This is a genomic window from Pseudomonas sp. RP-B7 (assembly GCF_059803535.1).
On sequence record NZ_JAPFHC010000040.1, the window covers coordinates 1 to 52,106 of the forward strand.

Sequence of the window (52,106 nt, forward strand, 5' to 3'; positions counted from 1 at the left end):
CGAATGCGGTGGGTCAGTCAGCACATGCATCAACTGATACACCGCATTCGCGAGCAAGCCCGCTCCCACAAAAGCTCGTGCACACATGTCCTGCCGTGCCCGGTCCCGAAAATTGCCTGCGAATCAATCCCAAATGAAGCTTTCATGACAAAAGTTCGGTAGCTCCCACCCGCGCCTGTCTGTCCTATGTAACGCGCTGGATACGATCAAAAGTCGTTGTCGAAGCCGTCAGCAGGACGCCAGGAGTGGGGCAATGGGAACTATGGAACGTTACTCGAAAGTCGGCATGCAGGAGCTCGATCAGCGCCTGTCGAAGATCGTCGAAGCCGCGCGCAAGAAGCCGGTTTCGGTGTACCGCTATGGCGCGCCGTGGGTGTGGATCGTCTCCCAGGACGATTGGCAGGGCGCCTTGAAGGAAGTGTCCAGCTTTATCCCGGCAGGGCATTCGCTGGTGTTGCTGCGCCCGCAGATCGATGAGGTGCTCGACAGCCATCGCGACTGGCTCCAGCCCGAGCCGGGCATGCTGATTGCGCCGCACACCGTGGTGCACATCCTCCTGTTGCAACTGCTGTATTCGGTGCCCAGCGAGCAGCAACTGCACGAGCAGCTCAATTACAACCTGCTGTTCCGCTGGTTCGTCGGCCTCGACCTGAACCAGAAGGTGTGGGGCATTCACGTCCTGCAACGGGACATCGCCAGCGTGCTGGGCAACCCGCGGGCGGTGCAGTTGATCCAGACCATCATCGGTGACGTGTTTTGTGGCGCCTTGCTGCACATGCCGGAGTTCTCGCTGAATTTCGCCTTGCTGCACACCTGGCTGGCCCGGCACAGCCATCTTTCGACAACCAGCAATTGAGCAGGCCAAACGCCGTGCAAACGGCGACGGTGCAAAAACTTGGAAAGTTAGGGGGCGGTGTGGAGCATCTGTTCAAGTCAACGCTGGCGCTGTGCTGCCTGACGCTGTGGGCCCAGGCCCAGCCTGCGCAGGCCGAGGAGGAGGGCGCAGCACGCCGGGTCGACGTCAGTGAGTACTTCGTGCGCGGCAACACCGTGCTCGATGCGGCGGCGATTGAAGAGGCGGTGTACCCGTTTCTCGGCCCGCAAAAAACCTTGGGCGACATCGAAGGCGCCCGCGACGCGCTGCAAAAGATCTACCAGGCACGGGGCTACCAGTCGGTGTTTGTCGAGCTGCCGGAGCAGAAGGTCGATGACGGCATCGTCTACCTGCAAGTCAGCGAAACCAAGATCGGCCGCGTACGCGTGGTCGGTGCCAAGCATTACTCGCCAGTGGAAATCCGCGACGAAGTGTCGGCGCTCAAGGAAGGTGCGGTGCCGGACTTCGCCACCGTGCAAACCCAGCTCGCCGGGCTCAACCGTGGCGTCGGACGTCAGGTCACGCCACTGGTACGCGAGGGCCAGCGCCCGGGCACCATGGATGTGGACTTGCAGGTGGAAGACCAGAATCCCTGGCACGCCAGCATCGGCCTGAACAACGACTACAGCGCCGACACCGAAAAGCTGCGTTCGGTCGCCACCCTGAGTTACGACAACCTCTGGCAACTGGGCCACGCGATTTCCCTGACCTACTTCACCGCGCCCCAGGACAGCGCCAACGCCAAGGTCTGGTCGGGCTCCTACACTGCGCCGCTGGATGATCGCTGGGCGTTGCAGTTCTCCGGCTACCAGTCCGACAGCAATATCGCCACCCTCGGCGGCAGCAACGTGCTGGGCAAGGGGCATTCCTATGGCGTGTCGGCGATCTACAGCTTTCCGGGCGCGGGCGTCTGGGCCAATTCGTTGTCGGTGGGTATCGACTTCAAAGACTTCGACGAAGAAATGAAATTCGGCGCCAGCAGCGACCAGGTGCCGCTCAAGTACGCGCCGTTCACCCTCGGCTACAACGGCTATCGCTACACCGAGCAATCCCAGCTCGGCCTGGGTTTGAACCTGGTGGTGGGCACCCGCGCGTTCTTCGGCTATGGCAGCGATGCCGAAGCGTTCGACTACAAACGCTACAAAGCCAGCCCCAGTTTCGCCGTGCTCAAGGGCGACCTGAATTACACCTACACCTTCACTGGCGATTGGCAGTCGGCGTCCAAGGCCGCGTTCCAGCTGGCCTCGGGGCCGCTGGTGTCGAACGAGCAATATTCGGCCGGCGGCGCCACCTCGGTGCGCGGTTATCTGGCGGCAGAGCGCACTGGGGACGAGGGCTACTTGCTCTCCCAGGAGCTGCGCACGCCGTCCCTGGCCAAGTACGTCGGCAGCTACGTCAAGGACTGGCGCTTCTACGCGTTTGCCGAAGGCGCACGCCTGCGTCTGCACGACCCGATGCCCGAGCAAGAAGACGAATACAGCCTGGCCAGCGTCGGCCTCGGCACCCGCGCCAGTTTGAGCAAATGGTTGTCCGGCAGCCTGGATTGGGGCTACCCGCTGCTCGATGGACCGAACACCCAGAAACAGGACTCGCGACTGCACTTCAGTGTGCAGGCGACTTTCTGACTTTTTCTTCCGGAGACTCCACCCATGCAACGCCTATTCCTGAGCCTGTTGATCTGCCTGGGCTTCGCGCTCCCGGCCACTGCCCATGCCTGGTGGCAAGACGACTGGCACTACCGCAAACAGATTTCCGTGGACACCACCGCCCAAGGCGCCGCGATCAGCCAGGCCCTGGGCCGCACCGCGCTGCTGGTGCGCCTGCACACCGGCAACTTCACCTTTGACGGGGTGAAGGACGACGGCGCCGACCTGCGCTTTGTCAGCGCCGACGACAAGACCGTGCTCAACCACCAGATCGAAAGCTTCGACCCGCTGATGGGCATGGCCCTGATCTGGGTCGATGTGCCCAAGGTTGAAGGCGGCCAGCGCCAGGACCTGTGGATGTACTACGGCAACCAGAAAGCTGCGGCTACCAGCAACGGCCAACTGGCGTTCGACCCCAACTACACCGCGCTCTACCACTTCGACGATGCCAACGGCACCCCGGCCCGTGACACCACGGCCTATGCCAACACCGCGCTGAACGCCACCGGCGCGAGCATCGACGGCGTGATCGGCCGCGCCTTGCAGTTCGGCGGCCAGCCGCTGCTGTTGCCGGCCAGCCCGTCGCTGCAACACGCCGCCGGCGCGGCGTTCACTTTCAGCGCCTGGTTGCGCCTGGATCAGGCCAGCGGCGAGCAAATCGTCTTCGCCCGTCGCGAGGGTGCGCACAGCCTGTTGCTGGGCTTGAACCAGGGCACGCCGTTTGTGGACATCGACGGCCAGCGCGCCGTGTCGAGCCAAGCGCTGAACCCCGGCCAATGGCAGCACCTGGCGTTCACCGCCGAGGGTGAAAAAGTCGCGTTGTATGTGAATGGCCGCGAAACCGCGACCCTGGCCGTGGCCGTGCCTGCGTTCAACTCGCCACTGGCGATTGGTGGCGACCTGCCGGACGCCACCAGCACTCACCAGCCGTTTGCCGGGGCCATCGACGAGCTGCGCCTGTCCAAGGTCGCACGCCCGGCCACGTTGCTGCTGGCCGACGCCAGCGCCCAGGGCGCCGAGTCGAAACTGGTGGCGTACGGCGTCGATGAAGAACAGTCCGGTTTTGGTTTCGGCAGCCTGGGCTTTTTGCTCAACGCCGTGCCGGTGGACGCCTGGGTGATCATCCTGGTGCTGGTGGCGATGATGTTCCAGTCGTGGGTCATCATGCTGCGCAAGAACCGCCAGGTCAGCCGTCTCAGCGCGGCCAACGAAGTGTTCCGCGAGCACTTCGCGCAGATCGGCACGCGTCTGGAGATGTATGCCGACGACGCGCAGTTGGCCGAGCGTCTGCAGCATTCCTCGCTGTGGCGCCTGTACCTGGTGGCGGTCAAGGAAATCCGTACGCGCCGCGCCCAGGGCGCTGACACCTCGTCAGTCTCGGCGGCGACCATCGAAGCGATCCGCTGCTCCATGGACGGTGTGCGTACCCGCGAAAACCAGGCGCTCAGCGCCAAGCTCTCGACCCTGTCCAACGCCATCGCCGGCGGCCCGTACATCGGCCTGCTCGGCACCGTGCTGGGGATCATGGTGGTGTTCCTCGGCACGGCCATGGCCGGTGACGTGAACATCAACGCGATTGCGCCGGGGATGGCGGCCGCCTTGCTGGCCACGGCCATGGGCCTGTTCGTCGCGATCCCGGCGCTGTTTGGCTACAACCGCCTGATCACACGCAACAAGGAAGTCAGCGCCGATATGCGGGTGTTCGTCGACGAGTTCATCACCCGCCTGGCGGAGATGCACGGCGAAAGCCAGTCCAGTGAAGCCGCGCATCGCCGCGAGCAGCACGCCGCCGTACCGGCCTGAGGAGTATCAGCATGGCTTCCGTAAACGCCTCCCACGACGATGACGACGATGCCGCCGTCGACAGTATCAACATCACGCCCCTGGTGGACGTGCTGATGGTGGTGCTGGTGATGTTTATCCTCACCGCCACCGCCCAGGTCTCGGGGATCCAGATCCACTTGCCCAAGGCCAGCGCCTCGGTGTCGCTGTCGGAGGCCAAGACCAAGGCCATCTCCGTCAACGACGGCGGCCAGGTGTTCCTCGACGCCTACCCGGTGACCCTCGGCGAGCTGGAAGAGCGCCTGCGCATCGAGAAAGCGCTGAACCCGGATTTCCCGGTGATCGTGCGCGGTGACGCCTTGGTGCAATACCAGAAGGTGATCGAGGTGCTCGACTTGCTGCGACGGCTGGAGCTGTCCCAGGTCGGGCTGGTCACCGGCAAACCGAGCCAGGGCTGAGCCATGACCGCACAGATCCCGATGCCGCCGTTGCCGGTGAAAAACAAGCCGCCGCTGCGCCCGCTGAAGTGGGGCGCAGGCCTCTTGCTGGGCGCGGTTGCGGCCTGGTTTTTGTGGCAGTGGGCCAATGACATGAGCGGCGTGCGCCGTGAAGCGCCAAAGATCCCGACGATTATTCCGTTGCCGCCACCGCCACCACCGCCGCCGGAAAAACCCAAGGAGCCCGAGCCCCAGGTCGAAGAAAAAATCCCCGAGCCGGTGCCGACGCCTGAGCCGCAAGAGGTCAAGCCAGCGGACGAAGCCCCACCGTCGCCGGCCGATGATCTGGCCAACCCGATGCAGATCGACGGTGATGCGCAGTCGGGTAATGACGGCTTCAACATCGGCGCCGGCAAGGGCGGCGGCATGGCCGGTTCCGGTGGCGGCGGCCTGGGTGCGGGGACCTACAAGCAGTACCTGGCCGGTGTGTTCCAGCGCTTGCTGCGCGATGACCCGCAGTTGCGCAATCGCGCCTATGCAGTGCAGGCCGATTTGTGGCTGCGCGGTGACGGGCAGGTCACGCGGGCCGAGCTGGTCAAGTCCAGCGGTGATGCCGAGATCGATGCACAGGTGCTGGCGGCGTTGCGTGCCTCCCACGTGCCGCAACGTGTTCCGGACGCAGTGAAGATGCCGGTACGCCTGTCCTTCAAGGGCCGGCGGCCGGATTGATCGAACCCCTTTTCTACGGTTTTTTACAGGAGTTGCGTACACATGATTTCCCCCGTGAATCGACTGACCCTGGCGGTTGGCATGGTCATCGCGACCCTGGTCGGCCAGGCGACGGCAGCCCCGGTCGCCCCCTCGGAAAACGTCACCGTCAACCTGATCCGCCTGTTGGTGCAGCAGGGGGTATTGACCCAGGACACGGCCAACGGGCTGATCGCCCAGGCTGAAAGAGAAGCCCAGCAGGCGCGCCAGGCCAACGCCGCGCCGGTGGTGGCCGCCGGTCCCGCCGCCGCGCCGGGGGACGTGCGTGTGCAGTACGTGCCGCAAGCGGTGCGCGATCAGATCCGCGATCAGGTCAAGGCCGAAGTCATGGCCACTGCCAAGCAGGAAAACTGGGCACAGCCCAACACGTTCCCGGACTGGGTCTCGCGCATCAGCTTTGACGGCGACATCCGCCTGCGTGACGAGTCGCGTTACTTCTCCGGCAACAACAGCAACCAGATCGTCGACTACGCCAAACTCAATGACACCGGCCCGTATGACGTGAACAAGGACTCCAACACCAAGTTCCCGCCGCTGCTCAACACCACCAAGGACCGCGAGAACCTGTTCCGCCTGCGCGCACGCCTGGGCATGAAGGCGGTGCTGTCACCGGAGTGGACCGCCGGTATCCGCATCGGCACCGGTTCCGACAACAACCCGGTGTCGACCACCCAGACCCTCGGCGGCGGCTTTGGCAAGAAGGACATCTGGCTCGACCAGGGCTACCTGACCTGGAAGGCCAGCGACTACATGGCGCTGACCGCCGGGCGTATCGGCAACCCGTTTTACTCCACCGACATGATGTATTCCAACGACCTCAACTTTGACGGCGTGGCGGCGATCTTCAACCACAAGCTCAACAGCGAGTGGGGCGTGTTCGGCACCGTGGGGGCGTTCCCGGTGGAATACACCGCGGATGCCGCCAGCAGCAACGGCATCGACAAGGAGGACAGCGAGACCAAGTGGCTGTTCGGCGCGCAGATCGGTGCGGACTGGAAGATCAACCGCAGCAACAGCCTCAAGCTGGCGGGCGCCTACTACCAGTTCCAGGACATCGAAGGGCAGCGCTCCAGCCCGTGCACGCCGTGGGCCGGTGCCGCCGGTTGCGACACCGACGGCACGCGCGTGGCCTTTATGCAGAAGGGCAACAGCGTGTTTCTGCTGCGCGACATCACGCCCAACCCGGCCGACCCGGCGAAGACGCCGAACCCGCAGTACGTGGGGCTGGCGTCCAAGTTCAATGTGCTCGACCTCAATGCGGTGTGGGACAGCGAGCTGCCGAGCGACTTCAAGCTGCGCAGCCAGGCCAACTTCATCCACAACCTGGCCTACGACAAGAGCGAGATGCTCAAGCGCGGCGAAGGCCAGATCGTCAACAACATCAACAGCAACGGCCAGTTTGAAAGTGGCGGCAATGCGCTGATGGTCTCGTTCACCCTCGGCAGTGCACTGGAGATGCGCAAGCGTGGCGACTGGAACGTGTTGGCCGGCTACAAGTACATCCAGCCGGATGCCTTGCCCGACGGCTTCAACGATTCCTCGTTTCACCTGGGCGGCACCAACGCCAAGGGTTACTTCATTGGCGCCAACTACGGGCTGGAAAAGAACGTCTACGCCAGTGCGCGTTGGTTGAGTGCTTCCGAGGTGTATGGCGCGCCGTTCGAAGTCGATGTGATGCAACTGGAACTCAACACGCGCTTCTGAGGCGCACAGGAGATGCCACATGAACACGCGAATCTGCGGGCTGCTGTTGTTGTTCATCGCCAGCGGCGCTTGCGCCGAAGGCATGGAAGAGCGCCTGCGTACTCAACTGCGCAGCACCACCCAGCAGTTGCAGGCGCTGCAAAGCGAACAGGCCCAGGCCAGTGCCGCGCGCATCGCCGCCGAAGCCCAGGCCAAGCAGGCCCAGGCGCAAATCAAGCAATTGACCGCCGAGCTGGAAAAGACCCGTGGCGTGGCCGAACAGATGGCCGGCCAGCAACAGAGCCTGCACAACCAGGCGCAAGCCCAAGTGGCGGCGAGCAACGAGCAGATCGGCAAATTCAAGAAGGCCTATGAGGAACTGCTGGTGCTCGCCAAGGGCAAGGAGGCCGAACGTGCCCGCTTGCAGGCGCAATTGAGCGAACGTGACACACAAGTGCAGCAATGTTCAGTCAAGAATCAACAGATGTACGGGGTGGCCCAGCAGTTGCTGGCGGCCTACGAGAAGATCGATGTGGCTGAGGTGATGAGCATCCGCCAGCCCTTCGCCAGCAGCGCGCGGGTCAAGTTCGAGGAACTGGCCCAAGGTTTTGGCGACGATCTGTACAAGAGCCGTTTCGATGCGCCCCAGGCAACCGCCAATCATTGATAGACAGGGAAGAGATCAGCATGAGCGAATTGATTGATAGCGTGACCATCCAGAGTCTCACCGAGCTGTTGCAGGACGCCGGTTACCGGGTCAACCCGAGCGAACAGAACGGTATCGTGCAACTGCTCAGCGCCAGCCAGGGCATCGGCTTTGCCGTGCGCTTCGGCAACCCGGCGGCGGAGCAGGGCAGTTATGTGGACTTCACCTACAGCTGCGCGCTGCGCATCCAGGGCCAATTGCCGCAAGGCCTGGCCGAGGTGTGGAACGCCTCGCGGCGCTTTGCGCGGTTGTCGGTGCAAGGTGAATTTTTGCTGATGGAAATGGATGTGGTAGTGGCCGGTGTGGGCGTCACGCATTTGCGCAGCCAGCTGGAACTGTGGGACCGCCTGTTGCAGGAGTTCATCGTCTACCTGCGTGAGTACAGCCAGCAGGCGGCGCAGTTGCAGGCCGCCGCGCAGGTGGTGGGCGAAGAGGCGGGCGTATTGTGAAAAAGCCAACCCTGATGGTCGGCGCCGGTGCGCTGGCCCTGCTGGTGGTGGCTGTGGGCTTGAGCTTGCGGCCGGGCAGCGACCCGGTGGCGGCGCAACAGCCGGCGCCGGTAGCCGCGACGCCGGCGAGCGGCCCGGCGGTGGCGCGCCTGGGCAACCAGCAGATCGACCTGGCGGAAATGAAAAGCGTGCTGGCGAGCCTGCCGGCCGAGTCCCGCGAGCAATTGCGCGGCAACCGTGGCGCGCTGGAGACGTGGCTGCGCTCGCGCCTGGCGCAAAAAGCCGTGCTTGAACAGGCCGACGCCCAGGGCTGGCGCCAGCGCCCGGAGGTGGAGCAGCAGACCCGTGCCGCCGCCGAGCAGATTGTGTTTCGCGACTACATGCTGTCGGTCAGCCAGGTGCCTGCCGACTATCCCAGTGCGGCTGAGTTGCAACAGGCCTACGACGCCGGCAAGGCACAGTGGGTGACGCCGCCGCTGTATCGGGTGAGTCAGATTTTCCTCGCGGTGAACGACCCGCAGTCCGCCGACGCGGTCCGCCGCCAGGCCCAGGAACTGAGTCGCAGAGCCCAGGCCGCGCCGGCAGATTTCGCCGCGCTGGCCACGCAATATTCCCAGGACCCGAATACCGCCCAGCGCGGCGGCGATTCGGGCATGCAGCCGTTGCAGCAGTTGGTGCCCCAGGTACGCGAGGCGGTGGCGCGGCTCAAGGTCGGCGCGGTGTCGGAGGTGGTGCAGAGCCCGGCCGGGTTCCATGTGCTCAAGCTCACCGGCCAGCAACCGGCGCGCACCGCGACCCTGGATGAACTGCGTGAACGGCTCACCGAAGCCTTGCGCAGCCAACGCCAGGAGCAGATCGCCAAGGCGTACCTGGAAGGCATGCTCAACACCGCGACCTTGAGCATTGATGGCGCCGAGTTGAACAAGGTGTTGGAGTAACGCGCGACCACCCGCATTGGATGCACAGACCAACAAGACAGGGAGTCTCCCATGGCATTTCTAGAACCGTCCGGCGTCCAATCGCCCGCCCCCTGGCGCGCCGTGAATGAGCCACACCGCACTTGGCAGGCCTTGGCCGGCGAGATCGACCCGGAGGTGGCGCGCTACTTCCTGGTGAGTGCGCGCTGCGGTTGTTTCATGCAGGCGGCGCGCAGCCTGAATATCAAATCGACGTTGTTGCGCAAACGCCTGGCGCAGCTCGAAGAACAGGTGCGGCATGCGCTGTTCACGTATCAGGGCAACGGCTTGGTGCTCAGTCGTGATGGCCAGCAATTGCAGGCACAACTGGTCGCCCTGGCCCATGAACGGCGCCTGCCGGTGGTGGAGCAGCCGCTGATCCGCCTGGCCGTGGCCGAACCGATCCTGCACGACATCCTCGGCCGCGACCTGATTGCCTTGCTGCGCCGTAATGCCAGCGTGCGCCTGGAGATCATCTCCATCGACAGCCAGCTGTCGCTGCAAGCGGTGGATGTGGACGTGGTGCTGTGGTTGTCCGACGCCGACGGCCCGGCGTGCGGCCCGAGTTTCCCCACTGAACCGCCGCAGTCCCTGGCGCGCCTGCATTACCTGCCGCACATCGCCAAGCGCTACTCACGCCTGACCACGCGCCCGGACAGCGTCGACGACCTCGACGACTACATGTTGGTGCAGTGGCAGCCCGACGTGCAGGTCGAGGCCTTGCATCCCTGGAACCACGTGGTGGAACAACGCCGCGCCGCCGTGGTGCAGGTGCAGGCCTACTCGCTGATGCTGGAAATGATCCGCTGCGGCGCGTGCATCGGCTTGCTGCCGCACTACATGGGCAGCTTCGACCGAGGGCTGGTGGCGTTGCCGGGGTTGCTGGACGACAGCATGCAGCGCCAGGTATGGCTGGCGGTGAACGCCCAGGTGCGGGATGCGCAGGCGGTGCAGGTGATTGTGGAGTTGATCGTGAGCACGTTCGAGGGGCGGCGCGAGTGGTTTGCCCTCGGGACTGCTTGAGCGACTGGCATTGGGGTAAGTCCGTTCAAGGGCGTTGCGCTTGAGGGATAAGTGCGCGAGGCTTGCCGACCTGTCTCTGTCGGAGCGAAGCCCGTGCAAGCCACCCGTTTGACCCTGATCTGTCATGCCGTCACGCCCCTGCAAAAACGCGGGCGCTTCTGCGCTGACGAAGCGGTGGCGATGGATTGGCAAGGCGCGGCGCTGTCGCTGGCCGCGCGTTACAAGCCCAGCCGCCGCCTGCTGTGCGGGCCGGAAGCACGCACTCGGCAGACCGCGGGTTTGTTCGGCAGCGATGCGCTGCTTGAAGAGGCCTTGCGCGATGGCGATTTCGGCCAGTGGAAAGGCCAGGACATCAGCCAGCTGGCGATCGATGAGTTGAACGCGTGGCTGGCCGACAGCGCCAGTGCGCCCCACGGTGGCGAATCGGTGGATCAGGTCTGTGCACGGGTCGCGCAGTGGATGCAGGCCCTTGAAGCGCACCCCGGCCATATCGTCGCCGTCACCCACCCCTTGGTGATTCGCGCGGCGATGCTCTACGCCCTGCAGCTTCCGGTGGCGATGTTCTACCGGATCGACGTCGAGCCGCTGTCCAGCACGGAGCTGCGCTTCAATACGGTCTGGCGCCTGCGCCTGGAAACTCACGCCTGAACCGCCGAACATGGCAAAATCCACGCCCCGCAATGAGAGCAACCCATGAAACGCATCCTGATCATCGGCATTGGCGCCGGCAACCCTGACTACATCACGATGCAGGCCGTGAAGGCGCTCAATCGCACCGACGTGTTTTTCCTGATGGACAAGGGCCAGAGCAAAGACAAGTTGATCGACCTGCGCCGCGAGATCTGCGAGACCTACATCACCGAGCCCGGCTACCGCTTTGTCGAGGCCGATTGCCCCGAACGCGTGCGCGGTGAAATCGACTACACCACCGCCGTGCAGGATCTGAACCTCGACAAGCAGCAAACCTTTGAGCGCATGATCAACGAGGAAATGGCCGACGGAGAAGTCGGTGCCTTCCTGGCCTGGGGCGACCCGGCGCTGTACGACAGCACCATTCGCATCCTGCAAGCGATTCTGGCCAGCGGGCGCAGTGAGTTTGAATTCGAAGTGATCCCCGGCATCACCAGCGTGCAGGCCCTGGCGGCGCAACACAAAGTGCCGCTGAACCGTATTGGCCGCTCCATCGAGATCACTACCGGGCGCCGGTTGGCGGCAGGGCAGGCGAGTGATGCGGACACCTTGGTGGTGATGCTCGATGCGCAAGACTCCTACCGCACCTTGGCCGATCAGGACCTGGACATTTACTGGGGGGCCTACCTGGGCACGCCGGATGAGATCCTGATCAGCGGCAAAGTCGCTGAAGTCGCCGAAGAAATCGAGCGGGTGCGCAAGGCGGCACGCCTGGCCAATGGCTGGATCATGGACACTTATCTGTTGCGCAAACCCTGAGGTATCGCCCCATGCTCAAGTTGTTTGCCCTCGCGCTGACCCTGGTGGCCGGCGCCGTTCATGCCGACGATACGCTACACACCGATTTACCGCTGGCGTACCTGGAACAGACCCAGGCTGATGCGCGTAACGCGCCGCTGGTGATTTTCCTGCATGGGTTTGGCAGCAACGAAGAGGACCTGTTTGGCCTCAAGGACGCACTGCCATCCACTTGGACCTACCTGTCGGCACGGGCGCCGATGCCGGTGGATGCGCGCGGCTATCGCTGGTTTGCGAAGAAACCCGGGGATGGCGATTACGACGGCGAGACCGCCGATTTGCAACGCAGCGCCAGGTTGATCGAAGACTTTGTGACCCAGGCCACCGCCAAGTACCACACCCGCAGCGATCGGGTGTTTCTGGTGGGGTTCAGCCAGGGCGCAATCATGTCCTACGAGGTGGGGTTGCGTAAGCCGACGTTGGTGCGTGGGATTGCAGCGTTGAGTGGCAGTGTGTTGCCAGTGCTCAAGGCTGAGCTCAAGCCGGATGCGGCATTGAGCGGGCTGGCGATCTTCATTGGCCACGGCACGCTGGACCAGGCGCTGGCGTATGCGTCGGCGACGAGGGCGAATGAGGCGTTGGTGGGGGTGGGGTTGAAGCCGGAGTTTCATGGGTATATGGGCATGCCGCATACCATCAGCGAGGCTGAAGTGCAGGATTTGAAGGCCTGGCTGGAAAAAAGCTTGAAGTGAGCACGGTCAAAACATGTGGGGCGGGGCCCCACATTTGGTTTGGTGTTGCTTGGCGGGTCGGGTTATTTGCCGCCCGTGATCTGCTTCACCAGCTCGGCATGGCCCTTGGCGTCATCGCCTCGCGAAATCGCCTGGATCACCAGCATGTGGTTGCCCGATCCCCCCAGGAATGTGCTGTTCAGCGTCTTGCCACCGCCCTGTGTCGCGGTGCTGTCCACCTGGCGCAGGCCCAGGCCCTTGAAGGTCAGTTTTTTCTCGCTCTGTTTCTTGAAGTCCGGCAGGGCAGCGCTCTGATCCTTGACGAAGCCGGCCACTGCACCGTCGAGGAACTGTGCGTCGTTATCCTCGACGTTCACCCCGTCGGTCCGTACCGTTTCGGCGACGATCACCACACTTTTCGTGGTCTGGTTGGCGTATAGCGTGCCTTGAGTGGCGGCGCTGGCATCTTCGGCCTTGCTGACCGGCAGGGTGTCGGCCGCGTAGGCCTTGGGCAGGTTGAAGGTGAACTTGCCACCCAGGGTGGAGATGGTCTGCGTGGTCGGCTTGCTGGCGGCGAACACGCTGCCGGCGGCAAGCGCGAGGGCCAGCAGGGCGGCGGTCTTGGTGAAAGTGGCCATGAAGCGCTCCAGGGGTGAACGAAATTGCGGCACATTCTGTCAGAAAAATCGCAATCTCGTTCGCCCTGGGCCTTACACCTTGTCGGACTCTTCTTCGAGCCGGTCCATCTCAAACAATCGCGCCAGTTCCGCCCGGGCTTCCTGGGCGGTCTGCATGACCTTGGCCGCGTCGTCGTACACCGCGTGCTGCGCGGCCAGTACTTGCAGGTCGTGGTTCTTGAAGCGGGTGATGCGTGCATCCGCCTGGGCCTGGGTCAAGCCGAGGCCGACCAGGGTGCGGCGGCTCATTTCCAGGCTGGAGTAGAAGGTCTCGCGCACTGGTGAGGCGTCGAGGTCCACCAGGCGGTGCACGTGCTGGCGGTTACGCGCACGGGCGATGATCTTCATGTGCGGGTAGAGGTTGCGTACCAGTTCGGCGGTCTTGATGTTGATTTCCGGGTCGTCCATGGCGATCACGAAGAACTCCGCCTGGTCGACCTTGGCTGCGTGCAGGATCTCGGGGCGTTGCGGGTCGCCGTAGAACACCGGCATGCCGCCGAAGCTGCGGGTCAGCTCGATGGTTTCCACCGAGGTGTCGAGGGCGATGAACGAGATGTTTTGCGCGCGCAGGATCCGCGCGACGATCTGGCCCATCCGCCCCATGCCGGCGATCACCACGCGAGGCGCATCGCTCTCGATGGTGCGGTATTCCTCGGGCACTTCCACCGGCTTGACCTTGGGCTTGAACAGCTTCGGGCAGACCAACAGCAGCAACGGGGTGACCGCCATCGAGAGGGTGATGGTCAGCACCAGTACATCGTAGAGATGAGGTTCGAACAGGCCCTGGTCGCGACCGATCTTGAACACCACGAAGGCAAATTCACCGCCTGCCGCCAACACCACGCCCAGGCGCAGGGCGCTTTCGCGGTTGAGGTCGCCCACCAGGCGGCCGACGGCGTAGAGCAGGGGTAATTTCAGGCCGATCAGCAGCAGGGTCAGGCCGATCACCAGCAGTGGGCTGCTGAGCAGCAAGCTGAGGTTGGCGCCCATGCCCACGCTGATGAAGAACAGCCCCAGCAGCAGGCCCTTGAACGGCTCGATCTGGGATTCGAGTTCGTGACGGTATTCCGAATCCGCCAGCAGCAGCCCGGCGAGGAAGGCGCCGAGGGCCATCGACACGCCCACCAGTTCCATCAACCATGCGGTGCCGATGACCACCAGCAGGGCGGTGGCGGTGGACACTTCGCGCAGGCCGGTCTTGGCCACCACGCGAAACACCGGCCGCAACAGGTAGCGCCCGCCGATGATCACCACGGCGATACTGCCGAGGATCTGCAACACATGCTGCAAGCCCTGGGCCTCAGTGGTCGGATGATCGCTGCCGGCCAGCAACGGCACCATCGCGATCAACGGGATGGCTGCGATGTCCTGGAACAGCAGGATGGCAAAGGCCAGGCGCCCATGGGGCTGGTTCAGCTCCTTGCGTTCGGCCAGGCTTTGCAGGCCGAAGGCGGTGGACGACAACGCCAGGCCCAGGCCCAGCACGATCGCGCTGTTCCACGACTGGCCAAACAGCCACAAGGCTACAGCGCCCATCACCAGGCCGGTGAGCAACACCTGGGCCAGGCCGACGCCGAACACCGCCTTGCGCATCACCCACAGACGCTTGGGCGACAGTTCCAGGCCGATGATGAACAGCAGCAACACCACGCCCAATTCGGAAAATTGCGCGACGCTTTGCGGGTTACCCACCAACCCGAGGACTGACGGACCGATGATCACGCCAGCGAACAGGTAGCCCAGCACCGCGCCCAATTGCAGGCGCTTGGCCAGGGGCACGGTCAATACGGCGGCGAGCAGGAACACCACCGCTGCTTGTAACAGGTTGCCTTCATGGGGCATTGGGAACTCCAGGATCTTTAGAGCGAATCAACAGGAGCGTATTAGAGCGCTTTTTACATTTCGAGAATTGTGTTTTTGCGGTGAGTGATGCATGTGGCGTGTCCTTGAGCCAGGAGAGCCTGGCCAAACTATTGAATATCAATCAGGCGGCGGTCTCCAAGATGGAGCGCCGCACCGACATGTACATCAGTACATTGCGAGACTACATCCGTGCGATGGGCGGCGACTTGGAGATTATCGCGACGTTTCCAGACGGCCAGGTCAAGATCGATAACTTTGCCTATTGAAGGCTACCCGACCCTGTGCCGGGTTTGCGTTTCACCGGCCAGCGATACAACCCCACCCCCAACCCCACCAGAATGACAGCCATCGAGACCAGCTCCAGCCAGGAAACCCGCTCCCCAATGATCAGCATCGAACTGGCGATCCCAAACACCGGGATCAGCAGCGACAGCGGTGCCACCGTCGATACCGGGTACGCCTTGAGCAATGAGTTCCAGCCCCAGTAGGCAAAGTGCGTGGCCAGGTAGACCTGGAACAGGATCGAGCCGATGGCCGTGGCGTCCAGGTGGGCGGGCAGGCTTTCGAACGCAGCGTTGCCGTGCATCCACCAGGCCATCAGGAACAGCGGGATCGGTGGAAACAGGCTGGCCCAGACCATGAACGCGAAGATTTCCTTCACCCCTGAGCGTTTGATGATCACGTTGCCCACGCTCCACGCCAGTGCGCTGAGTACGATCAGCATGACCCCCAGCACCGCGTGGCTACCCTCCTGGGTGACGACAATGCCCGCCAGGCCGAGCAAAGTCAGCCCGGCGCCGACCAGTTGGGCGTCACGCAGGGTTTCGTTGAACAGCACCACGCCCCAGCCGAGGGTGAAGAACACGCTGAGCTGGATGATCAGCGAAGCGATGCCGGGGCTCACGCCTATCTGGATGCCGTAGTTGATCACGCCCCACATGCCCAAGCCGAAAATCACCCCGTAAGCCGCTACATAGGCGAAGTGCACGGCGGGGCGTCGGATGAAGAACACCAGCGGCAAGGCGGCGAGGGCGAAGCGGATGCCGGTGAGTACGAAGGGGTCGATGCCGCGCAGGCCAAGCTTGGTAATAGGAAAGTTCAAACCCCAGACCAGAGTGACGAGGATGGCAAGTGCCAGGTGTTTCTTGAGCATGGTCGTTCCCTTGAGCTGGCAGGCGTGTCCAAAGGCAACGATGGTAGGCGGCGTTCGTATGGCCCGCTTGCTATGTAAGGTCATGTTTTGACAAAATCGGGCCATGATCCCGACCTTCACCCACGATGACCCCGAAGCCGTAGTGACGCTGCACGAATATGCCTCGGGCACCGTGTTTGCGCGCCACGCCCACAGCCGTGGCCAGTTCGCCTATGCGTCCACGGGGGCGATGAAGATGTTTACCGACCTTGGCAATTGGGTGGTGCCGCCGCAGCGGGCGATCTGGGTGCCCGGCGGCGTGCCCCATGAAATGCACATGCGTGGCGATGTGGTCATGCTCAACACCTATCTCTCTGACGCCGCTGCCCGGCGCGCAGGTTTGCAGGGGCATTGCCAGGTGTTCGAGGTGTCGCCGCTGCTGCGCCATTTGCTGGAGGCGGCACTGGCGATTGACCCGGCGGCGGGGCCCAGTGTCAGGCAGCATTGCGTGCTGACGTTGCTGGTGGATGAAATCGGTGCCATGCCAGAACTGCCCCTCAGCGCGCCGCTGCCGTTAGAGCCTCGGCTCGCCCGCGCCTGCCAGCGCTTCCTGGACGCGCCCACGCAGACCATCGCCCTCGACACCATGGCCGAATGGTCAAGCATGAGCCGGCGCACCTTTACCCGTCAGTTCCTTGAACACACTGGCATGACCTTCGTGGCCTGGCGCCAGCAGGTGTGCCTGCTGGAAGCCACTGCGCGGCTCAGCCACGGTGCCTCGATTACCGACGTGGCGCTGGCATTGGGCTTCAGCAGCTCCAGCGCATTTACCTCGGTGTTCCGCCGCAACGTGGGGGAGGCGCCGGCGCGCTACCTGGCCAAATCAAGGGCGGCGGCGTTGTTCTGATCGTTCATCGGTCAGGATTCACCGTTGCGCCGGCCACGCTTTGTTACTATCGCCGTCCATCGTCACCAGGAGTCACCGGCCCATGCAGCACCAGTGGGATGAAATGCACCGCACCCGCAAGCCCACCTTTGTGTTGTGTGGCGAGCCCCAGGGGGATGTGCTCAATCTCTACGTTCACGGTTATTCGGCGTTCTTCAACCGTCAGCAACTGGGTAATTTCAAGGCGCAACTGGCGAGTATCGAAGGCTCGACCAATGTGATGCTGTTCTGGCCGGCCGGGCATTTTCTGGAAAACCTGTTCGCGCCGTTCAAGGAGGTGATCGCTGCGATGCTCGGCGGCGGTGGCCTGGGCGCCGCTACCGTGGGGGTGGGCAAGGCGATTGCGTATTTTCTCGACCATTACAAAAGTGTTGAGGCGCGTGTCGACGAAGTCGCCCAGACCCTGTTGCCTGAACTGGCCAACTTTCTGCACGCCGAGGCCCTGCCGGTGCGGCGCATCAACCTGATCGGGCATTCCCTCGGCGCGCGGATTCTGGTCAAAAGCCTGTTGGCCAGCCCTGAGGTGGCTCGCGAACTGCCGTTGCATCACTTGCTGCTGATGGGCGGGGCGATCTGTACGTCGAGCCCATGGGATCAAGTCTCGGCGCCGCTGCAGGGCCGGCTGATCAACTGCCATTCCAGCAAGGATTGGGCACTGGCGATCAAGCCGGACAACGAGCGCTGCATCGGTCGTTATGCCATCCCGCTCACGCCCGCCCTCAAGCCCAAGGTCACCAATGTGCACCTGGCAACTTTCGATCACGCCGCCTACTGGCCGCAGCTTAAAACGGTGGTGCAATACACCGACCTGTTGCAGGAACGGCGCGGCATGATCCGCGCCGACCAGCGCAGCAGCGAGGTGCGCTTTGCCGAAGAGGACGCCGAACTGTTCCCGGCACTGGTGCAGGCGCGGCCGGATGAGTTGAAGTTCCTTGCCGAACTGATGGCGCAAAAACGCAGCGCGTCGATTGATGCCAGCGTGCGCGAGCCGCTGAAACTGGCCATCGAGCTGCAACGCATGGGCGGCGACAGCTTTATGAACCTGGCCCGTGGCCATGGCGTGGGGTATCGACAGATCGCCGAGGATGTCGCGCAACGGCTGGGGATCAAGTTTGATCAGCCGGTTGCAACCGTGGCGTTGGCGGACATCGAGGCACAGGTCGCGCAGCAGCTCATCGAACAATACAAGGGCAAACTCAACAGCGCTGACCGGCAAGCCTTCGACGCCGAACTCAAGGCCGCGGCGCAAAAAGAGCAGGGCTTGTTCAATCGTTTCGACATGGGCCGCTCGGCGACCACGGCGTTGAGTGGCACGGCGCTGGCCGGGCTCACCGGTTTCATCCTGCGGCGCGGTGCGGCCACGGCGATTCCGTTGGTGGGCCAGGCGTTGGCGGCCGCGATGTTGCTGGTGAGCGGGGTGCGTGCATTTTCCGGCCCGGCCTATTCGATTACCACCTTGGCGGTGCTGGTGGTCGGCGTGATCCGTCAGCGCATGGAGCGCGAGGCGCTGAACCAGGAAATGGACCTGGTGGTGCAAGTCGTGGAAGCGTTTGACCTGCCCAGGGACACGGTAATGCGCACGGTCGCGTCCGACTGCTAAGCTGCGCGCCTGTCTAGTGTGTTTGCCTGGGATACCGTGTGAAATTCAGCCTGCCGAAAATTGCCACCGCCCCGTTCTGCCCGCCGGAAGTAGCCGGCTCCGTTGCCGTCGACCCCAAGGCTTCGTTCTTCAAGCGCATGCTGATGTTCGCCGGCCCCGGCCTGTTGATCTCCATCGGCTATATGGACCCCGGCAACTGGGCCACGGCCATCGAGGCCGGTTCACGTTACGGCTACAGCCTGTTGTTCGTGGTGCTGCTGGCCAGCCTGGCGGGGATGGCGGTGCAGTGCTTGTGCTCGCGGCTGGGCATCGCCACTGGCAAGGACCTCGCGCAACTGTGCCGCGAGCGCTACAGCCGGCGCTCCGCCCGCACCCAGTGGGCGCTGGCGGAAATCTCCATCATTGCCACCGACCTGGCCGAAGTGCTCGGCTGCGCCCTGGCGTTTCACTTGCTGCTGGGGGTGTCGCTGACCACCGGCATTGTCATCACCGCCTTCGATACGCTGCTGATCCTGGCCCTGCAGAACCGAGGCTTCCGGCGCCTGGAAGCGATCATGCTGGCGCTGGTGGCGACCATCGGCGTGTGTTTCTTTATCGAACTGGTGCTGATCAAACCGTATTGGCCGGATGTGTTCAGCGGCTTTACGCCGTCACTCTCGGCGATCAGCGACGCTGCGCCGTTGTACCTGGCCATCGGTATTCTCGGCGCGACGGTCATGCCGCATAACCTCTACCTGCACACCTCGATCGTGCAGACCCGTCTGATCGGCAAGGACCTCGCCAGCAAACAGGACGCGGTCAAACTGGCGCGCATCGACACTATCGGCTCGCTGGCCCTGGCCTTGCTGGTCAATGCCGCGATCCTGACCCTCGCCGCCGCCGCGTTCTACAAGAGCGGCCACACCGATGTGGTCGAGATCCAGGACGCCTACCATCTGCTCGACCCACTGGTGGGCGGCGCGTTTGCCAGCATTCTGTTCGGCATCGCCTTGCTGGCGTCGGGGCAAAGCTCGACGTTCACCGGCACCATTGCCGGGCAGGTGATCATGGAGGGTTACCTCAACCTGCGCATTCCCTGCTGGCAACGCCGCCTGATCACCCGCGGCCTGGCGCTGATCCCGGCGTTCCTCGGCGTGTGGCTGATGGGCGATGCGGCCATCGGCAAGCTGTTGATCCTCAGCCAGGTGGTGCTCAGCCTGCAATTGCCGTTTGCGTTGTTCCCGCTGATCCGCATGACCGGAGACAAGCAGCTAATGGGGCCGTTTGTGAATCGGCTGCCGACGCGGGTGTTGGCGTGGTTTCTGTTTACCGTGATCAGCGGGGCGAATGCGTGGTTGATTGGGCAGTGGCTGTTTTAAATCATCGATCCCAATACGGCACGGTCCCAAAACACTCCACAAAGTAATCAATCACCGTGCGCACCTTCAGCGACAACCGCCGGCTCCCCGGCCATAGTGCGGCGATCTGCTGCGGCTCCAGTGTGGTCGCCACTTCGTATTCGCTCAGCACCGCCTGCAAGGTGCCGGCGCGCAAGCCTTCGCCGATCAGCCAGGAGGGGAACACGACCAGCCCAAGGCCTTGTTCGGCGGCGTGGGTGAGAGTGTCGGCGTGGTTGCCGGTGATCGGGCCCTTGACGCTGTAGGGCGTCCAGTCGCTGCCGGCGCGGCGGAAGAACCAGCGTTGTTGGCCGGTGATGCCTTTGTAGGCCAGGCATTGGTGGTGGACGAGTTCGTCGGGGTGCTGCGGTGTGCCGTGTCGGGCCAGGTAGGCGGGGCTGGCGGCGATGCGAAAGCGCTGCGGGGCGAAGATGCGCGCCTGCATGCCTGAGTTGTTGAGCACGCCGATGCGAAACAGCAGGTCGGTGCCGTCTTGCAGCGGGTCGACGTAGGTGTCGGTCTGCTGGATGTCCAGTTGCAGCTTGGGATAGCGTCGGCACAGTTCGCCGAGCCACGGTGACAAGTGGCGCTGGCCGAACACCATCGGTGCGTTGATACGTACCAGGCCGCTGGGTTCGCTCTCCTGTTCCTGCAGGGCCTGGCCGGCGGTTTCCAGTTGTTCCAGCAACAGTCGCGCATGATGCCCGAGCAGGCGCCCGGCCTCGGTCGGGCTGACCGCTCGGGTGTGGCGGTAAAGTAACTGCTGGCCCAGGGCGTGCTCCATCAGCTGGATCTGCCGGGAAATGGAGGAGGGTGCCAGGCTTTCCCGGCGGGCCACTTCGGAAAAGCTGCCGTGGTCGAGCACCGCGACGAACAGGCGCAGCGCCTTGAAACTCAATTCATTCAAACCCTGCATCATGACTCCGTGCTGTGCGTTTTGCGCAAAGGTGTTGTCGGCATGCTCCCATTTATTGCATAGCACGGCCACCGGATAATGCGCGCCATGGTTCCTTTCTTGAAGCGCAGGTGATGTATGCAGGCAAGTTCTATCGAGGGTGTGGCGTCGGCCCGTCCGAAACATAACCTTCTGCGGCTGTTGTTGCTGCCGTTGGTGATCCTGGCGGGCATGGGCCTGTCGGTGGAGGCAGGCTTGCTCGGGCCGCTGGGCCAGCAAGTCGGGCATTTGTGGGCGACGTTGAGCATCTTTGGCGTTGGTTCGGCGATCTTGTACGTGCTCTTGTTGTTCAGCGGCCCGCAAAAGGGCCCGGCGCTGGCCGACCTGCCGCGCTGGCAATTGATCGGCGGGTTCCTCGGGCCGATGTACGTGGTGGTGTTGACCCTGGCTACGCCGCATATCGGCATCGCGATGACCATGGTCGCGATTTTGTCCGGGCAGGTCGGCAAGAGCGTGCTGATCGACCATTTCGGTTGGTTCGGCACCGCGCGCAAGCGGGTCAACGGCGAGCGCTGGATAGCCCTGGCGTTGATTGTGGTGGCGCTTGTTCTGATTGCACGAGGGTAAGGCGATGAATCTGATTCTATTGTTGGTACTGGTCATTGCCGCCGGTGCGGTATTGAGTGTGCAGGCCGCGATCAACGGGCGCCTGGGCCAGACGGTCGGCGTGTTGCGCAGCAGCTTGCTGACCTTTGCCGTCGGTGCGCTCAGCACGGCGCTGCTGATTTTCTTCTTCGAGCCCGCCCAGGCCGTCAGCTTGCTGGACGTGCCGAAATGGCAACTGACCGGCGCCTTGTTCGGCGTGGTGTACATGTTGGTGATGGTCGGCGCGGTGCCTGTGGTCGGCACCGCCGTGGCGACGGTGGCCGTGATCGTCGGTCAATTGGGCATGGGCATGTTGATCGACAACTTCGGCTGGCTGGGCAACCCGGCGATTGAGTTATCCGGGAGCCGGATTGTGGCGATGGTCTGTCTGGCACTGGCATTGGTGTTCATGTATCGCAGCAATACTCGCCAGGCCGACTGATGTGGTCAAAGAAATGTGGGAGCAACTGTTGAGCTTTAGCGAGGCTGAGAAGGCGGTGGCATTGCTGGTAGAGGTGTTGGCTGAACCACCGCTTTCGCGGGCAAGCCCGCTCCCACAGGTGATTGGTGTTGATGGATAGTGAGTGTTCGGCTAGAGATCGCCCAGGCACTGCCAATCCCCAGTGGGAGCTGTCGAGCTTTAGCGAGGCTGCGAAGGCGGCGGCACTGCTGGTAGAGAGGTTGCGCCGCAACCATAGAATCTCCCACACCCACACAAACCCGTTCCCACATCGGAAAATAGCTCGGATTGTCGAGCGTCGCTGATTACCATGAGCACTCACTCCTGACTGATGTGCTCCCCATGGCCCTGGCCGCACCCCCCGACCTCAGTGATCATGCCGTTCCCGTGCAGCCCCTGGCACGCACCTATCCGCGTGGGTTGTATGTGGAGCCCCATAGCCATGACTGGGGTCAATTGCTCTACGCCATGAGCGGCGTGATGTGGGTCGAAACCCCGCGCGAAGCCCTGGTGGTGCCGCCCCAGCGTGCTGTCTGGTTGCCGCCGGGGGTGGAGCATGGGATTCGCGTGGTGTCGGACTTGCAGATGCGCAATATCTACCTGCGCCCCGCATTGGCAGCGACGCTGGACAGCCAGGTGCAGGTGATCGAGGTCGGCGGGCTGCTGCGCGAACTGATCGTGACCTTGGTGGACGAGGGCGACAGCGGTGATGCCGGCTACTACGACGCGGTGGTGCGTCTGGCGTTGCTGGAATTGCAACGGGCGCGGCGCTCGCCAATCCGCATCGCCATGCCGATGGACGCCGACCGTCGTCTAAGCAATGCGTGCCAGGCGGTGATGGTCGCACCATCCCTGGACATCTCCTTCGAACAACACGCCGCAGCCGCCGGGGCCAGCGTGCGTACCTTGTCGCGGTTGTTCCAAAGCCACCTGGGCATGGGCTTCGCCGAATGGCGTCGCCAGGTGCAACTGGCCACGGCGGTCGCGGAGTTGATCCAGGGCCAATCGGTGAGCAGTATCGCGCGCGCTCTGGGTTACTCGCCAAGCAGTTTCAGCGACATGTTCCGCCGCGCACTCGGTGTGGCGCCGTCGCACTACGTTGGCTGAGGAATTGGCCGAAATCCTGAAGCACTTGGCCGATGCGTGAGGAGGGCGGGCTCTAGACTGAGCCCATCAACCTACAAGGCGCCACCCCATGAACTACCTCATTTCTCTCGCCATCGGCCTGTTTGTCGGCGTGATCTACGGCGCCTTGGACTTCCGCTCGCCCGCGCCGCCGGCCATCGCCCTGGTGGGTTTGATGGGCATGTTGCTCGGCGAAAAGCTCTGGCCCCTGGGTCGGCAGCTGGTCAGCGGTTGGTGGTCCTGATTTCCCTTTTCCCTGCGATGGATATTGGTCATGAAAGCACTGCAATTTTCCGCTACCGGCGACCTCAAAGCCCTGCGCTTCGTCGACGTCGCCACCCCGGTGCCGGGCGCCGATGAAGTGCTGGTGCAGATCAAGGCGGCAGGCTTGAACCCCAGCGATGTGAAAAACCTGCTTGGGCGTTTCCCTTACACCACGTTGCCGCGCATTCCCGGACGTGACTTCGCTGGCGTTGTCGTCGAAGGTCCGCAGGCGTTGCTTGGCCAGGAAGTCTGGGGCACCGGTCGCGACCTCGGTTTTTTTGCCGACGGTTCTCATGCCGAATACCTGAAGGTGGCGGCCAACGGCGTGGCCCGCAAGCCCAGCCATCTGAGCTTCGCCCAAGCCGCCAGCCTTGGTGTTCCCTACACTACCGCCTGGGATGCCCTGGAGCGCAGCGGTGTGGGCAAAGGCACGCGCTTGCTGGTGATTGGTGCCAATGGCGCCGTCGGCAGTGCGGCCTTGGCCCTGGCGAAAATCCGTGGCGCCCAGGTGCTGGCGGCGGTACGGCGCCCGGAGCAGGTTGAGGCATTGCAAGGGCAGGGGGTAGACACGATTGCCCTGGGGCAGCCGGAGGACTTGGGTGCACAGGTCAACCGCGTGTTCACCGGCGGTGCCGATGTGATCTTCGACACCACTGGCTTCTGGCTGCCGGCGGCCGTGGCCGGTCTGGCGCCGTTTGGCCGTATCGCGATCATCGCCGCGCCGCTGGACGGTCATGTGCAACTGCCAGCCCTGGCCTTGTACCGCAAGGGCGGGTCGGTGGTGGGGATCAATTCGTTGCTCTACAACTGCGAGCAATGCGCGCGGATGCTGGAGCAGTTCGGGCGGTTTTTTGATGAGGGGTCGCTGCCGCTGCCGACGGGGTTGCGGGAAGTGGCGTTGGCCGATGGTTTGGTGAGCTATGAGGAAGTGAACAGCGGCAGTGCAGACAAGATCATCTTCTTGCCTTAATGCCATTCAAATGAGGGAGGGGCGAGCCCCCTCCCACAGCTTGATCCCTATCAGGCCTCGGGAACGCCGTTTTCCCACGCCGACCAGTTCTTGAGGATCGCCTGTACCAGCGGGTTACCCGTGCGATACAGGTTCTCCAGCGCCGGCACGAACCCACCCTGGTCCGCGTACTTCAGCAGGTTGTCCACTTCGCTGTAGCCCGGATAAGGCCGGTCGAAGTCCGACCCCGCTCGTACCACCGCCAAGCGTTGAATATCCACTAACCCTTCGCGGCTGGCGCGCAGCAGTGCTTCATAGGTGGAGTTGTCCTCCTGCTGGGTGGTGCAGTACTCGCCTTTGTTGTCGGTGAGCAGCTTGGTCCAGACTTCGGCGCGTTCACTCAGGCGTGTGCCGGAGAACCAGGTATTGCCCGCCAGGGTGTCGCAGCGCGTGACCTGCGGCGGTTGATTGGCCGGGGCGGCCGGGTAGTGTTTGCGCCAGGCAGCGGATTCCTTGCTTTCGCTCAACTTAACCTGGTGCGACAGGGCAAACGCCTTGGCCTGCAACTTGGGGTTGAGCTCAAACACTTCGGTCTTGTAGTCCAGCGGCGGCTTTTCGTTCGGGCCTTTGGTGTTGATGCCGATGTAGCCGGTCGGCCAATCCTTTGGCGCGTCCCGCGAGTCCAGTTCCCACTGCGTGCCGAACTCCACCAGATAGTGAGCCCAGGCCGCAGTGCCGATGGTGCCATGCTTGGGGCTGATGCCGGCGATCCCGGCGATCAGGAAGTAGCTCTGGCGCAAGTCGAACTTGGGCGACAAGGCCAGCGCCAGGGTCGACGCGGCGGCATTGGTCTGGCCCATGCCGGTCACCAGCAGGCAGACGTCCTGGGTGTTGCAGCGGATTACCGGGTATTCGGCAGAAAGGCCCGGTACGCGGACTTCCTGCTTGAGTTCCAGGCGATCGATCCAGGTCTGTGCCTCGGGGGCGAACATGGTGATCAGCATCACCTTGGGCTTGATGGGCGCATCCGCCAACACCACAGGGGATAGCAGGGCCAGGCCGACGGCCAGCGAGAGACGGGTAAACAGTTTCATCCAAAGCTCCTTGATCAGAATTGATAACCGACGCCGGCGTAGTAACCCCAGCCGTCCGAACGGGCGCGGAAGTTGCCTTCGCCAAAATTCAACTCGCTGCCGTCCTCCCAGTTGCCGCCGTTGTGAAAGTAGCGACCGACCAGGGTGAAGCGCAGGTGGGTGAACGAGTACAGCAGCACGTTGGTTGCCACCAGGGAATTGGCGGTGCGCGCCGGGTTGTCCTTGTGCAGGTCCGAGCCGAAATCGTAGTTGGTAAAGCCGATGTAGGTCAGCGAGGCACCGTTGTCGAAGCTGCTGATGGGCACGATGTATTTCATTTGCGCACGGTAGCCGTCCCACGAGTATTCATTGCTGGCACCATAGTTTTCCCACTGATAACGCCCGTAGAAATTCGCCGACAGGTTGACCCGCGAGTGAGTCTCGATGTCGGTGCCCAGGCCGCTGTACAGCGTGTTGGCGCGGTTGGCCTGGTTGCTGCCGTGGTCGTAGATCCAGTCGAACGCCACATACCATTCCTTGAACGGCCCGATGGCCAGGCTGCGGCCCGCCAGGTAGTCGATGGAGATGCGCGGCTCGTGCTCCATGAACACTGGCGAGCCATGGTCCCACGCGCCTTTGTCATTGCTGTTACCGATGCCGAGGATCTTGGGCACGTCGATGTAGCCATACAGCTCGAACGGCCCCTTGCGGCCGAAGTACTCGTATTCCAGGTAGATGTCGTCGGACGGCTTGGGGCCGAAGCTGATGTCTTTGCTGCCGATAAGTGTCAGGTCCTGATTGAACCAGTCTGACAGGTAAGCGCCTTTTTTCGTCGGGCTTGCTTCCGGGCTCAGGGTTTCGCCCTGTGCTGAGTCATCGACGGGGTTTTCCTGCGCCAAAATGGGTGCGCTGAGTACTCCCGTAACGACAGCCAGTAGCAGGGAAACACCAAGGGCGCAGGGGTGCCTTGAAGTGGAATGCATTGAAAATCCCTATTCGTACGCGGTTTGAACCCAATTCTTCGGGTCGTGGTGAACTTGGCTGGCAAGTTCGTCCCGCAAACGTTTGCACAGGCTGTACCAACTTTGTCTATTGGCTTGAATAAGCAGGGAAAAAGCGTGATTAATCGACCTTTTGGTCAGAATTGACTGGGTGTCATTGTGTCGAGGCGATTGAACAGATGCATCGCGGTTTCCCGGCGGTATTCGCTCGGCGTCTGCTGCATCTCGATGCGAAAGTGCCGGTTGAAATTGGACAGATTGGCGTAGCCCACTTCAAAGCAGATTGCCGCCACCGACATCTCGCTTTGCAGCAACAACCGGCAGGCGCGTTGCACGCGGAACTTGCGCATCAGGTCGATAAAACCGTGGCCGGTGGTGCGCTTGAAGAAGCGCGAGAAGCCCGGCTCGCTCATCTCCAGTTGCGCGGCGATCTCCGACAGGCGCACGTCACCTGTGAGTTCGCGCATCAGGTAATCGAAGGCCTTGTTGATGCGCTCGGCGCTGCGTGCATCCAGGGTCGGCGCGTAGCACGGGCTGGCCAGTGCCTGGACGTGCTGCGCCGGGGCGTGCTTGAGGGTGTCGAGCAGTTGCAGGAACAGGATCAGCCGCTGCAGGCCCTGGGCGCGGCCGATGTCTTCCATCAAGGCTGCCGCATGCAGCGCGGTGTCGCCGTGAAATTGCAGGCCGCGTCGGGCGTGCTCGAACAGCGGCTGCAAGTCGCCGAGTTCCGGTAGGGTCTTGCGCAGGGCGAGGAGCGCGGCGCCGTCGAACTGCAGCACCACATCGCGACCGTGCAGGTGTTCGCCGGGGGCCAGTTCGCCAATCCAGTCGTGGGGCAGGTCGGGGCCGATCAGGGCGACATGGCCGGCGCTGAATGCACCGATATAGTCGCCCGCAACCAACTTGCCGCTACCCTGGCGGATCAGGTGGATTTCAAATTCGGGGTGATGGTTCCAGCGCGCCAGGTCATAGGGGTAGTCGTGTTCGAACCAGCGAAAGCAGTGGTCCGGTTCGGGCAGGATCACTTCACGTTCGGCGGGGCGGTGCTCGAACAGCTGGGCGCGGCTGGCAGGCATGGCGGGGCTTCTTATGATTCTTGGAATCGCTCCAAAATACGCGCCTCGAGCGTGGCCGCGCTACCCCTGTTTTTGCCCGGGACTGATACTTTTTTAACCCGCGAGTGACGGTTAAAAAAGTACCACTCGCGCGTCCGCCATGGGTTTGTGGGGGCTTGGCCAAGCTGCTGTAATCGGCCCTCAACAACAAAAACAACAGGTGGAAACCGCCATGCTCAAGCTTACGCAAGCATTGTTCCTGCTGTCCGGCCTGGCCTCGGCCATGGCCAGTCACGCCGCCGATACCGTGACCATCGCCACGGTCAACAACAGCGACATGATCCGCATGCAGCGTCTGTCCAAGGTGTTCGAAGCGCAGCACCCGGACATCAAGCTCAATTGGGTAGTGCTCGAAGAAAACGTGCTGCGCCAGCGCCTTACCACCGATATTGCGACCCAGGGCGGGCAGTTCGATGTGCTGACCATCGGCACCTACGAAACCCCGCTGTGGGGCGCCAAACACTGGCTGGAACCGCTGACCGGGCTGCCGGCCGGCTATGACGCCGACGACATCTTCCCCTCGGTGCGCCAGGGCCTGTCGGTCAACAACACCCTCTACGCCTTGCCGTTCTACGGCGAAAGCACCGTCACCTACTACCGTACCGACCTGTTCGAGCAGGCTGGCCTGAGCATGCCCGCGCATCCGACCTGGACCCAGCTTGGCGAATTCGCCGCCAAGCTCACTGCCAAGGACAAGGATCAGTACGGCCTGTGCCTGCGCGGCAAGGCCGGTTGGGGCGAGAACATCGCGCTGCTGAGCACCATGGCCAATGCCTTCGGCGCGCGCTGGTTCGATGAGCAGTGGAAGCCCGAACTGACCAGCCCCGAGTGGACCGCGGCGGCCAATTTCTACGTCAACAACCTCAAGCAATACGGCCCGCCGGGGGTGTCCAGCAACGGTTTCAACGAAACCCTGGCACTGTTCAACAGCGGCAAATGCGCGATCTGGGTCGACGCCAGCGTCGCCGGCTCCTTCACCACCGACAAGAGCCAAAGCAAGGTCGCCGACCGCACAGGCTTCGCCGCCGCGCCGACCGAAGTCACCGACAAGGGCTCCTCGTGGCTGTACGCCTGGTCCCTGGCGATCCCGGCCACTTCCAAGCACAAGGACGCGGCGAAAGCGTTTATCACCTGGGCCACCTCCAAGGACTACATCCAATTGGTCGCCGATAAAGAAGGCATCACCAACGTCCCGCCAGGCACCCGCCAGTCCACCTACAACGACGCCTACTTGAAGGCCGCGCCGTTCGCCCAGGTGACCCTGGAAATGATGAAGCATGCCGACCCCGCGCACCCGTCGGCCAAGCCGGTGCCGTACGTGGGCATCCAATACGTGACCATCCCCGAGTTCCAGGCCATCGGCACCTCGGTCGGCAAGCTGTTCTCGGCGGCGCTGACCGGCGGCATGTCGGTGGACCAGGCGCTGCTTCAGGCCCAGTCCACCACCGAACGCGAGATGAAACGTGCGGGTTATCCAAAATGACTTTGACAGGAGCAGCCATGAAACGACTGGAAGGTAAAAGCGCGCTGATCACCGGCTCGGCGCGCGGCATCGGCCGCGCCTTTGCCCAGGCCTATATCGCGGAGGGCGCCCGCGTGGCCATCGCTGATATAAACCTGCAACAGGCGCAAGCGACCGCCGCCGAGCTGGGTCCACACGCCTATGCCGTTGAAATGGATGTCACCAACCAGACCTCCATCGACGACGCGATTGCCGCCGTGGTGGCCGAGGCCGGCAAGCTGGATATTCTGATCAACAACGCCGCGTTGTTCGACCTGGCGCCCATTGTCGACATCAGTCGCGCTAGCTACGAGCGGCTGTTCTCGATCAATGTCGCCGGCACGTTGTTCACCTTGCAGGCGGCAGCGCGGCAGATGGTCCGCCAGGGCCACGGTGGCAAGATCATCAACATGGCCAGCCAGGCCGGACGCCGTGGCGAGCCGTTGGTGGCGGTGTACTGCGCGACCAAGGCCGCGGTGATCAGCCTCACGCAGTCGGCGGGGTTGAACCTGATCAAGCAGGGCATCAACGTCAATGCCATCGCGCCGGGGGTCGTGGACGGCGAGCATTGGGACGGGGTGGATGCGCTGTTCGCCCGGCATGAAGGTCTGGCGCCGGGGGAGAAGAAGCGGCGGGTGGGGGCAGAGGTGCCGTTTGGGCGGATGGGCACGGCGCAGGATTTGACCGGGATGGCGGTGTTCCTGGCATCAAAGGACGCGGACTATGTGGTGGCCCAGACCTACAACGTCGACGGCGGCAACTGGATGAATTAGCGTCGTACCCGGGTGTGGGAAGGGCTTGTGTAGGGGGGGCGCTTGCTCGCGAAGGCAGAGTGTCAGTCGCTGGGGATGTTGACTGAGTCACCGCCTTCGCGGGCAAGCCCGCTCCCACAGTTGAGCTGTGTTGTTCGGCAGAACGCGTCAGTCCGCAAAGCTACGGTCGAAAAAGTAGATCTCTCCTGGCTTCAACACTTCCATCGTCGCCTGCGGTCTTCCTCCTTCACCCTGCTTCTTGCGCCCCGTTTCCTGCAAATACCCTGCCTCCGTCAGCTTCATCAGGCGCTGGCGAATACTGGTCTTCAACACCGGCCGCGCCAGCACCACGGAAAATATCGTGGTCGCCTCCGGTGCGCTGAACTCGTCGCCCAGGAACATCAACGGCAGGCTGCTGTACAACGACTTCGACAACAGCCGTTCCTGCACTGCCGCGACGATCAGGTTGTGGTCGAACGGCAGCTTGAGGCCGCCCTCGGCGACGGCATCCAGGCCAAACCAGGCCTGATGCGCGCCCAATTCCACCGCCTGCGCAACGATCGCCAGGTAGTAGGTGGACGACGACCAGCAACGCGGGTCGCGGAACGCATCCCCCACGGTGCCCACCTGTTCGCTCCAGGCCAGCTCAAAACCCACCTTGTCACTGGCGCGCAACCGCTCCAGCGCATCGTTGAGGCTCAGGTCCTGCACGCCGCCATTCACCACCACACCCGGTAGTGCCCAATGCCCCGCGAACGGTTCGGCTTCGCGCCTGTTGAGCAGCAGCTTCAATTCACCGGAGGCGCGGCAGTAGTACAACACGCACAGGTCGATGGTATGCAGGTAGGCGCTGAGTGACATGGAACATCCTTATGAACAGTGGCGGGGCACAGTCTAACGGATCGAACAGATATGTCATGTACTGAGTCCAGCATAGATAAACAAATGTTTCTTGCAATGAAAGTACATGACGTGTACTTTTGTTTCCAGGCCACAGGAGAACCGCCATGACCCTCGCGAAAACCGCCATTGCTTCATTCGACGTCGATGCCCAGAAGAGCTTCACGCCGCTGTGCCCCAACGAACTGCCGGTGGCCGGCGGCGACCAGATCGGCGCCGAGCTCAACTTCATGGCCAGCCTCGCCGGCCATCGTGTCGGCAGCAAGGATGCGCATACCCCGCACGCCCCGTGGGTGGTGGCGCAACACAGCGAGATGCTGCAACCCACCGGCCTGGCCCATGCCGATGTGACCTGGGTCAGCCACTGCGTACCCGGCACCGAAGGCTTCACCTTGCTCGACGAGTTGCCCACCCCGTATGACTACGACTACTTCATCTGGAAAGGCGTCGAACCCGACCTGCACCCCTACGGCGCCTGCTTTCATGACCTGCACGACAAACTGTCCACCGGCGTCATCGAGTACCTCAAAGCCCACGGCGTGAGCCGCGTGCTCGTCGGCGGCCTGGCCCTGGACTACTGCGTCAAGACCACCGCGTTGCAACTGCTCAAGGCCGGCCTGGAAGTGGTCCTGCACCTGCCCGCCTGCCGAGGCATCAGCGAAGAGGGCGGTGTGCAGGCGGTCAACGATCTGCTCAAGGCCGGTGCCGTGATCAGCAGCACCCGCGAAGAACTGGCCGCGATGGCCACGCGTTAAGGAGAACCACCATGGAAAGTGCCTACGACTACGAATCCCCGGTGATCCAGGGGTTGCTCGATACCGACTACTACACCTTCACCATGATGCAGGCCGTGTTGCACCAGCACCCCAACGTCGATGTGGAATACAACTTCATCGTGCGTTCCAAGGAAAAGCTTGGCCACTTGATCCCGCAACTGCGCGACGAACTGGAAAAACTCGCTGGCCTGCAGATGCGTGAAGGCGAGTTGCGGTTTCTGTTCAACCCGCGTTTTCGCGAATACCTCACCCCGGATTACGAGCGTTTCCTCGGCCTGTTCCGTTTCAACCTGCGCTATATCCATGTCAGTGAAGTCGATGGCCAACTGAACATCCGCGTGGTCGGCCCGATGCTGCACTGCATCATGTTCGAACAGCCGGTGCTGGCGTTGGTCAGCGAGTTGCGCAATCGCGACAAGTACCCCGACGTGAGCCTCGAAGACGTCACCCGCAAGCTCTACCAGAAGTTTGACTGGCTGGAGAAAAACCTCAGCCGCGACGAACTGGCCGACCTGCGCGTGTCTGATTTCTCCACCCGTCGGCGCCTGTCGTTCAAGGCCCAGCGCGAAGTGGTCGACATCATGCGTCGCGACTTCCCCGGCCAGTTCGTTGGCACCAGCAACGCGCACCTGGCCTATGAGTTCGACTTGCCGCTGATCGGCACCATGGCCCACCAATGGCTGATGGTGCACCAGCAACTGGGGCGCCTGCGTGAGAGCCAGAATGCGGCGTTGGAGAACTGGGTACGTGAGTACCGTGGCCGCCTCGGCATTGCCTTGACCGACTGCATCAGCACCGATTTCTTCCTCAAGGACTTCGACCTGTACTTCGCCAAGCTCTACGACGGCCTGCGCCAGGACTCCGGTGACCCCATCGCCTGGGCCGACAAAGTATTGGCCCGCTACAAACAACTGGGCATCGACCCGATGACCAAGGACCTGATGTTCTCCGACGGTCTGAATTTCGAAAAATGCCTGCCGATCCTGCGCCACGTGCGTGGCAAGGCCAGGTTCGGTTTCGGCATGGGCACCAGCCTGGCGTGTGATGTAGAAGGCGTCGAACCGCTGAGCATCGTGATGAAACTGGTGCGGGTGCACGGCGAGCCAGTGGTGAAGTTCTCCGATGACCCGATCAAGAATGTCTGCGAAGACGCTTCGTTTTTGCAGTACGCGGCACAGGTGTTCAACGTAGGTAGCGTGGAGGTGTGACATGCAAGAGCGTATTGCGCAGGAACTCAACATCAATCGGCGCTTGGTGGCGGGTGGCGAGCCCGAGGAAATCCAACGACGCATCGACTTCATCAAGACCACCTTGCGCCAGTCCGGCTGCCAAGCACTGGTGCTGGGCATCAGCGGTGGTGTTGACTCCCTGACTGCCGGCCGCCTGTGCCAACTGGCGGTGGAGCAATTACGCGCCGAGCACTACGACGCACGCTTTATTGCCATGCGCCTGCCTTACAAAAGCCAGGCGGATGAAGCCGATGCCCAGGCCTCACTGGCGTTTATCACTGCGGACCAGGTCGATACCCTGAACATCGCCGCCAGCGTCGATGGCCTGATGGCCAGCCTGGGTGCCACTGAAGCCAGCGCCGCCCATCTCGACTTCATCAAGGGCAACGTCAAGGCGCGCGCACGGATGATCGCGCAGTACGCCGTGGCCAACCTGCACAACGGCCTGGTGGTCGGCACCGACCACGGTGCCGAAGCGTTGATGGGGTTTTTCACCAAATTCGGCGACGGCGCGTGCGACCTGGCGCCACTGTCGGGCTTGACCAAAACCCAGGTGCGCCTGTTGGCCACGGCGCTTGGCGCACCGGCCAGGCTGGTGCACAAACAGCCCACGGCTGACCTTGAAGAGCTGGTGCCTGGCAAGTTGGATGAGCACGCCTACGGGTGCACCTACGAGGAAATCGATGCGTACCTGATGGGCCGACCGGTGAGTGAGCGGGTGAGGGGGATAGTGCAAGGGGCCTATCTGAAGACGGCTCACAAGCGCGCGCTGCCGATGACCCCGGTATGACCCATTAAGTTACTGGCATTGCGACGATCCGTCGGTATTTAGTTGGCGAAAGCAACGTGCGGGGAGAGAGAAAAAATCACCGCGGGTCATCAGTAAGTTCACCGGTGCTCGCGGGAACCATTCAACAGCACGCCGCCACAGAGGAAGAGTCGATCCGTCGCCGGTAAATGAGTTGGGTCGGCAGTCATTGATTCCACTATTTGAGGTTGTGCCATGCACTGTATAAATCTTCGTCAGGAATCGCCTTTCAATGGCGTTTTTGCCCCACGTTATGAGCAGCCAGGATATGCGCCTGCCAACAACTATATGCACGTGCCCAACTCATCGGTGGCACGTGAATTCGCAGACAACTTCCATCACTTCCGAGGCTTCGGCAAGGATTTTGTCTCGCGGCAAAACCTTGAGCTGGCGGCCGAACGTCCGATGACGGGAGATCGCTACACCGACCGGATGACCTTGCTCGCCCGCGAGATCCTCAGTCGCCCGGAAATGAGCCACATGCTCGACGCAATCAACAACGGCGGTAGGGAAGACGGCTTGATCAGCCCAGGCGATGTGGACGCCACTATCGAGCACTTTGACGCACAGGAAACACCACCGCAGCGCGAAGCCCCCCGCTATTACGGCGGTGGCTTGCAGCAGCAGCGGTTCGGTGGTCAATTCGATCCTCGATTCACCCCCCAGTTCGCCCCTCGATTCACCCCTCAAGGCGCCCCCCAGTTCGCCCCTCAAGGCGCCTGGCAACAGCCAGCTTATGGCGGTCAATACGTCAATGAAAACCAATGGAACGGCCCTGCGCAGGCTTCCGGGCATCGCTCGTATGCCAATGATTCGAAGGAGGCGTTCTGCAACAAGATACTGGCGCGTTTCAGTACGTTTGAAGATCCGAATTCTCCGGGCCTGATCACTGACAGGTCCCTCAGTGCCATCGCCAGCGGCTATCGCCTGGATGGTCAGCCCGCCACGCAGGCGGAGATCGATCTGGCCAATGAAATGCTGGAGCGGGGCAGCTTGTTCAAGGAGCTTGATCAAAGCGGCATGGGCGTACTGGATGGCGCTTTTTCCAGGAATGACCTGGCGATTGCCTCGAATAAATACAGCAATATGAGTGATCACGACCTGCTGCAAGGCGTTAAAGACAACTTCAGGCAATTCACCGCTGGCGCCAACGATAAGTACGTCAATGTCAATGAGTTGAAGGAAGCGGCAGGGCTTATCCCGTCCAATCGTACGTTCAGTCAGGAAGCCCGCCAATTGGCTGCTGAGCTTCTCAAACGTCCAGGCCTGCTACGAGACCTGGACATCGGTATCAAAGTGGAGAGTGGCAAGCCGGGCGCAGAAGACCAACGCTTCGATATCGACAACCTCAACCACATGCTCGGTAAAAGCTGATCGTCAGCGGGTTGAGGCACAGCGATGAGTCGGTGGCCCGGCTCATCGCTGCTGTTATCGGGAACCCGGACTGATCATCGTTTCAGGGCGTAGTAGCGGGCTTGCTCGCGAAAGCGGTCTGTCAGCTGGTGCAACCGCTGACTGATACACCGTTTTCGCGAGCAAGCCCGCTCCCACAGGTGATTGGTGTTGATGGATCGTGAGTGTTCGGCTGGAGATTGCCCAGGCACTGCCAATCTCCCGTGGCTGTCGAGCTTTAGCGAGGCTGCGCAGGCGGCGGCACTGTTGGTAGAGGTGGAGCGTTTCATCCTGACCATGGCAGATGAAGGGCGGCAAGCTGCGGCGTTCTGCATTCCTCGTTACTGGATTGGATCCATTTGCGGTATAAGCTCGTATCGCGCATGTGTCACGAGGCTCCGTTTTTCATGCAAAACCCTATGCAACGCCCGCTATGGCAGATCTACCTGATCTTCCTGGCGCCGATGGTGCTGTCCAACTTCCTGCAAAGTTTTTCCGGCACGCTCAACGGCATCTACGTCGGGCAGATGCTCGGCACCCAGGCGCTGGCGGCGGTGTCGGGGATGTTTCCCATCGTGTTTTTCTTTATCGCCCTGGTCATCGGCCTGGGGGCGGGCGCCTCGGTGCTGATCGGCCAGGCGTGGGGCGCGCAGGAGACAGGGTTGGTCAAGGTGATCACCGGCGCGACCCTGACCCTGGGCGCATTGGTGGGGGTGATCGCGGCGGTGCTCGGCAGCTTGTTTGCGCGTCCGGCGTTGCAGGCGTTGGGCACGCCGGTTGACGTGTTGGACGATGCGGTCGGCTATGCGCAGATGATGATGCTGATCATGCCGCTGCTGCTGGTGTTCATCCTCTACACCCAACTGCTGCGCGGTGTCAGCGATACGGTGTCACCTTTGCTGGCGCTGATGGTCTCGACCCTGGTCGGGCTGCTGCTGACCCCGGCGCTGATCCGGGGCTGGATCGGCCTGCCGCCCATGGGTATCCAGAGCGCGGTCTATGCCGGGCTGGTGGGTAACGCTTCGGCCATGCTGTTTCTGATCCTGCGCCTGCGCCATAAAAATCATGTGATGGCCCCCGACCGTGAACTGCTGGCGGCCCTGCGCCTGGACCGCGTGATTCTCGGTAAAGTCCTGCGCATCGGTTTGCCCACTGGCTTGCAGATGGTGGTGTTGTCGCTGTCGGAATTGGTCATCCTTGCCCTGGTTAACAGCCATGGCTCCCAGGCCACCGCGGCCTATGGCGCGGTGACGCAGATCGTCAACTACGTACAGTTTCCGGCGCTGTCGATTGCCATCACTGCATCGATCCTCGGCGCCCAGGCGATTGGCGCCGGGCGGCTGGAGCGTATCGGGCCGATCCTGCGCACCGGGCTGCTGATCAATACTTGCCTCACTGGTGGCTTGATCGTGCTGGGTTACCTGCTGTCGCACTGGTTGCTTGGCCTGTTCATCACCGAGGACGCGGCGCGGGTGAATGCCGAGCACCTGCTGCATATCATGCTGTGGAGCATCCTGGTGTTTGGCTTCCAGGCCGTGGTCGGCGGCATCATGCGGGCCAGCGGGGTGGTGCTGATGCCGGTGGCGATCTCGATCTTCTGCGTGCTCTGCGTGGAGCTGCCGATGGCCTATCTGTTCAACGCGCACTTCGGCCTGGAAGGCGTGTGGATGGCGTTTCCGGTGACTTACCTGGCGATGCTCGGGTTGCAGGTCACGTATTACCGCCTGGTATGGCGACACAAGCAGATCACGCGGTTGGTGTGAGTTTAAGGCCGCCCAGCAGCAGCTCCAAACCGAGCAAGCCTTCTTGTAGCCGCGCGTCCGGGTGTTCATTCCGGGCAATCCACAGCGCGGTGCTGACCAGGCTGCCGTTGATCAACTGAGCCAATGCCTGGCTCGGGGCCGGGTGGATCACCCCGGCTTGCATCAAGCCTTCCAGCAGTTGGCGCAGCGATGCCACGCAGTGTTGCTGGGAGCCGGTGTCTCCCAGCACGGCAGGCGCATCCTGCAATACGATGCGCTGGATCTCGCTGTCCTGGGCCATGCCCAGATACGTCCGGCAGCGCTCACAGAAGCCCACCCAGGGGTCCAGGGCCTGGTCGGTGATGTGCTGCAAACGCGCATCCATCTCGCTGTCGAGTTGCGCCACCACGGCAGCCAATAGACCTTTCTTGTCACCGAAGTGATGGTACAAGGCACCGCGGGTCAGACCGGCGCGGGCGGTAAAGTCGTCCATCGAGGTGTTGGCGTACCCTTGAGTGGCAAACGCCTGGCGCGCGCTGGCGATCAGCCGGGCGCGGGTGTCTTCGATCATTTCAGCACGGGCTCGGCTCATGGGGGGCTCGTTATGGGCAAGTGAGTGTTTGACATACGGTGCGTATGTTAAGCATGATTCGTCACATACGTATCGTATGTATTTTGCCTTGATCGCTTCAAATGGCAAACCCCAAGGCGCAGAAGAAGAGGTCAAGAAGAGATGGCAAACCCCTATGCCGCGTTATTCCAGGTGCCAGGCGCGCGGGCTTTTGTGCTGGCCGGCATGCTTGCGCGCATGCCGGTGTCGATGACCGGCATCGGCCTGATCACCATGCTCGCCCAAGTGCATGGCGGCTATGGCCTGGCGGGCTCGGTGGCGGCGGTGTTTGCGTTGGCCACGGCATTTTGTGCACCGCAGGTTTCACGGTTGGTGGACCGTTATGGCCAGGGCCGGGTGCTGCCCATCGCCGCGTTGATCGGCGGCGGTGGCTTGTTGATGGTGCTGCTGTGTACCCGATTGCAGGCGCCGGGCTGGACGTTGTTCCTGTTCGCCGCCCTGGCCGGTTGCATGCCGAACATGTCCGCCATGGTGCGGGCGCGCTGGACCGAGTTGTACCGTGGGCAACCCAAACTGCAAACCGCGTTTGCCCTGGAATCGGTGCTGGATGAGGTGTGCTTTATCATCGGCCCGCCGATTTCGGTGGGCTTGAGCGTAGTGCTGTTCCCGGAGGCCGGGCCGCTGGTCGCCGCCCTGTTGCTGGCGGTGGGCGTCACCACCTTTGTGTTGCAGCGTGAAACCGAACCGCCCGTGCATGTGCACCACGACCACCACAGCGGCTGGTTGATCGCGTCGCCATCCGTGCTGATCCTGATGATCCTGCTGCTGGCCATGGGCGTGATCGTCGGCGTGGTGGACGTGGTCAGCGTGGCCTTCGCCCAGCACCAGGGCCAGCCGGCGGCGGCGAGCATTGTGTTGTCGGTGTACGCCATCGGCTCGTGCCTCGCCGGGTTGGTCTTTGGCACGCTCAAGCTCAAGGCGCCGCTGCCCCGGCAGTTCCTGTATTGCGGCGTGGCCACGGCGTTGACCACCTTGCCGCTGTTGCTGGTGACCAACATCCCGGGGCTGGCGGTGACGATCTTTATTTCCGGCCTGTTCTTCGCGCCAACCCTGATCGTGTCCATGGCCCTGGTGGAGCGCATCGTCTCACCCAGCCGCCTGACCGAAGGCATGACCTGGCTGATCACCGGCCTGAGCATCGGCGTGGCCATCGGTGCCGCCAGCTCCGGCTGGATGATCGACCACTTTGGCGCCACCAGCGGATTCTGGGTGGCGTTGGTGGCGGGGGCAGTGGTGGCGGGGTCAGCGGTGCTTGGGTATCGGCGATTGGGCTGATCAGCCAATCGTTGGGAGCGGCTGTGCGCAGTGATGTTGTAAAAACTCGTTCAATGCCTGGCGTGTCAGGTCATCTTCGATGGAGCCAATGTAGCCGTTGTGTTTCAGTCGGTTGTTCACTGAATCAGGTCTTCTGATTTCAATTGTTCGATGATCTGGCGCCGAACCTAGTGTTTCAGTTCGTTGATGACACTCGGTAGCACGCCTTTTACCCCGCGCTAATTTTTCCCTCTCCGGTTCGTTTTATAGGGACGACGTGCCTTTGTGCTTCCCGCCTATTGCTCCGGACTCCAAGAAATGAACGCTGAAGACTCCTTGAAACTTGCTCGCCGGTTTATCGGGTTGCCCCTGGAAAAACGCCAACTGTTCCTGCAAGCCTTGCAGAAAGAAGGCGTGGATTTTTCCCGGTTTCCGATTCCGGCAGGGGTGGAGGCGGGGGATCGTCAGGCGCTGTCCTACGCGCAGCAGCGCATGTGGTTTCTATGGCAGCTGGACCCGGCCAGCGGCGCCTACAACCTGCCAGGCGCGGTGCGGCTAAAGGGCGCGCTGAACCTGGGCGCCCTGGAGCAGGCGTTCGCCAGCCTGGTGGTGCGGCATGAAACGTTGCGCACGGTGTTCCAGCGCGGCGCCGATGAGCAACTGCTGCAAATCGCCACGCCGACCTCGCTGGTCATTGAGCAGCTCGACTTGAGCGCCCTGGACGCTGCCGAGCGCGAGCCGGCCGTCAATGCCGCCGCGACCCGTCAATCACTGCTGCCATTCGACCTGGAGCACGGTCCGCTGCTGCGCGTGCAACTGCTCAAGCTCGACGCGCAGGAGCATGTGCTGTTGCTGACCTTGCACCACATCGTCTCCGACGGCTGGTCGATGAACGTGCTGATCGACGAATTCATCCGTTTCTACGACGCCCATGAACGCAACGAAGCGCCGCAACTGCCGCCACTGCCGATCCAGTACAGCGACTACGCCCTGTGGCAACGCCGCTGGCTGGAAGCCGGGGAGCAGGCGCGTCAGCTTGAGTACTGGCAGGCACGCCTGGGCGATGAACATCCGGTGCTGGAACTGCCCACCGACCGCCCGCGCCCGGCCATGCCCAGCTACCAGGGCACACGGCATAACTTTGCGATCGAACCGACGCTTGCCGCGCAACTGCGCGGTTGCGCGCAACAGCACAACGTCACGCTGTTCATGTTGCTGCTGGGCGCCTTCAACGTGCTGCTGCATCGCTACACCGGCCAGGGCGACATCCGCATCGGCGTACCCATCGCCAATCGCAACCGCAGCGAAGTCGAAGGGCTGATCGGTTTCTTCGTCAACACCCAGGTGCTGCGCACCGAACTCAGCGGGCAAACCCGCGTCGGCGAGTTGCTGCAAGCCATCAAGGAACACGCGCTGGGCGCCCAGGATCATCAGGAACTGCCCTTCGAGCGCCTGGTGGAAGCCCTCAAGGTCGAGCGCAGCCTCAGTCACACGCCGCTGTTCCAGGTGATGTACAACCACCAACCGATGGTGGCGGACATCGCAAGCATCAGCACCGCCTCGGGCCTGGAGCTGGCATTGGTGGAGTGGCAAGGCCGCACCACCCAGTTCGACCTGACCCTCGATACCTACGAAAAATCCGGCACCCTGCATGCCGCATTGACCTACGCCAACGACCTGTTCGACGCGCCCTCCATCGCGCGCATGGCCGAACACTGGATCAGCCTGTTACGCGCCATGATTGCCGATGGCCAGCAACGCATCGGCGAGTTGCCGATGCTCGCGGCGCAGGACCAGCAGGTGTTGGTCCACGCCTGGAACCACACCGCCGAGGCCTATCCGACCGAGCGCGGCATTCATCAATTGATCGAAGACCAGATGCAGCGCACGCCGCACGCACCGGCGCTGGTGTTTGGCGACAACCGCCTGACCTACGCCCAACTCGACGCCCGCGCCAATCAACTGGCCAACCTGTTGCGCGAACGTGGTGTCGGCCCGGATGTGCTGGTGGGCATCTGCGTTGAGCGCTCCATCGAAATGGTCATCGGCCTGCTGGCGATTCTCAAGGCCGGTGGCGCCTACGTCCCGCTGGACCCGGAATACCCCCGGGAACGCCTGGCCTACATGATCGAAGACAGCGGCATCACGCTGCTGCTCAGCCAGCAGCGCCTGCTCGCGCAACTGCCGGCCGAGGGCCTGCAGGTGATCGCTCTGGATCAGGCGGCCAGCGCACTCGATGGCTACAGCACGGCATCCCCTGCGGTGCAGGTCCAGGCGCTCAACCTCGCCTACGTGATCTACACCTCCGGCTCCACCGGCAAGCCCAAGGGCGCCGGCAACAGCCATCGTGCGTTGGTCAACCGCCTGTGCTGGATGCAGCAGGCCTACGCACTGGATGGCAGCGATGCGGTCTTGCAGAAAACCCCGTTCAGCTTTGACGTCTCGGTGTGGGAGTTCTTCTGGCCGCTGATGACCGGTGCGCGCCTGGTGGTCGCCGCCCCTGGCGAACATCGCGAGCCGGCGCGGCTGATCGAGACCATTGGCCGCCATGGCATCACCACGTTGCACTTTGTGCCCTCGATGCTGCAGGCGTTTATCCACGAGCCGGGCGTGCATGCCTGCGCCAGCCTCAAGCGCATCGTGTGCAGTGGCGAAGCCTTGCCGCTGGATGCGCAAACCCAGGTCTTCGCCAAACTGCCGCAGGCCGCGCTCTACAACCTGTACGGCCCGACCGAGGCCGCCATCGATGTGACCCACTGGACCTGCATCGATGAAGGCGCCGACAGCGTGCCCATCGGCCGGCCTATCGCCAACCTCGCCACCTACGTGCTCGACGCCCAGCTCAATCCGGTGCCGGCGGGCGTGTCCGGCGAGCTGTACCTGGGCGGCACCGGCCTGGCGCGCAGTTATCACCGGCGCCCGGCGTTGACCGCCGAACGCTTTGTGCCGAGCCCGTTCGCCGACGGCGAGCGCCTGTACCGCACTGGCGACCGCGTGCGCCAACGCGCCGACGGCGTGATCGAATACCTCGGTCGCCTCGATCATCAGGTCAAGCTGCGTGGCTTGCGTATTGAGCTCGGTGAAATCGAGACACGCCTGATGCAGCACCCCGCCGTGCGCGAGGCGGTGGTGCTGGTGCAGGGCGGCAAACAATTGGTCGCCTATCTCGTCCACGCACACGACGAGCCCGTCGACCTCAAGGCCTGGCTGCTCGGCAGCCTGCCGGAATACATGGTGCCAACCCACTTCGTGGCCCTGGCCAAACTGCCGGTGACCGCCAACGGCAAACTCGACCGCAAGGCGCTGCCGCTGCCGGACACCGCGCCGCAACAGGCTTACAGCGCCCCGCAAACCTCCCTGCAAATGGCGTTGGCGGCGATCTGGGTTGATGTGCTGGGCGTCGAACAGGTCGGCCTGGACGACAATTTTTTCGAGCTCGGCGGCGACTCGATCATCTCCATCCAAGTGGTCAGCCGCGCCAGGCAGGCGGGGCTGCGCTTCAGCCCGCGCGACCTGTTCCAGTACCAGAGTGTGCGCACGCTTGCGCTGGTGGCGAGCTTCGAGCAGGCCACGCTTATTGATCAAGGTCCGGTCAGTGGCGATGTGATCCTGACCCCGGTGCAGCAAGCCTTTTTTGCCCAGGCGATCCCGGTGCGCCAGCATTGGAACCAGTCGCTGTTGCTGACCCCGCGCGAGGCCTTGGAGCCTGCGCGTCTTGGCGCGGCGTTGATCCAGGTGATCAACCATCACGACGCCTTGCGCCTGCGCTTCACCCAGCAGGCCGATGCTTGGCAGCAGGCCCACGCCGAGCCCGTGACGGATGCGCCGTTGTGGCAACGTCACGCGCACACCGAGGCTGAACTCACCGCGCTGTGCAATGACGCCCAACGCAGCCTCGACCTGCAACATGGCCCGCTATTGCGCGCCGCGCTGGTCACGCTGGCCGATGGCACCCAGCGCCTGCTGCTGGTGGTGCATCACCTGGTGATCGATGGGGTGTCGTGGCGCATCCTGCTGGAAGACCTGCAACAGGCTTACCGCCAAGCCGCCTTGCCGGCAAAAACCAGCGCCTATCAGACCTGGGCGCAGCGGTTACAGGCCCATGCACACCACCTCGACGCGCAACTGGCGTATTGGCAGGCGCAAACGCTCGATGCCGAGCTGCCGTGCGACAACCCCCAGGGCGGCCTGCAACAGCGCCTGGGCGACAAGCTCGAAATCCGTCTCAGCAGCGAACACACCCGCCAACTGCTGCAAGACGCCCCGGCGGCCTATCGCACCCAGGTCAATGATCTGCTGCTGACCGCACTGGCGCGGGTAGTCGGACGTTGGAGCGGCCAACACGCCGCGTTGATCCAACTCGAAGGCCATGGCCGCGAAGACCTGTTCGACGGCGTTGACCTGACCCGCACCGTCGGCTGGTTCACCAGCCTGTTCCCGGTGCGCTTGCAGGCCGAAGGCGAGCTGTCGAGCGCGATCAAATCGGTCAAGGAGCAACTGCGCGCCGTGCCTGACAAGGGCCTGGGCTATGGCCTGCTGCGCTATCTGGGCACAGTGGAGTCGCGCGAAGCCCTGGCAGGCCTTGCGGCACCGCGAATTACCTTCAACTACCTGGGGCAGTTCGACCGCCAGTTCGACGAGTCCGCGCTGTTCGTCCCGGCCACGCAAGGCAGCGGCCAGGCCCAGGACGACGAAGCGCCGCTGGCCAACTGGCTGACCCTGGAAGGCCAGGTCTACGGCGGTGAACTGAGCCTGAACTGGGGCTTCAGCCGCGAGATGTTCCAGCGCTCGACCATCCAGCGCCTGGCGGACGACTACCGGCAGGAACTGCTGGCGTTGATTGCCCATTGCGTCGACCCGCAACACGGCGGCCTGACCCCGGCCGACGTGCCCCTGGCGCGCCTGACCCAGCCGCAACTGGACGAGCTGGCGCTGCCCGCCCGAGGCGTGCAAGACCTCTACCCATTGTCGCCGATGCAGCAGGGCATGCTGTTCCACAGCCTGTATCAACAAGGCCAGGACGACATCTACGTCAGTCAGCTGCGCGCCGACCTTGTGGGCCTGGACGTGCCGCGCTTCCAGCAGGCTTGGCAACAGGTGCTGGCCCGGCATGACATGCTGCGCACCGGCTTTGTCTGGCAGGACGCGCAAACCCAGCCCCTGCAAGCGGTGTACCGCGAGGTGGGCTTGCCGTTCATCGAGTACGACTGGCAGGCGCGCGCCGATCAGCCAGCCGCGCTGGACGAACTGAGCGAGGCGACCCGCGCCGAGGGTTTCGTGCTGGAACAGGCGCCGCTGCTCAGCCTGAAACTGGTGCGTACCGGCCCCGGCCGCTTCCATCTGATCTACACCAACCACCATATCCTGCTGGATGGCTGGAGCCGTGCGCAGTTGTTCGGCGAAGTCTTGCAGCACTACGCCGGCCAGCCATTGCCCGCGCTTCATGGGCACTACCGCGATTACATCGGCTGGTTGCAGGCGCAGGATGGGGCCCTCAGCGAAGCGTTCTGGAAAGACCAACTGGCCGCGCTGCACACCCCGACGCAACTGGCGCGTGGGGTCTCGACAGCGCCCGCAGCGGCCAAGGGCAGTGAGCATCTGGCCCTGAGCCCGGCGCAGACCGCGCAACTGAAAGCCTTCGCCCAAGCGCACAAAGTCACCCTCAACACCCTGGTGCAAGCGGCCTGGCTGCTGTTGCTGCAACGCCACACCGGCCAGGACACCGTGGCCTTTGGTGCCACCGTTTCCGGACGCCCGGCCGGTTTGCCGGGGGTAGAGCAACAGGTCGGCCTGTTCATCAACACCTTGCCGGTCATCGCTACGCCGAGCCCGCAGCTGTGGGTCGCCGACTGGTTGCAACAGCTGCAGGCGCTCAACCTGAGCCTGCGTGAACATGAACACACGCCCCTGTTCGACATCCAGCGTTGGGCGGGGGCGGGTGGGGCGGCGTTGTTCGACACCCTGTTGGTGGTGGAAAACTATCCGGTGTCCGCGGCGTTGGCCCACGGTGCGCCCGCCGGGATTGGGTTCAGCAATGTGCAAAACCTGGAGCAGACGCATTATCCGCTTACCGTGCTGTTGGGCGCGGGTGCGGTCCTTGAATTCGAATTCAGCTTTGATCGGCAACTGTTCGGCGCTGGCGAAATCCGCCAGTTGGCCGAGTCTTTCCAACACCTGCTGCACGGCTTGAGCCAGGCCACGCCGCAACGCCTGGGGGATCTGCCGGCGCTGACCGACACCGTCCGCCAACAGGTGCTCCACGACTGGAACGCCACCGCCCGCGACTACCCGTTGCAGCGTTGCGTGCATCAACTGATCGAGGATCAAGCGGCCCTCACACCGGATGCCCCGGCGCTGGTGTTTGCGCAGCAGCGCCTGACCTACGCCGAACTGAACCGCCGCGCCAACCGCCTGGCGCACCGCTTGATCGAGGCCGGTGTCGGCCCGGATGTGCTGGTCGGCCTCGCGGTGGAGCGTTCGGTTGAAATGGTCGTCGGCCTGCTCGCCGTGCTCAAGGCCGGTGGCGCCTACGTGCCGCTGGACCCGGAATACCCGCGCGAACGCCTGGCCTACATGCTCGACGACAGCGGCGTGAAACTGCTGCTGACCCAGGCGCATCTAGTGGCGCAACTGCCGATTCCCGAGGGTTTACAACGCGTGGTGCTGGGCGATTCAACGTTCGAGGGCTACAGCGAAGCCAACCCCGGCATCGCGCTGGACGGCGACAACCTCGCCTACGTGATCTACACCTCTGGCTCCACCGGCCAACCCAAAGGTGCCGGCAACCGCCACTCGGCACTTGCCAACCGCCTGCACTGGATGCAGCAAGCCTACGCGCTGGACGTCAGCGACAGCGTGCTGCAAAAGACCCCATTCAGTTTCGACGTGTCGGTGTGGGAATTCTTCTGGCCGCTGATGACCGGCGCGCGCCTGGTGGTCGCCGCGCCCGGTGATCATCGCGATCCGGCCAGGCTGGTCAGCCTGATCAACGCCGAGCACATCACCACACTGCACTTTGTGCCGTCGATGTTGCAGGCATTTTTGCAGGAACCGAGCGTTGCCACCTGTCACACCTTGCACCGCATCGTGTGCAGCGGTGAAGCGCTGCCGGTGGACGCCCAGCAGCAAGTCTTCGCCAAGCTGCCGCAGGCCGGGCTCTACAACCTGTACGGCCCGACCGAAGCGGCCATCGACGTGACCCACTGGACCTGCATCGACGAAGGCCGCGATGCCGTGCCGATTGGCCGTCCCATTGCCAACCTCGGTTGCTACATCCTCGACAACAACTTCGAGCCGGTGCCGGTGGGCGTGCTGGGCGAGTTGTACCTTGGCGGCGTCGGCCTGGCCCGCGGTTATCACCGCCGCCCGGCGCTGACCGCCGAGCGTTTTATCGCCCATCCTTTTGTCAGCGGGGAACGCCTGTACCGCACCGGCGACCTGGCGCGCTATCGCGACGACGGCGTGATCGAATACGCCGGGCGCATCGACCATCAAGTCAAGCTGCGTGGCCAACGCATCGAGTTGGGGGAGATCGAAGCGCGCCTGCTGGAACACACCGCGGTGCGCGAGAGCGCCGTGCTGGCGGTCGACGGCCAGTCTCTGGTGGCCTACGTGGTGCTGCATGCCGCCGCCGAGGATTGGCGTGAAGTGCTCGGCGCCCATTTGGCCGAGCACCTGCCGGACTATATGGTCCCGGCGCAATGGTTGTCGCTTGAGCGCATGCCGTTGAGCCCCAATGGCAAGCTGGACCGCAAGGCTCTGCCGAACGTTGAGGTGCAAGCGCGTGAATACCTCGCGCCGCACACGGAGCTGGAGCAACAGGTCGCCATGATCTGGGCCGAGGTGCTCGGGGTGGCGCGGGTTGGCCTGAACGATCAGTTCTTCGAACTGGGAGGGCATTCTCTGCTCGCGACCCAGGCTGTCTCGCGCATCCGCCACGGCCTGGGGCTGGATGTGGGCTTGAAGGCGCTGTTCGATCAGCCGGTGCTGGGGGATTTTGTCCGCGCACTGACCGACGTGCGGGTTGAAGACAAGCCGATCCAACGCGTTGAACGCGAGCGGCCGCTGGCCCTGTCCTATGCCCAGGAACGCCAATGGTTCCTCTGGCAACTCGACCCCCACAGCGCGGCCTATCACGTGCCCAGCGCCCTGCGCCTCAGGGGCCCGCTGGATCAGGTGGCCCTGCAGCGCGCCTTCGACACCCTGGCGGCGCGCCACGATAGCCTGCGCACTCACTTGCAGCAGGACGCCGAGCGCACGGTGCAAGTGATCAGCCCCGAAACGCGCATCGCTCTGCGCGTCGTCGATGCCGATGAAACGCGCCTGAAAGCCTTGGTCGAAGCCTGTATCACCCAGCCGTTCGACCTGCGCCAGGGCCCGCTGCTGCGCGTCAGCCTGCTGCGCCTGTCAGCCGATGAACATGTGTTGGTGCTGGTGCAGCACCACATCATCTCCGATGGCTGGTCGATGCACGTGCTGGTCGACGAACTGGTCCAGCTCTACGCCGCCTACAGCCAGGGGCAAACCCTGCAACTGCCGGCGCTGGCGATCCAGTACGCCGACTACGCCGCCTGGCAGCGCCAATGGATGGAAGCGGGAGAGAAGGCCCGCCAGCTGGATTACTGGCGTGAACGGCTCGGCGGCGAACAGCCGGTGCTCGAGCTGCCGTTCGACCACCAGCGCCCGGCCGTGCCGACCCATCGCGGTGCGCGGCTCAATGTACCGTTGCCGGCGGCGCTGCTCGACAGTCTCAAGGCCCTGGCCCAACGCGAAGGCGTGACGCTGTTCATGTTGTTGCTGGCGTCCTACCAAGTGCTGCTGCATCGCTACAGCGGCCAGCAGGACATCCGTGTCGGCGTGCCCATCGCCAACCGCAACCGGGTCGAGACCGAGCGCCTGATCGGCTTCTTCGTCAACACCCAGGTGCTCAAGGCCGAGATCGACGGGCACACCAGCGTTCGTGAACTGCTCGCCCAGGTCAAACAGCGCGCCCTTGAAGCCCAGGCCCACCAGGACCTGCCGTTCGAACAACTGGTGCAAGCCCTGCAGCCGGAGCGCAGCCTGAGCCTGAGCCCGCTGTTCCAAGTGGCGTTCAACCACCACATCAGCCTCGCGGGCGAGCACTTGCGGCGCCTGGGCGAGTTGACGATCAGCCCGGTCGGTTGGGATGAAGCGGTGGCCCAGTTCGACCTGACGCTGGACATCGAAGAGTCCCAGACGCACCTGCTAGCGTCCTTGAGTTACGCCACCGATCTGTTTGAAGCCAGCACCATCGAGCGCATGGCGCGGCATTGGCAGAACCTGCTGCAAGCGATGGTTACCGACCAGCAGCAGAATATCGGGCAGTTGAACCTGCTGGATGCCGATGAGCAACAGCACATCCTGCAACTGTGGGACCGCAGTGAGTCCGGCTTCTCAAGCGCTCGTCTGGTGCATGAACTGTTCGCCGACCGCGCCCGTGAAAACCCGCAGGCGGTGGCGGTCAAGTTCGACACGCAAACCCTCAGCTACGGCGAGCTGGATCGCCAGGCCAACCGCCTGGCCCACGCGCTGATTGCCCGTGGCGTCGGCCCCGAAGTGCGGGTGGCGATTGCCATGCCGCGCAGTGCCGAAAGCCTGGTGGCGTTCCTCGGCGTGATGAAAGCCGGCGGCGTGTACGTGCCGCTGGACATCGAATACCCGCGTGATCGCCTGCTGTACATGATGCAAGACAGCCGCGCGCAATTGCTGCTGACCCACAGCCGTGCGGTGCCGCAACTGCCGATTGCCGAGGGCCTTGAGGTGCTGGCGATCGATCGCACCGAGGACTATGCCGAGACCGCGCCAGAGGTGGCGTTGGACGGCGACAACCTTGCCTACGTGATCTACACCTCCGGCTCCACCGGCATGCCCAAGGGCGTGGCGGTTTCCCACGGTCCATTGGTGGCGCACATCATCGCCACTGGCGAGCGCTACGAAACCGGTCCGGCCGATTGCGAACTGCACTTTATGTCCTTCGCCTTCGACGGCTCCCACGAAGGCTGGATGCACCCGTTGATCAACGGCGCCAGCGTGCTGATCCGCGATGACAGCCTGTGGCTGCCGGAATACACCTACGCGCAGATGCATCGCCACAACGTGACCATGGCGGTGTTCCCGCCGGTGTACCTGCAACAGCTGGCCGAACATGCCGAGCGCGACGGCAATCCACCGGCGGTGCGGGTCTACTGCTTTGGCGGGGATGCGGTGGCGCAGGCCAGCTACGACCTGGCCTGGCGTGCGCTCAAGCCGACTTATTTGTTCAACGGCTACGGGCCGACTGAAACCGTGGTCACACCGCTGTTGTGGAAAGCCCGCCAAGGTGATCCCTGCGGCGCCGTCTACGCGCCGATTGGCACCTTGCTGGGCAACCGCAGCGGCTACGTGCTGGACGCCCAGCTCAATCTGCAACCCATCGGCGTCGCCGGCGAGTTGTACCTGGGCGGCGAGGGCGTGGCCCGCGGCTATCTGGAGCGCCCGGCGCTGACCGCCGAACGCTTCGTACCGGACCCGTTCGGCAAGCCCGGCAGCCGCGTGTACCGCAGCGGCGACCTGACCCGTGGGCGTGCGGACGGCGTGGTCGATTACCTCGGTCGCGTTGATCACCAAGTGAAAATCCGAGGTTTTCGCATCGAACTGGGGGAAATCGAAGCGCGCCTGCGGGAACAGGACAGCGTCGGCGAAACCGTGGTGGTGGCCCAGGACGGCCCGACCGGCAAGCAACTGGTGGCCTACGTCGTCCCGGCCGAGGCAGACCTGGCTGATACCGCCGCGTTCCGCGACACCCTGCGCCGCGCCCTGAAAACCCACCTGCCGGATTACATGGTGCCCGCGCACTTCATGTTCCTCGCGCAAATGCCCTTGACCCCCAACGGCAAACTCGACCGCAAGGGCCTGCCCGAACCGGACGCGAGCCAGTTGCAGCAAAGCTACGTGGCCCCCGAAACCGAGCTGGAGCAGCAGATCGCCGCCATCTGGGCCGACGTCCTGCGCCTGGAACAAGTGGGCTTGAACGACAACTTCTTTGAGGTCGGCGGCCACTCGTTACTGGCCATCCAGATCACCTCGCGGGTCCAGGCCGAGCTGGGCCTGGAAGTGCCGCTGGTGGAGGTGTTCCAGACCGAAACGCTGCGCGCCTACGTCCAGGCCGCCGCCACCTTCCGTGCCGGCAGCGCGGAAGACTTTGATGATCTTCGTGACTTTTTGAGCGAACTAGAGGCGATTTGAACCATGCTTTCCAACCCTAACATCGACCTGGTGTCGCGCTTTCTTCGCCTGCCTCTGGAACAACGCCAGCAGTTCTACCAACGTTTGCAAACCCGCGGCATGAGCTTCGGGCAACTGCCGATTGCCCCGGCCCGCGAGGCGGGTGAACCACTGCCGCTGTCCTACGCCCAGGAACGTCAATGGTTCCTCTGGCAACTGGACCCGGACAGCGCCGCCTATCACATCCCCGGCGTGCTGCGCCTGAGCGGGCGCCTGGATAAAAGCGCCTTGCAGCGCAGCTTTGATCGCCTGCTCGAACGCCATGAAAGCCTGCGCACGCGCCTGCATCTGGAGGGTGACAACCGCTCCCAGGTGGTGCTGGCCCACGCCGTCGTCGATATCATTGAAAGCACGGTTACCGAAGACGGGTTGCAAGCGCGGGTGCAGGCGCTCATCGCCGAGCCCTTCGATTTGCAGCACGGTGCCTTGTTGCGCGTAAACCTGCTCAACCTGGGCGAAGACGAGCATGTGCTGGTGTTGGTGCAGCACCATATCGTCTCCGACGGCTGGTCGATGGGCGTGATGGTGCAAGAGCTGATGCAGCTCTACGCCGCCTACAGCAACGGCCAGGACTGCCAGTTGGCGGCACTGCCGATCCAATATGCCGACTACGCGCTGTGGCAGCGCCGCTGGATGGAAGCGGGGGAGAAGGAGCGCCAGCTCGGTTACTGGCGTGAACAACTCGGTGGCAGCCAGCCGGTGCTGGAGTTGCCGTTCGATCACCCACGCCCGGCGCGCCAGAGTTATCGCGGCGCGCGTCAGGATGTGGCGCTGGAACCTGCACTGGTCGCCGGGCTCAAGGCTTTGGCGCAGCGCGAAGGCGTGACCCTGTTCATGCTGTTGCTGGCGTCGTTCCAGACCCTGCTGTACCGCTACAGCGGCCAGTCGGACATCCGCATCGGCGTGCCGACTGCCAACCGCAACCGCGCTGAGACCGAACGCCTGATCGGCTTTTTCGTCAACACCCAGGTGCTCAAGGCCGACCTCGACGGTCAGATGACCTTCCGCCAACTACTGGCCCAGGTCAAAGAGCGCACGTTGCAGGCCCAGAGTCACCAGGACCTGCCGTTCGAACAACTGGTGGAAGCGCTGCAACCGGAACGCAGCCTGAGTCACAACCCGCTGTTCCAAGTGATGTTCAACCACCAGGCGCAAACTCGCACAGCCGTGGGCGAGCAGCAACTGTCGGGGCTGGGCGTGACCTCCCTGGAGTGGGCAAGCGAGAGTGCGCAGTTCGACTTGAGCCTGGACACCGAAGAAACCGACCAGGGCTTGTGGGCATCGTGGACCTTTGCCACCGACCTGTTCGCAGCCGCCACCGTGGCGCGCATGGCGCAGCATTGGCAAACCGTGCTGCACGCGATGGTTGCCAGCGCGGGCAGCCGCCTGGCGCAACTGACGTTGCTGGCCGACGGCGAGCAGCGCGACTTGCTGAACGACTGGAACAACGGCGGCGCAGCTTTCGAAAGCCCGCTGGGTGTGCACGGCCTGTTCGAGGTGCAAGCGCAACGACGTCCCGACTCTATTGCCCTGTGCCTGGATGAGCAAACGCTGACCTATGCCGAGTTGAACCGTGAGGCCAACCGCTTGGCCCACTACCTGATCGGCCAGGGCGTCGGGCCGGAAGTGATGGTCGGCGTGGCAGTGGAGCGTTCGTTCGCCATGGTGGTCAGCCTGTTGGCGATCCTCAAGGCGGGCGGCGCCTACGTGCCGCTGGACCCGCAATACCCGCGCGACCGCCTGCTGCACATGCTCGACGACAGCCATGTGCGTTTGGTGGTGTGCCAATCCGCCCAGCCATTGCCGTTGCCCGCCGAGGTGGCGAGGCTCGACATCGACAGCGCCAAGGACGCGTTGCAGCGCTGTGCCGAGAGCAATCCGCAGGTGCCGGTCGACCCACAGAACCTGGCCTATGTGATCTACACCTCGGGTTCCACCGGCAAGCCTAAAGGCGTGGCGATCAACCATGCGGCGTTGACCGAGTTTTCCGGGATTGCGGCCGGCTATTCGCGGTTGAGCGAGGACGACCGTGTCCTGCAATTCGCCACCCTGAACTTTGACGGTTTCGTCGAGCAGCTCTACCCGGCGCTGACCCACGGCGCGACTGTGGTTCTGCGCGGTGCCGAGCTGTGGGACAGCGGCCGCCTGTACGCGGAGATCATCCGCCAAGGCATCACCCTGGCGGACTTGCCGACGGCGTACTGGAACCTGTTCCTGCTCGATTGCCTGGCGGC

39 protein-coding genes and 2 pseudogenes are annotated in these 52,106 nt (G+C 63.2%); 32 read left to right on the forward strand and 9 right to left on the reverse strand.

Going from position 1 to position 52,106, the window contains the following annotated elements:
• Positions 1–286: 286 nt before the first annotated feature.
• The 13 genes and pseudogenes from OPU96_RS25685 to OPU96_RS25745 all read left to right on the forward strand — a co-directional run.
• Positions 287–650 (forward strand): annotated as a pseudogene (locus OPU96_RS25685) (transposase); the annotation flags it as partial.
• 265 nt (positions 651–915) lie between these two features.
• Positions 916–2,499 (forward strand): ShlB/FhaC/HecB family hemolysin secretion/activation protein, encoded by a 1,584-nt coding sequence (locus tag OPU96_RS25690; RefSeq protein ID WP_498559935.1) that lies wholly within the window; start codon positions 916–918, stop codon positions 2,497–2,499.
• A gap of 24 nt (positions 2,500–2,523) precedes the next feature.
• Positions 2,524–4,323, forward strand: coding sequence for a DUF2341 domain-containing protein (locus OPU96_RS25695; RefSeq protein WP_498559936.1), 1,800 nt, complete (start codon positions 2,524–2,526; stop codon positions 4,321–4,323).
• A gap of 11 nt (positions 4,324–4,334) precedes the next feature.
• On the forward strand, positions 4,335–4,760 hold the full coding sequence (locus tag OPU96_RS25700) for an ExbD/TolR family protein (protein WP_065905942.1): 426 nt from the start codon (positions 4,335–4,337) through the stop codon (positions 4,758–4,760).
• Between the two features lie 3 nt (positions 4,761–4,763).
• On the forward strand, positions 4,764–5,468 hold the full coding sequence (locus tag OPU96_RS25705; protein ID WP_192301108.1) for an energy transducer TonB family protein: 705 nt from the start codon (positions 4,764–4,766) through the stop codon (positions 5,466–5,468).
• Positions 5,469–5,510: 42 nt separating this feature from the next.
• Complete coding sequence (locus OPU96_RS25710; protein WP_498559937.1) at positions 5,511–7,211, forward strand: putative porin; 1,701 nt, start codon at positions 5,511–5,513, stop codon at positions 7,209–7,211.
• A 19-nt stretch (positions 7,212–7,230) separates the two neighbouring features.
• Positions 7,231–7,857 carry a DNA repair protein gene (locus tag OPU96_RS25715; protein ID WP_226457394.1) on the forward strand — a complete coding sequence of 209 codons (627 nt, stop codon included), beginning with the start codon at positions 7,231–7,233 and terminating at the stop codon, positions 7,855–7,857.
• A 20-nt stretch (positions 7,858–7,877) separates the two neighbouring features.
• Complete coding sequence (locus OPU96_RS25720; RefSeq protein ID WP_192301105.1) at positions 7,878–8,345, forward strand: YbjN domain-containing protein; 468 nt, start codon at positions 7,878–7,880, stop codon at positions 8,343–8,345.
• On the forward strand, positions 8,342–9,283 hold the full coding sequence (locus OPU96_RS25725; protein ID WP_463984763.1) for a peptidylprolyl isomerase: 942 nt from the start codon (positions 8,342–8,344) through the stop codon (positions 9,281–9,283). The genes OPU96_RS25720 and OPU96_RS25725 overlap by 4 nt, the downstream gene beginning before the upstream one ends.
• A 51-nt stretch (positions 9,284–9,334) precedes the next feature.
• Positions 9,335–10,324 carry a LysR family transcriptional regulator gene (locus OPU96_RS25730; RefSeq protein ID WP_226457396.1) on the forward strand — a complete coding sequence of 330 codons (990 nt, stop codon included), beginning with the start codon at positions 9,335–9,337 and terminating at the stop codon, positions 10,322–10,324.
• A gap of 93 nt (positions 10,325–10,417) precedes the next feature.
• Entirely contained in the window at positions 10,418–10,972 is a 555-nt protein-coding gene (locus tag OPU96_RS25735) for a histidine phosphatase family protein (RefSeq protein WP_226457397.1), read from the forward strand.
• Positions 10,973–11,017: 45 nt separating this feature from the next.
• The gene (cobF, locus tag OPU96_RS25740) at positions 11,018–11,773 is read left to right on the forward strand and encodes a precorrin-6A synthase (deacetylating) (RefSeq protein WP_498559938.1); all 756 of its coding nucleotides are present in this window, start codon (positions 11,018–11,020) and stop codon (positions 11,771–11,773) included.
• Between the two features lie 11 nt (positions 11,774–11,784).
• Positions 11,785–12,504 carry an alpha/beta hydrolase gene (locus OPU96_RS25745; protein ID WP_192301100.1) on the forward strand — a complete coding sequence of 240 codons (720 nt, stop codon included), beginning with the start codon at positions 11,785–11,787 and terminating at the stop codon, positions 12,502–12,504.
• A 62-nt stretch (positions 12,505–12,566) separates the two neighbouring features.
• Here the strand turns inward: OPU96_RS25745 and OPU96_RS25750 are convergent, their stop codons facing one another.
• Entirely contained in the window at positions 12,567–13,121 is a 555-nt protein-coding gene (locus OPU96_RS25750; protein WP_305392468.1) for a DcrB/PsbP domain-containing protein, read from the reverse strand.
• 72 nt (positions 13,122–13,193) lie between these two features.
• Complete coding sequence (locus tag OPU96_RS25755) at positions 13,194–15,002, reverse strand: monovalent cation:proton antiporter-2 (CPA2) family protein (protein ID WP_226457400.1); 1,809 nt, start codon at positions 15,000–15,002, stop codon at positions 13,194–13,196.
• 104 nt (positions 15,003–15,106) lie between these two features.
• Between OPU96_RS25755 and OPU96_RS25760 the strand changes: the two are divergent.
• Positions 15,107–15,289: pseudogene (locus OPU96_RS25760) on the forward strand (XRE family transcriptional regulator); the annotation flags it as partial.
• Here the strand turns inward: OPU96_RS25760 and OPU96_RS25765 are convergent.
• Positions 15,283–16,176 carry an EamA family transporter gene (locus tag OPU96_RS25765; RefSeq protein WP_498559939.1) on the reverse strand — a complete coding sequence of 298 codons (894 nt, stop codon included), beginning with the start codon at positions 16,174–16,176 and terminating at the stop codon, positions 15,283–15,285. The pseudogene OPU96_RS25760 and the gene OPU96_RS25765 overlap by 7 nt on opposite strands.
• Before the next feature lie 103 nt (positions 16,177–16,279).
• On the opposite strand from OPU96_RS25765, the gene OPU96_RS25770 reads away from it, so the two are divergent.
• The 3 genes from OPU96_RS25770 (at position 16,280) to OPU96_RS25780 (ending at position 20,059) form a co-directional block, all read left to right on the forward strand.
• Positions 16,280–17,062 (forward strand): AraC family transcriptional regulator, encoded by a 783-nt coding sequence (locus tag OPU96_RS25770; protein WP_226457402.1) that lies wholly within the window; start codon positions 16,280–16,282, stop codon positions 17,060–17,062.
• 82 nt (positions 17,063–17,144) lie between these two features.
• The gene (locus OPU96_RS25775) at positions 17,145–18,701 is read left to right on the forward strand and encodes a DUF726 domain-containing protein (RefSeq protein ID WP_498559940.1); all 1,557 of its coding nucleotides are present in this window, start codon (positions 17,145–17,147) and stop codon (positions 18,699–18,701) included.
• Positions 18,702–18,739: 38 nt separating this feature from the next.
• Positions 18,740–20,059 carry an Nramp family divalent metal transporter gene (locus OPU96_RS25780; RefSeq protein ID WP_192301094.1) on the forward strand — a complete coding sequence of 440 codons (1,320 nt, stop codon included), beginning with the start codon at positions 18,740–18,742 and terminating at the stop codon, positions 20,057–20,059.
• Position 20,060: 1 nt separating this feature from the next.
• On the opposite strand, the gene OPU96_RS25785 is transcribed toward OPU96_RS25780, so the two are convergent.
• Positions 20,061–20,993 carry a LysR family transcriptional regulator gene (locus OPU96_RS25785; protein ID WP_192301093.1) on the reverse strand — a complete coding sequence of 311 codons (933 nt, stop codon included), beginning with the start codon at positions 20,991–20,993 and terminating at the stop codon, positions 20,061–20,063.
• A gap of 117 nt (positions 20,994–21,110) precedes the next feature.
• Between OPU96_RS25785 and OPU96_RS25790 the strand changes: the two genes are divergently transcribed.
• From OPU96_RS25790 to OPU96_RS25810, 5 genes are all read left to right on the forward strand, one after another.
• A complete protein-coding gene (locus OPU96_RS25790; RefSeq protein WP_192301092.1) occupies positions 21,111–21,599 on the forward strand; it encodes a DMT family transporter in 489 nt (162 codons plus the stop codon).
• Positions 21,600–21,603: 4 nt separating this feature from the next.
• Positions 21,604–22,059, forward strand: a complete 456-nt coding sequence (locus OPU96_RS25795) for a DMT family transporter (RefSeq protein ID WP_498559941.1) — start codon at positions 21,604–21,606, stop codon at positions 22,057–22,059.
• Between the two features lie 360 nt (positions 22,060–22,419).
• Positions 22,420–23,184 (forward strand): AraC family transcriptional regulator, encoded by a 765-nt coding sequence (locus OPU96_RS25800; RefSeq protein WP_442962228.1) that lies wholly within the window; start codon positions 22,420–22,422, stop codon positions 23,182–23,184.
• An 88-nt stretch (positions 23,185–23,272) separates the two neighbouring features.
• Positions 23,273–23,446 carry a DUF1427 family protein gene (locus OPU96_RS25805; protein WP_192301089.1) on the forward strand — a complete coding sequence of 58 codons (174 nt, stop codon included), beginning with the start codon at positions 23,273–23,275 and terminating at the stop codon, positions 23,444–23,446.
• 30 nt (positions 23,447–23,476) lie between these two features.
• Positions 23,477–24,436, forward strand: coding sequence for a quinone oxidoreductase family protein (locus OPU96_RS25810; RefSeq protein ID WP_498559942.1), 960 nt, complete (start codon positions 23,477–23,479; stop codon positions 24,434–24,436).
• Between the two features lie 50 nt (positions 24,437–24,486).
• Here OPU96_RS25810 and OPU96_RS25815 read toward each other — a convergent pair whose 3' ends face one another.
• The 3 genes from OPU96_RS25815 to OPU96_RS25825 all read right to left on the reverse strand — a co-directional run bounded on the left by OPU96_RS25815 (position 24,487) and on the right by OPU96_RS25825 (position 27,565).
• Positions 24,487–25,509 carry a purine-nucleoside phosphorylase gene (locus OPU96_RS25815; protein WP_226457406.1) on the reverse strand — a complete coding sequence of 341 codons (1,023 nt, stop codon included), beginning with the start codon at positions 25,507–25,509 and terminating at the stop codon, positions 24,487–24,489.
• Positions 25,510–25,523: 14 nt separating this feature from the next.
• A complete protein-coding gene (locus OPU96_RS25820; protein ID WP_226457407.1) occupies positions 25,524–26,471 on the reverse strand; it encodes a nucleoside-specific channel-forming protein Tsx in 948 nt (315 codons plus the stop codon).
• A gap of 155 nt (positions 26,472–26,626) precedes the next feature.
• Positions 26,627–27,565 (reverse strand): AraC family transcriptional regulator, encoded by a 939-nt coding sequence (locus OPU96_RS25825; protein ID WP_498559943.1) that lies wholly within the window; start codon positions 27,563–27,565, stop codon positions 26,627–26,629.
• A gap of 262 nt (positions 27,566–27,827) precedes the next feature.
• Between OPU96_RS25825 and OPU96_RS25830 the strand changes: the two genes are divergently transcribed.
• Both OPU96_RS25830 and OPU96_RS25835 read left to right on the forward strand, forming a co-directional pair.
• Complete coding sequence (locus OPU96_RS25830) at positions 27,828–29,087, forward strand: ABC transporter substrate-binding protein (protein WP_498559949.1); 1,260 nt, start codon at positions 27,828–27,830, stop codon at positions 29,085–29,087.
• Between the two features lie 17 nt (positions 29,088–29,104).
• Complete coding sequence (locus OPU96_RS25835; protein WP_226457409.1) at positions 29,105–29,878, forward strand: L-iditol 2-dehydrogenase; 774 nt, start codon at positions 29,105–29,107, stop codon at positions 29,876–29,878.
• A 147-nt stretch (positions 29,879–30,025) separates the two neighbouring features.
• Here OPU96_RS25835 and OPU96_RS25840 read toward each other — a convergent pair whose 3' ends face one another.
• A complete protein-coding gene (locus OPU96_RS25840) occupies positions 30,026–30,718 on the reverse strand; it encodes an NUDIX hydrolase (protein WP_305392474.1) in 693 nt (230 codons plus the stop codon).
• Between the two features lie 146 nt (positions 30,719–30,864).
• On the opposite strand from OPU96_RS25840, the gene OPU96_RS25845 reads away from it, so the two are divergent.
• The 5 genes from OPU96_RS25845 (at position 30,865) to OPU96_RS25865 (ending at position 36,725) form a co-directional block, all read left to right on the forward strand.
• Entirely contained in the window at positions 30,865–31,512 is a 648-nt protein-coding gene (locus tag OPU96_RS25845; RefSeq protein ID WP_192301081.1) for a nicotinamidase, read from the forward strand.
• A gap of 11 nt (positions 31,513–31,523) precedes the next feature.
• Positions 31,524–32,741, forward strand: coding sequence for a nicotinate phosphoribosyltransferase (pncB, locus tag OPU96_RS25850; protein ID WP_305392476.1), 1,218 nt, complete (start codon positions 31,524–31,526; stop codon positions 32,739–32,741).
• A gap of 1 nt (position 32,742) precedes the next feature.
• Entirely contained in the window at positions 32,743–33,552 is an 810-nt protein-coding gene (gene nadE, locus OPU96_RS25855; protein WP_498559944.1) for an NAD(+) synthase, read from the forward strand.
• 306 nt (positions 33,553–33,858) lie between these two features.
• The gene (locus OPU96_RS25860; protein WP_498559945.1) at positions 33,859–34,944 is read left to right on the forward strand and encodes a hypothetical protein; all 1,086 of its coding nucleotides are present in this window, start codon (positions 33,859–33,861) and stop codon (positions 34,942–34,944) included.
• 425 nt (positions 34,945–35,369) lie between these two features.
• Positions 35,370–36,725 carry an MATE family efflux transporter gene (locus tag OPU96_RS25865; protein ID WP_498559946.1) on the forward strand — a complete coding sequence of 452 codons (1,356 nt, stop codon included), beginning with the start codon at positions 35,370–35,372 and terminating at the stop codon, positions 36,723–36,725.
• Here the strand turns inward: OPU96_RS25865 and OPU96_RS25870 are convergent.
• Positions 36,709–37,296 carry a TetR/AcrR family transcriptional regulator gene (locus OPU96_RS25870; protein WP_192301076.1) on the reverse strand — a complete coding sequence of 196 codons (588 nt, stop codon included), beginning with the start codon at positions 37,294–37,296 and terminating at the stop codon, positions 36,709–36,711. The two genes, OPU96_RS25865 and OPU96_RS25870, sit on opposite strands and share 17 nt — an antisense overlap.
• A gap of 141 nt (positions 37,297–37,437) precedes the next feature.
• Here OPU96_RS25870 and OPU96_RS25875 point away from each other — a divergent pair, with 141 nt between their 5' ends.
• From OPU96_RS25875 to OPU96_RS25885, 3 genes are all read left to right on the forward strand, one after another.
• Positions 37,438–38,610, forward strand: a complete 1,173-nt coding sequence (locus tag OPU96_RS25875) for an MFS transporter (protein WP_305392480.1) — start codon at positions 37,438–37,440, stop codon at positions 38,608–38,610.
• Positions 38,611–38,907: 297 nt separating this feature from the next.
• Positions 38,908–49,833, forward strand: a complete 10,926-nt coding sequence (locus OPU96_RS25880) for a non-ribosomal peptide synthase/polyketide synthase (RefSeq protein ID WP_498559947.1) — start codon at positions 38,908–38,910, stop codon at positions 49,831–49,833.
• Positions 49,834–49,836: 3 nt separating this feature from the next.
• Positions 49,837–52,106: condensation domain-containing protein (locus tag OPU96_RS25885; RefSeq protein ID WP_498559948.1), on the forward strand; the 2,270-nt coding region annotated here is incomplete at its 3' end.

What these genes read in the sequence shown, in the direction of transcription:
- OPU96_RS25695 (WP_498559936.1), top strand. Translation starts at nt 2,524, where the DNA reads ATGCAACGCCTATTCCTGAGCCTGTTGATCTGCCTGGGCTTCGCGCTC.
- OPU96_RS25700 (WP_065905942.1), top strand. Translation starts at nt 4,335, where the DNA reads ATGGCTTCCGTAAACGCCTCCCACGACGATGACGACGATGCCGCCGTC.
- OPU96_RS25705 (WP_192301108.1), top strand. Translation starts at nt 4,764, where the DNA reads ATGACCGCACAGATCCCGATGCCGCCGTTGCCGGTGAAAAACAAGCCG.
- OPU96_RS25710 (WP_498559937.1), top strand. Translation starts at nt 5,511, where the DNA reads ATGATTTCCCCCGTGAATCGACTGACCCTGGCGGTTGGCATGGTCATC.
- OPU96_RS25715 (WP_226457394.1), top strand. Translation starts at nt 7,231, where the DNA reads ATGAACACGCGAATCTGCGGGCTGCTGTTGTTGTTCATCGCCAGCGGC.
- OPU96_RS25720 (WP_192301105.1), top strand. Translation starts at nt 7,878, where the DNA reads ATGAGCGAATTGATTGATAGCGTGACCATCCAGAGTCTCACCGAGCTG.
- OPU96_RS25730 (WP_226457396.1), top strand. Translation starts at nt 9,335, where the DNA reads ATGGCATTTCTAGAACCGTCCGGCGTCCAATCGCCCGCCCCCTGGCGC.
- cobF (WP_498559938.1), top strand. Translation starts at nt 11,018, where the DNA reads ATGAAACGCATCCTGATCATCGGCATTGGCGCCGGCAACCCTGACTAC.
- OPU96_RS25745 (WP_192301100.1), top strand. Translation starts at nt 11,785, where the DNA reads ATGCTCAAGTTGTTTGCCCTCGCGCTGACCCTGGTGGCCGGCGCCGTT.
- OPU96_RS25750 (WP_305392468.1), bottom strand. Translation starts at nt 13,121, where the DNA reads ATGGCCACTTTCACCAAGACCGCCGCCCTGCTGGCCCTCGCGCTTGCC.
- OPU96_RS25755 (WP_226457400.1), bottom strand. Translation starts at nt 15,002, where the DNA reads ATGCCCCATGAAGGCAACCTGTTACAAGCAGCGGTGGTGTTCCTGCTC.
- OPU96_RS25765 (WP_498559939.1), bottom strand. Translation starts at nt 16,176, where the DNA reads ATGCTCAAGAAACACCTGGCACTTGCCATCCTCGTCACTCTGGTCTGG.
- OPU96_RS25770 (WP_226457402.1), top strand. Translation starts at nt 16,280, where the DNA reads ATGATCCCGACCTTCACCCACGATGACCCCGAAGCCGTAGTGACGCTG.
- OPU96_RS25775 (WP_498559940.1), top strand. Translation starts at nt 17,145, where the DNA reads ATGCAGCACCAGTGGGATGAAATGCACCGCACCCGCAAGCCCACCTTT.
- OPU96_RS25785 (WP_192301093.1), bottom strand. Translation starts at nt 20,993, where the DNA reads ATGCAGGGTTTGAATGAATTGAGTTTCAAGGCGCTGCGCCTGTTCGTC.
- OPU96_RS25790 (WP_192301092.1), top strand. Translation starts at nt 21,111, where the DNA reads ATGCAGGCAAGTTCTATCGAGGGTGTGGCGTCGGCCCGTCCGAAACAT.
- OPU96_RS25795 (WP_498559941.1), top strand. Translation starts at nt 21,604, where the DNA reads ATGAATCTGATTCTATTGTTGGTACTGGTCATTGCCGCCGGTGCGGTA.
- OPU96_RS25800 (WP_442962228.1), top strand. Translation starts at nt 22,420, where the DNA reads ATGGCCCTGGCCGCACCCCCCGACCTCAGTGATCATGCCGTTCCCGTG.
- OPU96_RS25805 (WP_192301089.1), top strand. Translation starts at nt 23,273, where the DNA reads ATGAACTACCTCATTTCTCTCGCCATCGGCCTGTTTGTCGGCGTGATC.
- OPU96_RS25810 (WP_498559942.1), top strand. Translation starts at nt 23,477, where the DNA reads ATGAAAGCACTGCAATTTTCCGCTACCGGCGACCTCAAAGCCCTGCGC.
- OPU96_RS25815 (WP_226457406.1), bottom strand. Translation starts at nt 25,509, where the DNA reads ATGAAACTGTTTACCCGTCTCTCGCTGGCCGTCGGCCTGGCCCTGCTA.
- OPU96_RS25820 (WP_226457407.1), bottom strand. Translation starts at nt 26,471, where the DNA reads ATGCATTCCACTTCAAGGCACCCCTGCGCCCTTGGTGTTTCCCTGCTA.
- OPU96_RS25825 (WP_498559943.1), bottom strand. Translation starts at nt 27,565, where the DNA reads ATGCCTGCCAGCCGCGCCCAGCTGTTCGAGCACCGCCCCGCCGAACGT.
- OPU96_RS25830 (WP_498559949.1), top strand. Translation starts at nt 27,828, where the DNA reads ATGGCCAGTCACGCCGCCGATACCGTGACCATCGCCACGGTCAACAAC.
- OPU96_RS25835 (WP_226457409.1), top strand. Translation starts at nt 29,105, where the DNA reads ATGAAACGACTGGAAGGTAAAAGCGCGCTGATCACCGGCTCGGCGCGC.
- OPU96_RS25840 (WP_305392474.1), bottom strand. Translation starts at nt 30,718, where the DNA reads ATGTCACTCAGCGCCTACCTGCATACCATCGACCTGTGCGTGTTGTAC.
- OPU96_RS25845 (WP_192301081.1), top strand. Translation starts at nt 30,865, where the DNA reads ATGACCCTCGCGAAAACCGCCATTGCTTCATTCGACGTCGATGCCCAG.
- pncB (WP_305392476.1), top strand. Translation starts at nt 31,524, where the DNA reads ATGGAAAGTGCCTACGACTACGAATCCCCGGTGATCCAGGGGTTGCTC.
- nadE (WP_498559944.1), top strand. Translation starts at nt 32,743, where the DNA reads ATGCAAGAGCGTATTGCGCAGGAACTCAACATCAATCGGCGCTTGGTG.
- OPU96_RS25860 (WP_498559945.1), top strand. Translation starts at nt 33,859, where the DNA reads ATGCACGTGCCCAACTCATCGGTGGCACGTGAATTCGCAGACAACTTC.
- OPU96_RS25865 (WP_498559946.1), top strand. Translation starts at nt 35,370, where the DNA reads ATGCAAAACCCTATGCAACGCCCGCTATGGCAGATCTACCTGATCTTC.
- OPU96_RS25870 (WP_192301076.1), bottom strand. Translation starts at nt 37,296, where the DNA reads ATGAGCCGAGCCCGTGCTGAAATGATCGAAGACACCCGCGCCCGGCTG.
- OPU96_RS25875 (WP_305392480.1), top strand. Translation starts at nt 37,438, where the DNA reads ATGGCAAACCCCTATGCCGCGTTATTCCAGGTGCCAGGCGCGCGGGCT.
- OPU96_RS25880 (WP_498559947.1), top strand. Translation starts at nt 38,908, where the DNA reads ATGAACGCTGAAGACTCCTTGAAACTTGCTCGCCGGTTTATCGGGTTG.